50 protein-coding genes (2 of these 50 cut by a window edge) are annotated in these 56,598 nt (G+C 67.2%); 29 read left to right on the forward strand and 21 right to left on the reverse strand.

The annotated features are described in order from the left end of the window. Positions 1–360: the 5' portion of a DUF2238 domain-containing protein gene (locus GGR48_RS01905; RefSeq protein ID WP_183950206.1), read on the reverse strand. Its footprint begins 270 nt before the window's first position; 360 of the gene's 630 nt are visible here — the first part of the coding sequence; it begins with the start codon at positions 358–360; its stop codon lies off the left edge, out of view. A 99-nt stretch (positions 361–459) separates the two neighbouring features. On the opposite strand from GGR48_RS01905, the gene GGR48_RS01910 reads away from it, so the two are divergent. The 4 genes from GGR48_RS01910 to GGR48_RS01925 all read left to right on the forward strand — a co-directional run bounded on the left by GGR48_RS01910 (position 460) and on the right by GGR48_RS01925 (position 3,763). Further along, positions 460–1,203, forward strand: coding sequence for a dienelactone hydrolase family protein (locus GGR48_RS01910; RefSeq protein WP_183950207.1), 744 nt, complete (start codon positions 460–462; stop codon positions 1,201–1,203). Between the two features lie 96 nt (positions 1,204–1,299). Continuing rightward, positions 1,300–1,881 (forward strand): TadE/TadG family type IV pilus assembly protein, encoded by a 582-nt coding sequence (locus GGR48_RS01915; protein WP_183950208.1) that lies wholly within the window; start codon positions 1,300–1,302, stop codon positions 1,879–1,881. Then, positions 1,881–2,441, forward strand: coding sequence for a TadE/TadG family type IV pilus assembly protein (locus GGR48_RS01920; RefSeq protein WP_183950209.1), 561 nt, complete (start codon positions 1,881–1,883; stop codon positions 2,439–2,441). The genes GGR48_RS01915 and GGR48_RS01920 overlap by 1 nt, the downstream gene beginning before the upstream one ends. Positions 2,442–2,476: 35 nt before the next feature. Beyond that, complete coding sequence (locus tag GGR48_RS01925; protein WP_240456154.1) at positions 2,477–3,763, forward strand: TadE/TadG family type IV pilus assembly protein; 1,287 nt, start codon at positions 2,477–2,479, stop codon at positions 3,761–3,763. A 25-nt stretch (positions 3,764–3,788) separates the two neighbouring features. Here GGR48_RS01925 and GGR48_RS01930 read toward each other — a convergent pair whose 3' ends face one another. Continuing rightward, the gene (locus GGR48_RS01930) at positions 3,789–5,573 is read right to left on the reverse strand and encodes an ABC-F family ATP-binding cassette domain-containing protein (RefSeq protein ID WP_183950211.1); all 1,785 of its coding nucleotides are present in this window, start codon (positions 5,571–5,573) and stop codon (positions 3,789–3,791) included. A gap of 119 nt (positions 5,574–5,692) precedes the next feature. Between GGR48_RS01930 and GGR48_RS01935 the strand changes: the two genes are divergently transcribed. The 3 genes from GGR48_RS01935 to GGR48_RS01945 all read left to right on the forward strand — a co-directional run bounded on the left by GGR48_RS01935 (position 5,693) and on the right by GGR48_RS01945 (position 8,118). Then, a complete protein-coding gene (locus GGR48_RS01935) occupies positions 5,693–6,004 on the forward strand; it encodes a hypothetical protein (protein ID WP_338110538.1) in 312 nt (103 codons plus the stop codon). Positions 6,005–6,050: 46 nt separating this feature from the next. Beyond that, complete coding sequence (locus GGR48_RS01940; protein WP_183950213.1) at positions 6,051–6,740, forward strand: response regulator transcription factor; 690 nt, start codon at positions 6,051–6,053, stop codon at positions 6,738–6,740. Between the two features lie 70 nt (positions 6,741–6,810). Further along, positions 6,811–8,118, forward strand: a complete 1,308-nt coding sequence (locus tag GGR48_RS01945) for a sensor histidine kinase (RefSeq protein WP_183950601.1) — start codon at positions 6,811–6,813, stop codon at positions 8,116–8,118. 390 nt (positions 8,119–8,508) lie between these two features. On the opposite strand, the gene GGR48_RS01950 is transcribed toward GGR48_RS01945, so the two are convergent. Both GGR48_RS01950 and GGR48_RS01955 read right to left on the reverse strand, forming a co-directional pair. Then, a complete protein-coding gene (locus tag GGR48_RS01950) occupies positions 8,509–9,510 on the reverse strand; it encodes an LLM class flavin-dependent oxidoreductase (protein ID WP_183950214.1) in 1,002 nt (333 codons plus the stop codon). Positions 9,511–9,559: 49 nt separating this feature from the next. After that, positions 9,560–11,806 (reverse strand): S8 family peptidase, encoded by a 2,247-nt coding sequence (locus GGR48_RS01955; protein ID WP_183950215.1) that lies wholly within the window; start codon positions 11,804–11,806, stop codon positions 9,560–9,562. A gap of 111 nt (positions 11,807–11,917) precedes the next feature. On the opposite strand from GGR48_RS01955, the gene GGR48_RS01960 reads away from it, so the two are divergent. Both GGR48_RS01960 and dapD read left to right on the forward strand, forming a co-directional pair. After that, the gene (locus tag GGR48_RS01960; RefSeq protein WP_183950216.1) at positions 11,918–12,583 is read left to right on the forward strand and encodes a pyrimidine 5'-nucleotidase; all 666 of its coding nucleotides are present in this window, start codon (positions 11,918–11,920) and stop codon (positions 12,581–12,583) included. 2 nt (positions 12,584–12,585) lie between these two features. After that, positions 12,586–13,413: a 2,3,4,5-tetrahydropyridine-2,6-dicarboxylate N-succinyltransferase gene (dapD, locus tag GGR48_RS01965; protein ID WP_183950217.1), complete on the forward strand. Its 828-nt coding sequence runs from the start codon at positions 12,586–12,588 to the stop codon at positions 13,411–13,413. Positions 13,414–13,801: 388 nt separating this feature from the next. Here dapD and GGR48_RS01970 read toward each other — a convergent pair whose 3' ends face one another. After that, a complete protein-coding gene (locus tag GGR48_RS01970; RefSeq protein ID WP_183950218.1) occupies positions 13,802–15,343 on the reverse strand; it encodes a glycine betaine ABC transporter substrate-binding protein in 1,542 nt (513 codons plus the stop codon). Continuing rightward, positions 15,340–16,083, reverse strand: coding sequence for an ATP-binding cassette domain-containing protein (locus tag GGR48_RS01975; protein WP_183950219.1), 744 nt, complete (start codon positions 16,081–16,083; stop codon positions 15,340–15,342). The genes GGR48_RS01970 and GGR48_RS01975 overlap by 4 nt, the downstream gene beginning before the upstream one ends. Positions 16,084–16,234: 151 nt before the next feature. Here GGR48_RS01975 and glpX point away from each other — a divergent pair, with 151 nt between their 5' ends. Beyond that, a complete protein-coding gene (glpX, locus tag GGR48_RS01980; protein ID WP_183950220.1) occupies positions 16,235–17,197 on the forward strand; it encodes a class II fructose-bisphosphatase in 963 nt (320 codons plus the stop codon). 142 nt (positions 17,198–17,339) lie between these two features. After that, positions 17,340–18,065, forward strand: a complete 726-nt coding sequence (locus GGR48_RS01985) for a CPBP family intramembrane glutamic endopeptidase (RefSeq protein ID WP_183950221.1) — start codon at positions 17,340–17,342, stop codon at positions 18,063–18,065. A 124-nt stretch (positions 18,066–18,189) separates the two neighbouring features. On the opposite strand, the gene GGR48_RS01990 is transcribed toward GGR48_RS01985, so the two are convergent. From GGR48_RS01990 to GGR48_RS02005, 4 genes are read right to left on the reverse strand one after another with little or no spacing between them, the layout of a single operon-like run. Then, positions 18,190–18,951 carry an ABC transporter permease gene (locus tag GGR48_RS01990; protein ID WP_183950222.1) on the reverse strand — a complete coding sequence of 254 codons (762 nt, stop codon included), beginning with the start codon at positions 18,949–18,951 and terminating at the stop codon, positions 18,190–18,192. Beyond that, positions 18,948–19,880 carry an ABC transporter ATP-binding protein gene (locus GGR48_RS01995; RefSeq protein WP_183950223.1) on the reverse strand — a complete coding sequence of 311 codons (933 nt, stop codon included), beginning with the start codon at positions 19,878–19,880 and terminating at the stop codon, positions 18,948–18,950. The genes GGR48_RS01990 and GGR48_RS01995 overlap by 4 nt, the downstream gene beginning before the upstream one ends. Before the next feature lie 33 nt (positions 19,881–19,913). Next, a complete protein-coding gene (locus tag GGR48_RS02000) occupies positions 19,914–20,621 on the reverse strand; it encodes a DsbA family protein (RefSeq protein WP_183950224.1) in 708 nt (235 codons plus the stop codon). Further along, positions 20,618–21,967 (reverse strand): M48 family metalloprotease, encoded by a 1,350-nt coding sequence (locus GGR48_RS02005; protein WP_183950225.1) that lies wholly within the window; start codon positions 21,965–21,967, stop codon positions 20,618–20,620. Before GGR48_RS02005 ends, GGR48_RS02000 begins: the two co-directional genes overlap by 4 nt. A gap of 115 nt (positions 21,968–22,082) precedes the next feature. On the opposite strand from GGR48_RS02005, the gene GGR48_RS02010 reads away from it, so the two are divergent. After that, complete coding sequence (locus GGR48_RS02010) at positions 22,083–22,472, forward strand: hypothetical protein (RefSeq protein ID WP_183950226.1); 390 nt, start codon at positions 22,083–22,085, stop codon at positions 22,470–22,472. A 401-nt stretch (positions 22,473–22,873) separates the two neighbouring features. Here GGR48_RS02010 and GGR48_RS02015 read toward each other — a convergent pair whose 3' ends face one another. Further along, positions 22,874–25,537 carry an Rne/Rng family ribonuclease gene (locus GGR48_RS02015; protein WP_183950602.1) on the reverse strand — a complete coding sequence of 888 codons (2,664 nt, stop codon included), beginning with the start codon at positions 25,535–25,537 and terminating at the stop codon, positions 22,874–22,876. A 504-nt stretch (positions 25,538–26,041) separates the two neighbouring features. Between GGR48_RS02015 and GGR48_RS02020 the strand changes: the two genes are divergently transcribed. Continuing rightward, positions 26,042–27,289: an N-acetylmuramoyl-L-alanine amidase gene (locus GGR48_RS02020; RefSeq protein ID WP_183950227.1), complete on the forward strand. Its 1,248-nt coding sequence runs from the start codon at positions 26,042–26,044 to the stop codon at positions 27,287–27,289. Positions 27,290–27,369: 80 nt separating this feature from the next. Here the strand turns inward: GGR48_RS02020 and GGR48_RS02025 are convergent, their stop codons facing one another. Next, complete coding sequence (locus GGR48_RS02025; protein WP_183950228.1) at positions 27,370–27,582, reverse strand: DUF6289 family protein; 213 nt, start codon at positions 27,580–27,582, stop codon at positions 27,370–27,372. Between the two features lie 236 nt (positions 27,583–27,818). Between GGR48_RS02025 and trhO the strand changes: the two genes are divergently transcribed. The 6 genes from trhO to GGR48_RS02055 all read left to right on the forward strand — a co-directional run bounded on the left by trhO (position 27,819) and on the right by GGR48_RS02055 (position 34,608). Continuing rightward, positions 27,819–28,772 carry an oxygen-dependent tRNA uridine(34) hydroxylase TrhO gene (gene trhO, locus GGR48_RS02030; protein WP_183950229.1) on the forward strand — a complete coding sequence of 318 codons (954 nt, stop codon included), beginning with the start codon at positions 27,819–27,821 and terminating at the stop codon, positions 28,770–28,772. A gap of 66 nt (positions 28,773–28,838) precedes the next feature. After that, positions 28,839–31,337 (forward strand): penicillin-binding protein 1A, encoded by a 2,499-nt coding sequence (locus tag GGR48_RS02035; protein WP_183950230.1) that lies wholly within the window; start codon positions 28,839–28,841, stop codon positions 31,335–31,337. Positions 31,338–31,401: 64 nt separating this feature from the next. Beyond that, positions 31,402–32,529, forward strand: a complete 1,128-nt coding sequence (gene prfB / locus GGR48_RS02040; RefSeq protein WP_183950231.1) for a peptide chain release factor 2 — start codon at positions 31,402–31,404, stop codon at positions 32,527–32,529. Position 32,530: 1 nt separating this feature from the next. Continuing rightward, positions 32,531–33,283: a class I SAM-dependent methyltransferase gene (locus GGR48_RS02045; RefSeq protein WP_240456155.1), complete on the forward strand. Its 753-nt coding sequence runs from the start codon at positions 32,531–32,533 to the stop codon at positions 33,281–33,283. Between the two features lie 126 nt (positions 33,284–33,409). Next, positions 33,410–33,856, forward strand: a complete 447-nt coding sequence (locus GGR48_RS02050) for a hypothetical protein (protein ID WP_183950232.1) — start codon at positions 33,410–33,412, stop codon at positions 33,854–33,856. Positions 33,857–33,864: 8 nt separating this feature from the next. Then, positions 33,865–34,608, forward strand: coding sequence for a TorF family putative porin (locus tag GGR48_RS02055; protein ID WP_183950233.1), 744 nt, complete (start codon positions 33,865–33,867; stop codon positions 34,606–34,608). Between the two features lie 215 nt (positions 34,609–34,823). Here the strand turns inward: GGR48_RS02055 and GGR48_RS02060 are convergent, their stop codons facing one another. After that, positions 34,824–35,216: a JAB domain-containing protein gene (locus GGR48_RS02060; protein ID WP_338110539.1), complete on the reverse strand. Its 393-nt coding sequence runs from the start codon at positions 35,214–35,216 to the stop codon at positions 34,824–34,826. A gap of 85 nt (positions 35,217–35,301) precedes the next feature. Between GGR48_RS02060 and GGR48_RS02065 the strand changes: the two genes are divergently transcribed. The 7 genes from GGR48_RS02065 (at position 35,302) to GGR48_RS02095 (ending at position 42,476) form a co-directional block, all read left to right on the forward strand. Then, positions 35,302–36,096 carry a thymidylate synthase gene (locus GGR48_RS02065; protein WP_183950234.1) on the forward strand — a complete coding sequence of 265 codons (795 nt, stop codon included), beginning with the start codon at positions 35,302–35,304 and terminating at the stop codon, positions 36,094–36,096. Beyond that, on the forward strand, positions 36,093–36,563 hold the full coding sequence (locus GGR48_RS02070; protein WP_183950235.1) for a dihydrofolate reductase: 471 nt from the start codon (positions 36,093–36,095) through the stop codon (positions 36,561–36,563). The genes GGR48_RS02065 and GGR48_RS02070 overlap by 4 nt, the downstream gene beginning before the upstream one ends. Before the next feature lie 125 nt (positions 36,564–36,688). Next, the gene (locus GGR48_RS02075) at positions 36,689–37,714 is read left to right on the forward strand and encodes a GGDEF domain-containing protein (protein WP_183950236.1); all 1,026 of its coding nucleotides are present in this window, start codon (positions 36,689–36,691) and stop codon (positions 37,712–37,714) included. Positions 37,715–37,747: 33 nt separating this feature from the next. Next, positions 37,748–38,698 carry a bifunctional riboflavin kinase/FAD synthetase gene (locus tag GGR48_RS02080; RefSeq protein WP_183950237.1) on the forward strand — a complete coding sequence of 317 codons (951 nt, stop codon included), beginning with the start codon at positions 37,748–37,750 and terminating at the stop codon, positions 38,696–38,698. A 35-nt stretch (positions 38,699–38,733) separates the two neighbouring features. After that, the gene (gene ileS, locus GGR48_RS02085) at positions 38,734–41,565 is read left to right on the forward strand and encodes an isoleucine--tRNA ligase (protein WP_183950238.1); all 2,832 of its coding nucleotides are present in this window, start codon (positions 38,734–38,736) and stop codon (positions 41,563–41,565) included. Further along, a complete protein-coding gene (lspA, locus tag GGR48_RS02090) occupies positions 41,558–42,064 on the forward strand; it encodes a signal peptidase II (RefSeq protein ID WP_183950239.1) in 507 nt (168 codons plus the stop codon). Before ileS ends, lspA begins: the two co-directional genes overlap by 8 nt. Beyond that, the gene (locus GGR48_RS02095) at positions 42,057–42,476 is read left to right on the forward strand and encodes a DUF3035 domain-containing protein (RefSeq protein ID WP_183950240.1); all 420 of its coding nucleotides are present in this window, start codon (positions 42,057–42,059) and stop codon (positions 42,474–42,476) included. Before lspA ends, GGR48_RS02095 begins: the two co-directional genes overlap by 8 nt. A gap of 195 nt (positions 42,477–42,671) precedes the next feature. On the opposite strand, the gene GGR48_RS02100 is transcribed toward GGR48_RS02095, so the two are convergent. From GGR48_RS02100 to GGR48_RS02125, 6 genes are all read right to left on the reverse strand, one after another. Beyond that, entirely contained in the window at positions 42,672–43,841 is a 1,170-nt protein-coding gene (locus GGR48_RS02100; RefSeq protein ID WP_240456156.1) for a TonB family protein, read from the reverse strand. A gap of 160 nt (positions 43,842–44,001) precedes the next feature. Next, the gene (locus GGR48_RS02105; protein ID WP_183950241.1) at positions 44,002–44,838 is read right to left on the reverse strand and encodes a TorF family putative porin; all 837 of its coding nucleotides are present in this window, start codon (positions 44,836–44,838) and stop codon (positions 44,002–44,004) included. A gap of 190 nt (positions 44,839–45,028) precedes the next feature. Continuing rightward, positions 45,029–46,339: a mechanosensitive ion channel family protein gene (locus tag GGR48_RS02110; protein ID WP_183950242.1), complete on the reverse strand. Its 1,311-nt coding sequence runs from the start codon at positions 46,337–46,339 to the stop codon at positions 45,029–45,031. Next, positions 46,336–47,532 (reverse strand): cystathionine beta-lyase, encoded by a 1,197-nt coding sequence (gene metC, locus GGR48_RS02115; protein ID WP_183950606.1) that lies wholly within the window; start codon positions 47,530–47,532, stop codon positions 46,336–46,338. Before metC ends, GGR48_RS02110 begins: the two co-directional genes overlap by 4 nt. Before the next feature lie 5 nt (positions 47,533–47,537). Then, positions 47,538–48,383, reverse strand: coding sequence for a sulfurtransferase (locus tag GGR48_RS02120; RefSeq protein WP_183950243.1), 846 nt, complete (start codon positions 48,381–48,383; stop codon positions 47,538–47,540). A gap of 349 nt (positions 48,384–48,732) precedes the next feature. Next, complete coding sequence (locus GGR48_RS02125; RefSeq protein WP_183950244.1) at positions 48,733–50,280, reverse strand: cryptochrome/photolyase family protein; 1,548 nt, start codon at positions 50,278–50,280, stop codon at positions 48,733–48,735. Positions 50,281–50,301: 21 nt separating this feature from the next. Here GGR48_RS02125 and queF point away from each other — a divergent pair, with 21 nt between their 5' ends. Continuing rightward, positions 50,302–50,742 (forward strand): preQ(1) synthase, encoded by a 441-nt coding sequence (gene queF / locus GGR48_RS02130; protein ID WP_007403692.1) that lies wholly within the window; start codon positions 50,302–50,304, stop codon positions 50,740–50,742. 75 nt (positions 50,743–50,817) lie between these two features. Here the strand turns inward: queF and GGR48_RS02135 are convergent, their stop codons facing one another. Beyond that, complete coding sequence (locus tag GGR48_RS02135; RefSeq protein WP_183950245.1) at positions 50,818–51,381, reverse strand: hypothetical protein; 564 nt, start codon at positions 51,379–51,381, stop codon at positions 50,818–50,820. Between the two features lie 338 nt (positions 51,382–51,719). Between GGR48_RS02135 and GGR48_RS02140 the strand changes: the two genes are divergently transcribed. After that, a complete protein-coding gene (locus GGR48_RS02140) occupies positions 51,720–53,990 on the forward strand; it encodes a glycosyltransferase family 4 protein (protein ID WP_183950246.1) in 2,271 nt (756 codons plus the stop codon). A 65-nt stretch (positions 53,991–54,055) separates the two neighbouring features. After that, positions 54,056–55,339, forward strand: a complete 1,284-nt coding sequence (locus tag GGR48_RS02145) for a glycoside hydrolase family 130 protein (RefSeq protein ID WP_183950247.1) — start codon at positions 54,056–54,058, stop codon at positions 55,337–55,339. A 272-nt stretch (positions 55,340–55,611) separates the two neighbouring features. On the opposite strand, the gene GGR48_RS02150 is transcribed toward GGR48_RS02145, so the two are convergent. Further along, positions 55,612–56,598, reverse strand: the 3' end of a protein-coding gene (locus tag GGR48_RS02150) for an OPT family oligopeptide transporter (protein ID WP_183950248.1). The gene runs 987 nt beyond the window's last position; the window shows 987 of its 1,974 coding nt (coding positions 988–1,974); the start codon falls outside the window, past its right edge — the gene reads right to left on this strand; it ends in the stop codon at positions 55,612–55,614.

Genomic DNA, 56,598 nt, shown 5'->3' on the forward strand with positions numbered 1-56,598 from the left:
CCATTCGCGGATCACGATCGCGGGCACGAAGCGCTGCGCGACATGGCCCGGCCGATCATAGGGGTTGCGCGTGAGATGCAGCCAGTCCTGCACCCAATATCCCGCCGGCACCCGCGCATAGCTGTATGCTCCGCCCAGCATCAGAATCAGCCCGTGCACACCGATCAGGATCAGTGCGAGGTCGGTCAGCCCGACCCGCCGGCGCAGCCCCCACAGGACGGGCAACGCGATCAGCACCGGCGCCACTTCCATCCACCAGGTCGCCCGGTCGAACGGCCGCCATCCCGACGCGATCAGCCCCGCACTCCAGATCGGCGTCAGCAGGACCAATCGCCGGTTCGCATGTCGCTCGTCCGTCATGATGGACAGGATAACCGGTCGCGGGCCCCTCGCAATCCGTTGTGCGGGCGGGTCCGCAATGTCAGGAGCGAGGGCGATACCGAACGGAAGGCGATGCTCATGATCCTACGCAGCGACGAGACTCAGGATGTCGAGGTATCCGGCGGCGGCGCGATGCGGATGCACCTGTTCCGGCCCGCGATCGAGGGCCAGTTCCCCGGCGTGATGCTGTTCTCCGAAATCTATCAGGTGACCGCGCCGATCCGGCGGCTGGCGGCGATGCTGGCGGGGCAGGGCTATGTCGTCGCGGTGCCGGAGGTCTATCATGAATATGAGCCCGCCGGCACCGTCCTCGCCTATGACAAGCCCGGCACCGATCGCGGCAACGACCTGAAATTCACCAAGCCGGTCGCGGCCTATGACGCCGATGCCACGGCCGGGCTGACCGCGCTCGCCGCGCATCCGGCGTGCAACGGACGGCTGGGCACGTTCGGCGTGTGTCTCGGCGGGCACCTCGCTTACCGCGCCGCGCTTGATCCGCGCGTGTCGGCGGCGGCGTGCTTCTATGCGACCGACATCCATTCGGGGACGCTCGGCGAGGGACGCCGGGACGACAGCCTGGCGCGGATGGACGAACTGAAGGCCGAGGCGCTGTTCGTCTGGGGCCGGCAGGACCCGCATGTCCCCTATGCCGGGCGCGAGGCGATCCGCGCGCGGCTGGAAGCGGTCGGCGCGTCGTACGAATGGCATGAGGTCAACGGCCAGCACGCCTTTCTGCGCGACGAAGGCCCCCGTTACGACCCGGCGCTGTTCCTGCAGGCGATGGACTGGACGCTGGCGCTGTACCGACGCGCGCTTCGCTGATCCCGGTGGCGGCTATTGGCGGGCGTTTACCAAAAACGTTGGGGGAAGTTTAACGGGTTGTGACCAATTTGGACGGCAAAAGGATCACGCCCGTCCATGGCCCGCTTTCTCGCCTCACTTCGTCGCGCACGGCGCCGGCGTCCGATCCTTGGCGATCGGCGTGGGGCGGTGATCGTCGAGTTCGCGCTGGTCGCCGCGCCGCTGATAACGCTCATCTTCGCGATGATCTTTGCGAGCCTGGCCTATCTGGCGCAGGAGGCGCTGGAGAGCGCGGTCGAGATTTCCGCGCGCAGCATCATGACCGGACAGAGCCAGTCGAGCGACATTCAGGGGCTGTCCCAGGGGATGACCCGCGCGCAACTGGCCGAACGCTTTCGGAAAAAGGGCTGCGAGAACCTGCCCGGCTTCATGTCCTGCGACCGGCTCTATGTCGAGGTGAAGGCCGCATCGTCGGGCAACGGCCTGCTCGACAGTGCAGTGCAGCTGGTGATCGATGCCAGCGGCAAGATCGGCGTCCCGCTATCCTACGATCTGGGCAGTCAGGGCGCGATCGTCATGGTGCGCTTTTATTATCGCTGGCCGATGCCGATCGCGCCGACCGCCAATCTGAATTCGTGGGGCTCCGGCTCGGCAGTGCTCGTCGCGACCTCGGTCGCCAAAACGGAATCGTACAACTGATGCCGCGTCTTCCTTTTTTGCGCCGCCCGGCCGCGCCGGTGACGGGTGATCGGCGCGGCGTTGCGGTCGTCGAATTCGCGCTGATCCTGCCTGTCATGTTGCTGCTCTATTTCGGCGGCGTCCAATTGCAGGATGCGATCGCCTGCGACCGCAAGGTCTCGATCGCGACGCGAGCGCTCGCCGATCTGATCGGACAGAATCAGAGCGGTACGATCTCCGCAAAGGAGGTCCTCGACAGCCTGAACGCGGCGACCCAAGTACTCGTGCCGTTCGCCAGCGATCCATCCAAGCTGCGGATCAGCGCCATCGCGTCCGACGACCATGGCCGCATCATCGTGCAGTGGAGCCAGGGACTGCGCATGACGCCCTATCGCCGGGGGCAGCAGATCACGGCACCTACCAGCACGATCACGCCCGGCACCTACGTGCTGCTGGCCGAGGTCGATTATGCCTATTCTCCGCCGGTCCGGTTCGGAAATATCGGGCCGCTGACGCTGGGTGACCAGCTGTTCATGGTGCCGCGGAACACCGACAAGATCGATTGCCCGGATTGCCAATGACCAGCATTTTCCCAGCCAAGCGCCCGTTCCGGTCTATGCTCCGCCATCGGCGGGGCAATGTCATGCTGCTCTTTGCGCTGACGTTGCCGGTCCTGACCTTCGGAACGGGCATGGGGATCGACTATGCCCAGGCGATGAAGGCGCAGACGCGGCTCAACGCGATTGCCGATGCCGCCGCCCTGTCGGCCGTCAACAAGACCATGATGGGCAGGAGCGACAGCGAGGCCGCCGCCTATGCGCGTCAGGTGTTCATGGACCAGTACCGGGCGATGCTGGACACCGGCAGCGTCACGGTCAATCAGCTGAACGTCCAGACGGTGACCGACAATAGCGGTCGTCGTACCGCATCGATCAGCTATTCCGGTGCGCTGCGCAACAGTTTCGGCCAGATCCTGGGGCGCGACTGGATGGCGATCGCGGGCAAGTCGGCGACGACCAATGCGGTCGCGCCCGACATCGATTTCTACATGCTGCTCGACGTATCGGGATCGATGGCGTTGCCGACGACGACGGTGGGCCTGAAAAAGGTCGCCGACAGCAACAGTCGCGGATGCCGCTTCGCCTGCCACTCGGTCAACGACGTTCAGGGGCGTGACGCCAAGGGCAAGATGACCGACCTGTATGGGGTCGCGAAATCCTATGGCCTGTCGCTTCGGATCGATGACGAGGGCCGGGCCGTATCGCAGTTGACCGACACCGCCAAGACGACCGCCAGCCGCAACGGCGCGAATTACCGCATCGCGATCCACACCTTCCGGGGGCGCGGCGGCTTCACCACGTTGCAAAGCCTGACGAAGAACATGGCAAAGGCGGCGACGAAGACCAAGTATCTGGTTCCGTCCCTCTTCTACAGCAACGGCTGCCCGACCCAGGAATGCCGTGACGATGATGTCGGCAAGGGCGATCTGGATTCGGCGCACAGCGATGCGTTCGACCGGGTCAACGAAAAGATTTCCAATCCCGGTACCGGACAGCGCGGCACTACGCCGCAGGCGGTCGTCTTCGTCGTCACCGACGGCATGCGCGACGAGTATCGCAGCGGCGGCAGGCCCGAGATCAACATCGATCCCGCCAAATGCGAGCAGTTGAAGAGCCGCAAGATCCGGATCGCGATCCTCTATACCGAGTATCTGAAGGAAGCGCTGGAGAACGATCCCTGGTCACAGCAGAATGTCGCGCCCTATCTCCACAAGGTAGAACCCGCGCTGCAGGCCTGCGCATCGCCCGGCCTTTATACCAAGGTGTCGACCGACCAGGACATTTCCAACGCGCTGGATGCGCTGTTCCGGACCGCCGTCGCGACCGCGCGCATCACCCAATAGGTGACGCGCGGCGGCGCGGCGTGGCTCAGCCCGCCAGCGCCTCGACTTGTTCGGCGAGGTCCAGCCAGCGCATCTCGGCCTCGTCCTTTTCGTCGCGCGCCTTTTCGATCGCCTTCATCAGCCGGTCGAACTGCGCGGGGTCCTTGGCGTAGAGATCGGGATCGGCCAGCCTGGCCTCGTCGCGCGCGATACCCGCTTCCAGCTCCTCGATCCGCTTGGGCAGCAGCTCGTAATCGCGCTGGTCCTTGTAGCTCAGCTTGGTCTTCGCCTGGACCGGCGCGGCGGGGGAGGGGGCGGCCTTGGGCGCGGCCTTCTTCGCCTCGGGGGCCTGTTTGCGCTTGGCGACCCAGTCGGCATAGCCGCCCGCCACGACATCGACCGTGCCCGAGCCATCGAGGCCCAAAGTCACCGTGACCGTGCGGTTGAGGAAGTCGCGGTCGTGGCTGACGATCAGGACGGTCCCGTCATAATCGCCGATCACCTCCTGGAGCAGATCGAGCGTCTCCAGATCGAGATCGTTGGTCGGCTCGTCGAGGACCAGCAGATTGGATTCGCGCGCGAACTCACGCGCCAGCAACAGGCGCGAGCGCTCGCCGCCCGACAGCGTGCCGATCTTCGCCTCGGCCAGCGAGGGGTCGAACAGGAACTCCTTCAGATAGCCATGGATGTGCTTGCGCACTCCCCGCACGTCGATCCAGTCGCCGCCGTCCGCCAGCACCTCGCGCACGCGCTTCTCGGGCGCCATCAGCTTGCGCTGCTGGTCGATGATCACGCCGTCGAGCGTCTTGGCGAGGAAGACCGTACCTTCGTCCGGCTCGATCTCGCCGGTCAGCAGCTTCAGGAGCGTCGTCTTGCCGGCGCCGTTCGCGCCGACCAGGCCGATGCGGTCACCGCGCGTGACCTTCAGGCTCAGGTCCTTGATGATCGTGCGGTCGCCATAGCGCTTGGTGACATGCTCGGCCTTGATGACCTCCTTGGTCTTCACATCGTCCGAGGCGATGCCGAGCTTGGCGGCGCCCTGCGGCCCGATCATCGCGGCGCGGGTGGCGCGCATCTGGACCAGCTTCTCCAGCCGGCCCTGGTTGCGCTTGCGCCGTGCGGTCACGCCGCGATGGAGCCAATGCTCCTCGATCTTGAGTTTGGCGTCCAGCTTCTCGGCGGCGCGCTGTTCCTCTGCATAGACCTGTTCGGTCCAGGCATCGAAGCCGCCGAAGCCGACCTCGTTGCGCCGCATCTGCCCGCGATCCAGCCACAGCGTCGACTTGGTCAGCCGGGTCAGGAAGGTCCGGTCGTGGCTGATGACCACGAACGCGCCGGTGAAGCGCTTCAGCCAGTCCTCCAGCCATTCGATCGCGGCGAGATCGAGATGGTTGGTCGGCTCGTCGAGCAGCAGCACATCGGGGTTCATCGCCAGCGCACGCACGATCGCCGCGCGCCGCTTCTCGCCGCCGCTGGCGGTCGAGGCATCGCGGGTCAGGTCGATGCCCAGCTGTCCGGCGATCGCCTCCGCCTCGTAACTCTCGGGCGCGCCCTCGCCCGACAGGACATAGTCCATCAGCGTGGCGCAACCGGTCAGGTCGGGGTCCTGTTCGAGATACACGACATGCGTGCCCGGCACGATCATGCGCCGCCCCTCGTCCGAATCGATGATCCCGGCGATCAGTTTCAACAGGGTCGACTTGCCCGCGCCGTTGCGCCCGATCAGCGCCAGCCGGTCGCGCGGACCGATATGGATGTCGAGATGCCGGAAGAGCCAGCCCGAGCCTTGCACAAGGCCCAGGTCTTCATAGGAAAGAACGGGTGCTGCCATGATGGCATTGCAGTTAGGCGCGGGGAGGGAACCCGGCAAGCGCCTCGCGCGCTGTCGCGCGGCTGCACGATCCATTCAGAGGTTGTTCAACGGTTGCCCTCTATGCCACACCCATGTCGATGACCGTCTTTCTGGCTCTGCTCGCCGCACCGATGGGTCCGCCGCCGATGACCGGTGCCATGCTGGGCATGGGCGCCGATCAACGTCGCGGCGACCAGATGCGTGCGGCGCAGGCGCGCAAGGAAGGCAATCTGTCGCTGCGCGAGATCGAGGCGCGGGTCGTGCCGACGATGCGCGACTCGCAATATATCGGCTTCGACTATGATGCGGGCGCGGCCATTTACACGCTGAAGTTCCTGCGCAATGGCACCGTCATCTGGGTGGAGGTGGACGGCCGCACCGGCAAGGTCATCGGTCGGACCGACGGCTGATGCACCGGCTGGCCGGCAGCCCCATGACAATACAGGGAGTTTTGCGATGCGCGTTCTGATCGTCGAGGACGAGCCGAATCTGGGCCAGCAGCTGAAGTCCACGCTGGAGGGCGCTGGCTATGCCATCGACCTCGCGACCGATGGCGAGGAGGGGCATTTCCTCGGCTCGACCGAGAATTACGATGCGATCGTCCTCGACCTCGGCCTGCCCGAGATCGACGGGCTGACGGTGCTCGACCGCTGGCGCAAGGAAGGCAAGACGACCCCGGTGCTGGTCCTGACCGCGCGCGACAGCTGGTCGGACAAGGTGGCGGGGCTGGATGCGGGCGCCGACGACTATGTCGCCAAGCCCTTCCAGACCGAGGAACTGATCGCCCGGCTGCGCGCGCTGATCCGGCGTGCCAGCGGCAACGCCTCATCCGAGCTGACCGCCGGCGACGTTCGCCTCGACACCCGGTCGGGCAAGGTCACGCGCGCCGGCGAGCCGGTGAAGCTGACCGCGCAGGAATATAAGCTGCTCAGCTATCTGCTCCACCACAAGGGCAAGGTCGTCAGCCGTACCGAGCTGATCGAGCATATCTACGACCAGGATTTCGACCGCGATTCGAACACGATCGAGGTGTTCGTGACGCGCATCCGCAAGAAGCTGGGCCAGGATGTGATCACCACCATTCGCGGTCTGGGCTACAGCCTGGACGATCCGTCGGCGGGCGGGGCGGCGGGCTCGGCGGCCTGATCCGGATCTTCCCGTGAAGGACGGCCTCATCTCGCGCCCGACCCTGCGGACGGGGTCGCTGTCGCGCCGCATGATCCTGATCGCCGCCGGGTGGATCATGGTCCTGCTAGCGGGCGGCGGCTTCGCGCTGGACCGGGTGCTGGTGTCCGCCGTCACGCAGAATTTCGACGACCGCCTGTCCTATGTCCTGCGCTCGCTGCTCGTCTCGGCGGAAATTCAGCAGGGCGAGGTGTGGTTCAGCCGCGAGCCGGCCGATCAGGCGTTTCTGGAGCCGGGATCGGGCGTCTATTGGCAGGTGTCCGCGCCGGGACGCGAAGCCTTTCCCTCGCGTTCGCTATGGGATCGCCAGCTCGCTTACGGCACGCGGCATAATGACGATGCCGTCCACACCTATAACAGCAACCAGTTTCCCGACGAAAAGCTGCGCATCGTCGAACGCGATGTGAAGCTGCCCGGCTCGGACGTGCGCTGGCGCTTTCAGGTGGCGCAGAGTCGGCAAGGGCTGGACGCCCAGATCAGTGCGCTCCGTCGGACGCTGGTGCGCAGCTTCGCGCTGCTCGGCGTCGGGCTGTTGCTGATGGCGGCAATGCAGACCTTCTACGGCCTCTATCCGCTGCGCCGGGTGCGCGAGGAGATCGCAGCGATGCGCGCGGGCAAGGCGAACCGCGTGTCGGACGCCATGCCCAACGAGGTCGCGCCGATGGTCGAGGAGCTGAACGCCCTCATCGAGCATAACGAGAAGCAGGCCGAGGAGGCGCGACGCCATGCCGGCAACCTCGCGCATGCGCTCAAGACCCCGTTGACCGTCATCATGAACGCCGCGACCGCGCGCGCCGACGATCTGGCCGACACCGTCATTCGCGAGGCGCGCACGATGCGCCGTCAGGTCGACCACCATCTCGCCCGCGCCCGCGCGGTCGGCCGGCGTGGCTCGGCGCACAGCCGCGCCGAGGTCTGGCCCAGCCTGGAATCGGTCGAGCGCGCGGTCGGCCGGCTCTATCGCCATGTCCGCATCGATGTGGACGGCCCGAAGGACCTCGTCGTCCATGTCGAGCGGCAGGATCTGGACGAGATGCTGGGCAACCTCGTCGAGAACGCGGCCAAATATGGTGGCGGCAGCGTCTTCGTGACGGTCGGCGCGCAGGCCGGGTTCGTCGAAATCCTGGTCGAGGATGACGGCACCGGCATCCCGGAGAACGAACGCGTCCGTATCTTCGATCGTGGCGTACGGCTGGATACGGGCAAGCCGGGCACGGGCCTGGGCCTCGCCATCGTGCGCGACGTGGCGGAGATTTACGGCGGGACGGTCAGCCTCGAGGAGAGCGAGGATCTGGGCGGGCTGCTCGTGCGGCTCAGGCTTCCCGCAGCGGTGGGGTAATCTGGTTCACGCGAAGCCGCGAGGACGCAAAGAAGAATTTTGTTCGCGCGGAGGCGCGGAGGACGCGGAGGTGCCGTACCCGAAGGCACCGCCTCCCCTTATCCTCAACGGCTCGTTAGGAAGTATTGAGGGTGCCATTCGACACGCCCCCTCTGCGTTCTCCGCGCCTCCGTGCGAACCATCCTATTCTTCTCTCTTCGCGCCATCGCGGCTTCGCGTGAAATTCCTAGAGCAGGATGACATGAGCTCGACCCACCCCTCCCCTTCAGGGGAGGGGCCGGGGGTGGGGCGGGTCCGCAAGCCCGACGTTCGTGGATAGGCCCCACCCCAACCCCTCCCCTGAAGGGGAGGGGCTCATTTCGATTCAAGGCAGCGTCATCAGGATCTAGCTCAGGCCGCCACCGTCTCCAACGCATCCATCGCCTGCGCCGCGATCGCGACCGAGCGCTTGCGCGCGGCATGGTCGAAGATCGAACTGACGATCATCACCTCGTCCACTTTGGTCCGCTCGACGAAGGCGGCCAGCTGGCGTTCCACGGTCGCGGGCGCGCCGATGGCCGAGCAGGACAGGACATGGTCGAGGATCGCCGACCCCTGTGCGCCCAAGCTGTCGCGATAGCCGGGGACGGGCGGGGGCAGTTTGCCTGGCCGGCCGGTGCGCAGCGCGACGAAGGCCTGTTGCTGTGAACTCGCCAGCAATTCCGCTTCCGCATCGCTATCGGCGGCGAAGACGTTGAAGCCCGCCATCGCATAGGGCTTGTCGAGCGTCGCCGAGGGCCGGAAATCGCGGCGATAGATGGCCAGCGCATCGTCCAAGGCATCCGGCGCAAAGTGCGAGGCGAAGGCATAGGGCAGACCCAGCGCGGCGGCGAGCTGCGCGCCGTACAGGCTCGACCCCAGCACCCACATGTGCGGGCGCGCACCCGCGCCTGGCGTGGCGACGATGCCGGTCTGGCCGTCATCGGCGAAATAGCTTTGCAACTCCATCACGTCGCGCGGGAAGGCGTTGGGATCGCTGTCGAGCGTCCGGCGCAGCGCGCGCGCCACCCGCTGGTCCGATCCCGGCGCACGGCCCAGCCCCAGGTCGATCCGGCCGGGGAACAGCGCGTCGAGCGTGCCGAACTGCTCGGCGATGGTCAGCGGCGCATGGTTGGGCAGCATGATGCCGCCCGCGCCGATACGGATCGTCTTCGTCGCCGCGCCGACATGCGCCAGCACCACGGCGGTCGCGGCTGACGCGATGCCCTCCATGCCGTGATGCTCGGCCGTCCAATAGCGGTGATAGCCATGCGCCTCGGCATGGGCGGCGAGATCGGCGGCGTTGGCCAGCGCCTGGGCGACGGTGCCGCCCTGGATGACGGGGACCAGATCGAGCAGGGAATAACGTGTCATGCCAACAAGATGGGGAGGCACGCGCATCATCGCCAGCCAAGACCGCGTATCAGAAGGACAAGCCGTACTTCATCGCCATGCCTCGCTCGGGCGGTAGCGCCGCGATATTGCCGGGATCGCGCCGCCAGAAGACATGCGTCGACAGCTCGCCCGCCCCCAGGGTGACGGCATGCCGCGCCTCGACCAGCAACTCGCGCCCGGTCGGCGATAGCGACAGCCGGCGCGCGTCCCAGCCATCGACCCGGCCACCGGCATAGTCCCAATGCACCGGCAGGTTCAGGTCGAGGCCGCCGGCCATCACCCGTATCGGCTGGGCGAGGCGCAGGTCGAACCGGTCGCCGCCGAACAGCCCGGCCTTGCCCGCCTCGACCGACCAGCTCTGGCTGGCGAGCGACCCGCGGCCCATGCCGCCATCGGCGCGCGTCCAGCCGTGCCGCCAGCGCCCGCCCAGCGACCAGCCGCCATCGCCCTGCCAGCGCGCGGCCGCCTCTGCAAACCAGCTCGTGCCGCGTGGCTGACCCAATGCCGAGCCGAACCAGCCGCCGAGCACGGTCGACCGTTCGTCGAGGTGCGACGCGGTCAGGCTGGTCGCGACCGGGCCGATGTGGCGGTCGATGGTCACCGCCACCTGATCGTAACCGGGTGCGGTCATGCCGGGCGCGGCGGCGGCGGGGAAGCGGCCGCTCTCCATCGCCACGCTCACCCCGACACCGCCCAGCGCATGGCGCAGCGCCGCCGAGGCCTGCGGCGCGCGGTCGAAGCCGAAGCCGGGGTCGCTGGTCAGGAAGGCGGGGCCGGCCTGGCCCGTCCAGCCGGCGACCAGCGCCTCGCCGCCGCTGGCAAAGCCGAAGCCGATCGTCGTGCGCGGGCTGACCGACTGGGTCATCGTGCCGGCGGCGATGCGGCGGATTTGCGGCGTCGCGTCGCTCGGCACGATCGCGCGTAATCGCGCCTCGCCGGGCTGGACGATGCTGCTGGTCAGCGCGACCGTGCGCGTGCCGTCCGATACCAGCCGCGTGTCGATCTGGCCGAGCAGCGCGGTGCCGAGGATCGGGCGGGGCCCGGTGCGCGCAACGGTGGACGATAGATCGACCGCATAGGCGCGGGCATAGCCGTCGAGCGCCACGAGCCGCAGGTCGCGCGCCGCCGCATCGCCCATCGCGGCGGACAGCCGGGCATTGGTGGTCATCGACAGCGACGCACCTGTTCCCGCCACGCCCATGCCCCCGACCGGCTGGAAGGCGGCGGTCAGGTCCAGCGTCCCCCGACCATAGACCGAGTCGGTCCCCGCCGTTCCCGCATCGCGCGCGGTGCGCAGCAGCAGGTCGACGACCTGCGCGCCCGACAAATTGGGAAAGGCCTGAATCAACAAGGCCGCCGCCCCGGTGATCTGCGGCGCGGCGAGCGAGGTGCCCGACCAGAGCTTGCGCACCCCGCTGGCATCCGGCGCCTCGATCTGTTCGCCCAGCGCGGTCAGGAAATGCGCGGCGGACAGGCCGGCACGGTTGCTGAAGGCCGATATGGTGCCGCCCTGCGTGACCGATCCGGCGATGATCACCTGCCCGCGCCCGATACTGGCGTCGTTGGCGATCTGGGCCAGGATGCTGGGGTCCGACTCGCCGTCATTGCCCGCCGCGATGACGACGATCATGCCCGCGGCGGTGGCGCGCCCGATCGCGGCCTTCACCGCAGCGGGCGGCGTTTCGTTGGAGGCCAGCGAGATGTTGATCACGCGCGCCTGCGCGGTGCGGGCCGCGTCCAGCCCCTTGGCGACGGTGTCGAGCGGATAGGCGCAGCCGCCATCCGCGCCGCAACTGCCCGGCCGATCGGCGCGCAGCACGACCAGCGTCGCATCGAAGGCGACACCCTGCGCCCGCTTCCCGTCGCGTCCCCCGGCGGCGGTGAAGGCGACGGCGGTGCCATGCCCGCTCTCGTCCCCGATGCCGCGCGTACCGGCGACATCGGTGGAGCTGGCCGAAATGCGTCCGGCGAACAGCGGGCTCTGCGTATCGATGCCGGAATCGAGGATGCCCACGGGGACATCCTTGCCGGTCGCGCCCTTCTGATAGGCGGCCAGCGCGTTCATCGCCACCGCGCCCGCCGTCGCACGGTAGCCGGCGGTGTCGTAATTGGGGGCGGGGGTCGGTGCCGGCGTCGGGGCGGGGGTGGGCGTCGGCGTCTGGGTGGCGGCGGCGGGCGGCGTGGGGATGGACTGCACGCCTCCACCGCCGCCGCCGCACGCGGCGAGCATCGCCCCGCCGCCCAGCACCGTGCCGATCCGTGCGGCGGCCCGCATCGCCACGATCCTCACCCCTGTTCCCCTCTCGCCCGTCATGATCCCGTTCGCCCCGATCTTAGGCCGCCTGCGGGTTGCGGCAAAGCGGTCTCGCGCCTACACGCTGCCCCCATGCTGCCCGCCCTGTTCCATATCGACGCATGGATCTTCGATCTGGACAATACGCTGTATCCGGCGAGTGCCAATCTTTTCGCCAATATCGACCGGCGCATGACCGAATTCGTCGGCGATCTGCTGGGTGTGGACCGCGAACAGGCGTTCCGAATCCAGAAGGAGTATTTCCACGCACACGGCACGACGCTGGCCGGCCTGATGGCCGAGCATGACGTCGATCCCGCCGCCTTCCTCGCCTATGTCCACGACATTGAGATGGACGTGCTGGAGGAGGACGCGCCGCTGGCCGCCGCCATCGCCAAGCTGCCGGGGCGCAAGCTGGTCTTCACCAATGGCGACAAGCCCTATGCGCTCAAGGTCCTCGACCGGCTGGGGCTGGGCAGCCATTTCGAGGCGGTGCACGACATCACCGCGATGGGGCTGGTCCCCAAGCCGCAGCCCTCGGCCTATGCCGGGCTGTGCGCCGCGTTCGACATCGACCCGACGCGCGCGATCTTCTTCGAGGATATGGCGCGCAATCTGGTGCCGGCGAAGGCGATCGGGATGACCACCGTCTGGGTCGACAACGGTTCCGAACAGGTGCCCGGCGATGCCGCGCGCGATCATATCGACTATACCGTCCACGCGCTGACGCCGTGGCTGACGAGCATATTGGAGGATTGACCATGGCCCAAGATCTGGCCGCCACCATCGACGCCGCCTGGGAAAACCGGGCCGAGCTGGATTTCGCGACCCAGGGCGAGGCGCGCATCGCCGTCGACCGTGCACTGGCGCTGCTCGACCGGGGCGAGGCGCGCGTGGCCGAGCCGGACGGGAATGGCGGCTGGACCGTCAACCAGTGGCTGAAAAAGGCGGTGCTCCTGTCGTTCCGCCTGAACGACAATGTCCTGATCGACAATGGTCCGGGTGCGGGCCACTGGTTCGACAAGGTGCCGTCGAAGTTCAGCGGCTGGTCGGAGGCCGACTTCCGCGCCGCCGGGTTCCGTGCGGTGCCGGGCTCGGTCGTGCGGCGCGGCGCGCATGTCGCCAAGGGCGCGATCCTGATGCCCAGCTTCGTGAACATCGGCGCCTATGTCGGCGAGGGCACGATGGTCGACACCTGGGCGACCGTGGGCAGCTGCGCGCAGATCGGCAAGAACGTTCATCTGTCGGGTGGTGCGGGCATCGGAGGCGTGCTCGAGCCGCTGCAGGCGGGGCCGGTCATCATCGAGGACGGCGCGTTCATCGGTGCGCGCGCCGAAGTGGCCGAGGGCGTCCGCGTCGGTGAAGGCGCGGTGCTGTCGATGGGCGTGTATCTCGGCGCCTCGACCAAGATCATCGACCGCGAGACGGGCGAGGTCTTCCGGGGCCATGTGCCGCCTTACTCGGTGGTGGTGCCGGGCTCGACTCCGTCGGTCGACGGCAAGCCGGGCCTGTACTGCGCGGTGATCGTCAAGCGCGTCGATGCGCAGACGCGGTCGAAGACCAGCATCAACGACCTGCTGCGCGATTGATCCTGCGCTGAACGCCTGACACTTGGCACGCCCCTCCCGCAAGCGAGTTTCAGGTCGGTCATGCCCCCCGGCATGACCTAAACGATGCGGGGCATCGTTTACCTGAAACTGGGATGGGGGAGAGAAAGCCACAGACGATCGTCTCGGTGAGACTCCGTGCCCTCCCCAAACCCCTCCCGCTTGCGGGAGGGGCTTTAAAATTCACGGGAAGCCGCAAAGAATAAGTTTCGCGCAGAGGTGTCGTGCCCGGCGGCAGTCTTCATCCTGCAACCCCGGCCCGTAATGAAAGCGCGACGCCCGCCAGGGGCGATCCCCCTCCGCGTTCTCCGCGCCTCCGCGCGAACAAAAATCTTTTGAACTTCGCGCCCTCGCGCCTTCGCGTGAACCCTTACAATCCCACCCGCTTTGCCAGCCACCGCGCCGCCGCCTCAGGACTTTCCTTCGCCGCATCGTCGCGGTCGACCCGGTAGTTCGCCTCGCGCATCGCCTCGACCGGAATCCGGTTCAGCATCGGCCGCAGCGCCCCAACGAACTTGGCATCCCCCGCCCGGTCCTTCGCCACCAGCAGCACCGCGTCATAGCCAGGGATCGCATGGCTAGGATCGCTCAGCACGGTCAGCCGATCCGCCGCGATCCGCCCGTCCGAGGAAAAGGCCGAGATCACATCCGCGCGCCCGCTACCCAGCGCGCGGTACATGAAGGTCGGGCTGTACGGCGTCATGTTGGCGAATCGTAAACCATAAGCATCGCGCACCGCCGCCCATTCGGGCCGGTCGAGAAACTCCAGATCGCTGCCCAGTGTCAGGCGCGACGCGACGCGCGACAGGTCGGCGAGCGATCGCACGCCCAGCCGCCGCGCCGCATCCCCCTTCATCGCAAAGGCATAGGCATTCTCGAACCCCAGCGGTCCCAGCATCACAACGTCGCGGGTCGCCGCCCAATCCTTGAGCGCCCCCAGCATCGCGGCGCGCGGCGGCGAATCGTGCCGGTGCATCGCGGTGGTCCACAGCGTGCCGGCATAGTCGATATAGACATCGACCCGCCCCGCCGCCGTCGCCTCGAACGCCACCGCCGAGCCCAGGCCGTCGCGATAGCTGACGCGGTAGCCGGCGCGGGTCAGCCGGTCGCCGATCATCCGCGCGAGGATATATTGTTCGGAGAAATTCTTGGCGCCGATCACTACCTCGCGCGGCTGGTCGCCTCGTTGCGGCCAGAGCGGCTGGGTCGCCAATCCGCAACCGAGCGCGAGCGCGGCCAGCCCGCCGATCCACAGGCGCCGCCGCCGTGTCGCCAGTCCGCGCTCGACCAGTCCGATCAGCGCATCGACCGTCAGCGCCAGCGCGGCGGCGGCGAAGCACCCCGCCAGCACCAGCGCCCAGGCCTGGGTCTGAAGTCCGGCGAAGATCAGATCGCCCAGCGAAGGCTGCCCCACCGTCGTCGCCAGCGTCGCCGCGCCGATCGTCCATACCGCCGCCGTCCGGATACCCGCCGCCAGCACCGGCGCGACGAGCGGCGCCTCGACCAGCCGCAGCTTCTGCGCGCGCGTCATCCCCACCGCATCGGCCGCCTGCAACACGGACTGGTCGAGCCCGGTCAGCCCGGTCACACCGTTGCGCAGGATCGGCAGCAGCGCATAGAGCGTCAGCGCCAGCAGCGAGGGCAGGAAGCCCAGCGCGGGTATCCCGCCCCCGACCAGTCCCGACAGGGTCAGCAGCAGCGGATAGAAGAGCGCGAGCAACGCCAGCGCCGGAATGGTCTGCACCAGGCTGGCCAGCCCCAGCGCGACCCGCGCCAGCCCCGGCCGCCGGGCACAGGCGAAGGCCAGCGGCACCGCGATCGCGATGCCCAGCAGCAATGCCGCCATGCTGACCAGTACATGCTGCGCGAGCAGCGGCGGCACACGGCCCAGCGCGTCGAGAAAGGCGCTCATCGGGCCAGCGCCGCCAGCCGTTCGGCCTGATGCCGGGGGACCGCCATCAGGCTTTGCGCGACCGGGCCGCCTTCGCCCGCCACCAGTTGCGCGGGCGTCGCGTCGGCGACGATCCGCCCCCGATCCATCACCAGCACGCGCGACGCGGTCAGCAAAGCCTCGGCCATGTCATGGGTGACGAGCAGCGTGGTCAGCCCCAGCCGTTCGTGCAGATCGACCAGCCGCCCCGCCACCGCATCGCGGGTGACGGGATCAAGCGCGCCCAGCGCCTCGTCGAGCAACAGGATCGGCGGCGCGGTCGCCAGCGCACGCGCGATGGCGACCCGCTGGCGCTGTCCGCCCGACAACGCCTCGGGCATCCGCGTCGCCACGTCGCGGTCCAGCTCGACCAGATCGAGCATCTCGCCAACGCGGTCGCCGACCGGCTGGCCGGTCAGGGTCAGGCCGATCGCGATATTGGCGGCGACCGTCATATGCGGAAACAGGCCATGTTGTTGAAACACATAGCCGATCCCCCTGCGCAAGACGTGCGGGGGCTGGTCGGCGACATCGCGACCATCGATCGTCACCGATCCCGAATCGGGGTCTTCCAGCCGGTTGATCATGCGTAGCAGCGTCGACTTGCCCGATCCCGACGCACCGACCAGCGCGACGAAACTGCCACGCGCGATGGTCAGCGAGACATCATCGACCGCCGCCAGCGCGCCGTAACGGCGGCTGACGCGATCGAGCGCGATCATGGGGGGCGTGGGATTCACGGCCCCACAACGCCGAATGGCCGCATTCCGTCTCATTCCGTCATGTTTCGGGGCTATGCCTTGTCTACGCCAGACGATAAGGCGTGTAAAACATGTTCAACAAGACGGTCGTGCAAGCCGTCAGGAGAGTAAGATGACCCAGACCGCCAGCCAGGTTCTCGACCGCGTCCTCGTCCTCGAAATGGTTCGCGTGACCGAGGCGGCGGCGATCGCGGCGTCCACGCTGGTCGGGCGCGGCGACGAGAAGGCGGCGGACGCGGCAGCGGTCGAGGCGATGCGCGCCGCGCTCAACGAACTGGAGATGGACGGCACCGTCGTCATCGGCGAGGGCGAGCGCGACGAGGCCCCGATGCTGTTCATCGGCGAGAAGGTCGGCACCGGCAACGGCCCCGAGATCGACATCGCGCTCGACCCGCTGGAGGGTACGACCATCTGCGCCAAGGCGGGGCCGAACAGCCTGGCGGTGCTGGCGATCGCCGAGAAGGGCCATCTGCTCAACGCGCCCGATGTCTATATGGACAAGATCGCGGTCGGCCCGGGCTATCCGGCGGGTGTCATCGACCTGGATCGCAGCCCCAGCGACAATATCCGCGCCATCGCCGAGGCCAAGGGGGTCAAGCCCTCCGACATCGTGGTGTGCGTGCTCGACCGGCCGCGTCACGAGGGGCTGATCGCCGAGCTGCGTTCGCTGGGTTGCGGCGTGGTGCTGATCGGCGACGGCGACGTGGCGGGGGTGATCGCGACGACCGATCCGGAGACGACGATCGACTGCTATATGGGTTCGGGCGGTGCGCCCGAGGGTGTGCTGGCCTGCGCCGCGCTGCGCTGCGTCGGTGGGCAGTTCAAGGGGCGGCTGCTGTTCCGCAACGACGCCGAGCGCGCGCGGGCGCATAAGTGGGGCGTAACCGACCTCGACAAGCAGTACGACCTGACCGAGCTGGCGCAGGGCGACTGCATCTTCGCCGCCACCGGGGTCACCGACGGCTCGCTGCTGGCGGGGGTGAAGCGGCATGCCAAGGTGATGACGACCGAGAGCGTGGTGATGCGTGCCTCGTCGGGCACCGTGCGCTGGGTGAAGGGGCAGCATCGGCTTTGATCTGCGGGGATGAGGGCATCGTCTGGATCAAGCCCCTCCCCTTCAGGGGAGGGGTTGCGGTGGGGCCTTTCCACCAGCGCCGGGTATGCGGAAGCGCCCCATCCCCGACCCCTCCCCTGATGGGGAGGGGGGATCGATACCCATGCCTCCCGCGCTAACCGCCACCCTTCTACTCCTCGCCGCGCTCGGCGGTGCCTGGTGGTTTCAGAAGGGCGACCTGGGCGAGTATCGGCGGTTCAGCGCGCTGAACGACGGCCATTCGCGGCGGATGCGCTTTCGGCTGTGGCTGGTCCGCTCGGCACTGGCGTTCCTGTTACCGGTGCTGGTCGGGCTGGTGCTGCTCGGCCGGACCGATGCGCTGGTCATGATGCCGGGCGAGTTCGCCGCCATCGCCGGCCTCATGCCGCCGATCTTCGACAGCGGCGAGGCGATGCAGGGGATGCTGATCGGCGGGGCGATCGGCGGGCTGGCCGTGGGGGCGGTGCTGGCACGCGTCCGCAAGCGCAAGCCGCTGGGCAATATCTCCGCGCTGCTGCCGCGTGATCGGCGCGAAGTGAAATATGCCGCCGCGCTCAGTATCATGGCGGGGGTGACCGAGGAGGCGTTCTTCCGCCTCTATCTGCCGCTGTTGGTCGCGATGGCGACGGGGCAGGCGGGGATCGGCTTTATCGCCTCGCTGATCCTGTTCGGGGCGATGCACCGTTATCAGGGCTGGGTCGGGGTGATCGCCACCACCGCATTGGGGGCGGTGATGACCGGGCTGTATCTGATGACCGGCAGCCTGTGGGTGGTGATGCTGGTCCATGTGCTGGTGGACCTGAACGGATTGGTGGTGACGCCGGTGCTGGGCGGGGTGTGGCGGAAGTAACTATCCTCCCCTGTAAGGGGAGGTGGCAGGCGTAGCCTGACGGAGGGGTGTCGCGCTCTCGGTACGGGGACACCCCTCCACCAGCTTCGCTGGTCCCCCTCCCCTTGCAGGGGAGGAATCACGCTCAGTTCTTCAGTCGCCAGCCGGTGCGGAAGATCCAGCCGATCCATGCCAGGCACGCCAGCAGGAACAGCGCCGTCACCCCCAGGCTGACGCCGGGCGTCACGTCCGACGTGCCGAAGAAGGTCCAGCGGAAGCCGTTGATCAGATACACGACCGGGTTGAACAGCGTCACCGTCCGCCACGGCTCGGGCAGGATCGTTACCGAGTAGAAGGCGCCACCAAGGAAGGTCAGCGGGGTGACGATCAGCAGCGGAATGACCTGCAACTGCTCGAACCCGCGCGCCCAGATGCCGATGGCGAAGCCGAACAGCGAGAAGGTCACCGCGACGAGCAGCAGGTAGAAGACCATCGCGACCGGATGCAGGATGCTGAGGTCCACGAACAGATAGGCGGTGGCCAGAATCACCAGCCCGATCACCATCGACTTGCTCGCCGCAGCCCCGACATAGCCCAGCACCGTCTCGATCGGTGACAAAGGCGCGGATAATATCTCGTACATGGTGCCGGTGAATTTGGGCATGTAGATGCCCAGACTAGCGTTCAGGATGCTCTCCGAAAATATCGACAGCAGCATCAGGCCGGGGACGATGAACGCGCCGTAAGGCACGCCCGAGACCTGGTTCATCGCCGATCCGATCGCGGTGCCGAACACCACGAAATAGAGCGTGGTTGTGATCACCGGCACCATCAGGCTGGTCCACACCGTCCGCCGGAACCGCGCCATTTCGAAGCGATAGATCGACCAGATGCCATGCAGGTTCATGCGCGTGTCCCCTCGACCAGATCGACGAAAATATCCTCCAGCGAGGATTTGTAGGTTTCCAGATCGTTGAACCCGATATCCAGGTCGCCCAGCTTGCGCAGCAGCGAGGGGATGCCGGTCCGCTCGGCGCGCGCGTCGAAAATGTAGCGCAGACGCTTGCCTTCATCCTCCAGCGTCAAATTCCATTCGGCCAGCTCCGCCGGGATCGTCGCCATCGGCTCGGCCAGGGTCAGCACCATTTCGCGCTTGCCGAGCTTCTTCATCATCTCGGCCTTTTCCTCGACCAGGAGCAGTTTGCCCTTGGCGATCACGCCCACCCGGTCGGCCATCTCCTCGGCCTCCTCGATATAATGGGTGGTCAGGATGATGGTGACGCCGCGCTCGCGCAGGCGGTGGACCAGCTTCCACATGTCGCGGCGCAGTTCGACATCGACGCCCGCCGTGGGCTCGTCGAGGAACAACAGGTCAGGTTCGTGGCTCAGCGCCTTGGCGATCAGCACGCGGCGCTTCATGCCGCCGGACAGCTCCATCAGCTTGGCGTGGCGCTTGTCCCATAGCGACAGGTCGCGCAGCACCTGTTCGACATAGGCGGGGTTGGGCGCGCGGCCGAACAGGCCCCGGCTGAAATTGACCGTGTCGATGACGCGCTCGAACATGTCGACCGACAATTCCTGCGGCACCAGCCCGATTTTCCGACGCGCGCCCTTATAGTCGCGCAGCGCGTCATGCCCGTCGACGCGGATCGCACCGGCCGAGGGCGTGACGATGCCGCACACGATCGAGATCAGCGTCGTCTTGCCGGCACCGTTCGGCCCGAGCAGCGCGAAGATCTCGCCCCGCCGGATCTCCAGATCGACGGGCTGGAGCGCGGTGACCCCGCCCTTATAGGTTTTGGTCACGCCCTCGACGGACAGGATCGGGTCGGTCATGCGGCAGTCCCCCGTGTGAAGACCGCCGCTTTATCAACCGTTTCGGGCGTCGGCGATGGCCTTTTGCAATTGTTCGAGCGGCAACGCGCCCGACAGGATGCGGTTGCCGACGATCCAGCTCGGCGTACCCGTCAGGCCCAGCCGCCCGGCGGCCTCCAGATTGCGCGCGATCTCGGCATCCGCTTGCGGCTGGAACGCCGCCATCTTGGTCATGTCGACCCCGGCGGTCTTCGCCGCCGCCGCGATCGTCGCGTCGCTGACCGGCCCGCCGGCATAGAGCGCGTCGTGGAAGGCGGGGAACTTGCCCTGATTGGCGGCGAGCAGGCTGGCGCGCGCCGCCGCCTTGCTCGACGGGGCCAGGATCGGCAGCTCGCGATAGACGATGCGCAGCTTCGGATCGGCCTGGGTCAGCTGCTTCAAAAGCGGCAGGCTGGCCCGGCAATAGCCGCAATTATAGTCATAGAACTCGACCAGCGTGACGTCGCCCTGCGCATTGCCGCTATAGGCATTGCCGAACGGCTTGGTGAGGTCTGCGCCGATCGCCGCCACCGCCTTGCCCTGTTCGCGGTCCTGCAGGCGTTGCATCGCCTCCGGGATCACCTCCGGATGATCGAGCAGATAAGCGCGCACCGCCTCGCCCTGAACGCCGTGCGGGGCGGCGAGCTGCTGGATGCCGATCGCCGCCCCGCCGCCGATCAGGCCGCCAATCACCGCGACCGCGGCCAATGCCTTCACGCTCATTTGCGGCGCTTCTTCTTGGTTCCGGCTTCGGCGTCGGCAGAGGTCATCGCGATATCCTGCGCCCGAATCCATTCGGACGTGTTGGGGGGTAGGTTGGCGAGCGCATAGCGCGCGCTCTGAATGGCGGTGCGGTTGTCGCCCATCATGCTCGCCCGCTCGGCGGTGGCGAGCGCGGCGCGCGGCGTATCGCCCAGCTGCTCATAGGCGGTGCCGAGCTGGACCCAGGCGAAGGGATTGTCCTCGTCGCGCTGCACCGCGACCTTCAGGACCTTCACCGCCTCGGCCAGATGGCGCTTGTCCTCGGTCGCGATCAGCGCATGGCCGAAGGTCGTGGCGATCAGCGCATTCTGCCCCGACACCATCGTCGCTTCACGCAAAGGGGTAAGCGCCTCTTGCGGCTTGCCCGACTCGAGCAGGATCTGGCCCTGGATTTCGAGGAAATAGGGATCGTGCGGATCGCGCGCGATCAGGGCATTGGCCTCGGCATCGGCTTTGTCCGGGTAACCCGCCTTGTGATAGGCATAGGCGCGGGCATAATGCGCATAGACCGACTGATCGCTGGCCGGATATTTGTTCAGCGTCGTCTCGGGCGAGCCGACATAGCCGAGCAGCTTGGCCTTCACCCGCAGGAAGCGCTCCTGCAATCTGGCATCGACCGGCTTGTTCCAGGCGGGCGCGGCCTGGAGATCGGCGGTCAGCGCCTGGATACGATCGCTCGACAACGGGTGGGTCTGCGCGAACGGATCGATATTGGTGTAGCCGTAGCGATATTCCTGGTTCTGCAGCTTCTTGAAGAAGCTCAGCATCCCCTTGCCGGTGATGCCGGCGGTGTTCAGATATTTGGCGCCGGCCGCGTCGGCGGTTGATTCCTGCGCGCGGCTGAACGACAGGACCTTGCCCATCGCCGCCTGCTGGCCCGCCGCCATGATCCCCGCGCCCGCCTCGCCGCCGCCGGCCGCCATCGCGGCCAGCCCCAGCACCATCGAGAGCAGGTACATGCCCATGGCGGGCTTCATCGCGGCATCGCCCAGCACGACATGGCCATCGGCGATATGGCCCAGCTCGTGCGCGACGACGCCCTGTACCTCGTTCACATTGTCCGCCGCCTGGAGCAGCCCCGAATGGACATAGACGATCTGCCCGCCCGCGACGAAGGCATTGATCGAATCGTCGTTGATCAGGACGATCTTGACGGTGCGCGGCGACAGCCCGGCGGCCTTGATGATCGGCGCGGCCATCTCGGCGAACATGGTTTCGGTTTCGGCATCGCGCAGGATCGATTGCGCGGCCGCCGGCTGCGCCCAGAGGACGGCCGTGGCGGCGAAGGCGGCGATCAGACGCTTCATGATTCCTCTATCGACGGGTCGGGGGCCATACACAACCGGCTTTGCACGGGACCCCGCGATGGATAGCCTCTGCCAGCCGATGGCTGAACGCCGGGCGAACGGAAAGGATAAGATGATGATCGCTGTCGATGCCGCTGTACCGCCAGGCCCGGTCTGCCGGCTGGGACCGGACCAGCGCGCGATCCGCCGCCTCGCCGATCTGCCGCCGACGGTCCGGGCGGCGCTGGCGACGGCGGCGGGCGGCAATGTCTCCGAGGTGGGCAGCGTCTTCAATGCGACCGATGTTGGCGGTCCTGCCAAGGGACCGACGATGCGGTTCATTCAGGGCTTCAAGGTCGGGACGCTCTGGCTCGCCTGGGTGGAGCAGGGCGGTATCGCGCACCGCTACCGCGTGGTCGGGCTGCGCGAGGCGGGCGGAGGTGTGATGCCGGTGGCGTCGGTTGACGGACAGCGTTCCCTATGTGCGACCTCGCGGAAGATGGTGGGGGCCAAGCCGGTCGTTTGAGGAACCCCATGTTCCTCCCCTGCAAGGGGAGGTGGCAGGCCGAAGGCCTGACGGAGGGGTGTCGCCCTATCGACAGCGGGCACCCCTCCGACGCGCTGCGCGCGCCACCTCCCCTTGCAGGGGAGGATTGAGATGGGGGTGGGCTCGTTCCGAGAGCGGGATGCGTGAAGCGAACTTACCCCTCTCCTTCAAGGGAGCGGTTGGGGTGGGGCATCGCCGCAGACTGCCCGCCCGTGGAAGCGCTCCACCCCAACCCCTCCCCTGAAGGGGAGGGGCTCGCGTTGATTCAATACGACGTCGTCACGGTCTGGCGTCGCCTCCCGCCATAGGGAGGCCCCCAACGAAAAACGCCCTCCTTCCGCTGGGGAAGGAGGGCGTCTTCATTCACACCGTTCGGGCGATCAGGCGCCGAAGGTCCGCTGCCACCAGCCGCGACGCGGGGTCTCGCTGGTCGGGGCTTCTGCGTCCGCTTCCACCGGTTCGTCGGCGGTCACGGTTTCCGCAGGCGCGGGTGCTTCCTCGGCGACCGGCTCGGCCGCCGCCTTGGGGGCGGCCTTCTTGCGGGTGCGCTTGGGCTTGGCAGGAGCCTCCGCTTCGACAGGCGCGTCCTCGGCGGCCGGCTCGGCGGCGACCTTGGGGGCGGCCTTCTTGCGGACGCGCTTCGGCTTGGCCGGCGCTTCCGCCTCGACCTCGGCCGCAGGGGCGTCCGGCGCCGCTTCGGCCACGGGGGCCTCGACCGGAGTCTCGGTCGCCTCGGTCACCACCGGCGCGGCCTTGCGGGCGCGCGGGCGGCGGCGGGTCTTGGGCGCGTCCGTGGCTTCGGCCTCGGCCACCGCGAGCGGGGTCGTCACCGGTGCGGCGTCGCCCGCCTCGATCGGCTCCTCGATCGACAGCGGCGCCTCGGCCTGGTCGTCGTCGGAGCCGGCGTCAGCCGCCGCCTCGTTCACCGACTCGCCGGCGTCGTTCGTGCCGTTCTCGCTGCGGCGACCACCACGGCGACCGCGACGCCCACGACGGCGGCGGCCGCCTTCGCGCGGCTCGGCCTGTTCGCCCTCGACGGTTTCGGCGGTTTCGGCGGTCTCGGCAACGTCCTCAGCCGCGTCTTCCGCGTCATTCTCGTCGAACTCGGCGTCGTCGGTCGTGGCTTCGCCCTCGGCCTGCTCGCCACCCTCGACATCGCCACGGTTGCGGCGGCCGCGACGGCGGCGACGGCGCTTGCGGCCACCGCCTTCGCCCTCGTCACGCGGTTCGCGCGGTGCGCGGGCTTCGGTCGCTTCCTCCTCGACCTCGTCCTCTTCTTCCTCTTCGATCTCGTCGATCAGATCGTCCTCATCCTCCTCGACGGGCAGGAGTGTGTCGATCTTCGGCGCATAGGCCGGCGGCGGGCCGGAGGCCTCGACCGTCATGCGCGCCCCCTCTTCCTCGCGGTCGGGGATGATCTCGACCGTCACGCCGTAGCGATCCTCGATCTCGGCGATGTCGGCGCGCTTGCGGTTCAGCACATAGACGGCCGCTTCCTGGCTGGCGCGCAGCGTCAGGATCGAGCCGCGACCGCGCGCGGCCTCGTCCTCGATCAGGCGCAGCGCCGACAGGCCAGAGGACGAGGCGGTGCGGACCAGGCCGGTCCCTTCGCAATGCGGGCAGGGGCGGGTGGACGCTTCGAGCACGCCGGTGCGCAGCCGCTGGCGGCTCATTTCCATCAGGCCGAAGGACGAGATGCGGCCGACCTGGATGCGGGCGCGATCGTTCTTCAGCGCCTCCTTCATCGCCTTCTCGACCTTCCGGACATTGGAGTTGTTGTCCATGTCGATGAAGTCGATGACGACGAGGCCCGCCATGTCGCGCAGGCGAAGCTGGCGCGCGATTTCCTGCGCGGCTTCCAGGTTGGTCGCGGTCGCGGTCTGCTCGATATTATGCTCGCGGGTCGAACGGCCGGAGTTGATGTCGATCGAGACGAGCGCTTCGGTCGGGTTGATGACCAGATAGCCGCCCGACTTCAGCTGAACGACCGGATTGTACATCGCGGCCAGCTGATCCTCGACATGCGCGCGCTGGAACAGGGGCACGGCGTCGGCATATTGCTTCACCCGGCGGGCGTGCGCGGGCATCAACAGGCGCATGAAGTCCTTCGCCTGGCGATAGCCTTCCTCGCCCTCGACGATGACTTCCTCGATCTCGCGGTTGTAGATGTCGCGGATCGCGCGCTTGATGAGGTCGCTGTCGCCATAGATCAGCGCGGGTGCCGACGAATGCAGCGTCTTCTCGCGAATGCCGTCCCACAGGCGCGCCAGATAATCGAAGTCGCGCTTGATCTCGGTCTTGGTGCGCTGAAGGCCCGCAGTGCGGACGATGCAGCCCATGGTCGAGGGCAGCGCCATGTCGGCCATGATGGTCTTCAGACGCTTGCGGTCGGCCGCGTTCGAAATCTTCCGGCTGATGCCGCCGCCATGCGACGTGTTGGGCATCAGCACGCAGTAACGGCCCGCCAGCGACAGGTATGTCGTCAGGGCCGCGCCCTTGTTGCCGCGCTCTTCCTTGACGATCTGGACCAGCAGCACCTGGCGGCGATGGATGACGTCCTGGATCTTGTAGCGGCGGCGCAGATTCTGGCGACGCTGGCGCAGCGCCTCGACCTGGTCGTCATTGACGGTCGACTTCTTCGGTCGCGGCGCACCCTCGCCATCCTCGTCGTCGTGATGGTCGTCGGCGTGATCGTCATGATCCTCGCCGTCGTGATCCTCATCATCCTCGGCGTCGAGCTCGGCGCGCAGCGCGGCCTCTTCGGCGGCATGCTCGGCCTCTTCGCGCAGCAGGGCTTCGCGATCTTCCTTGGGGATCTGGTAATAGTCGGGATGGATTTCCGAAAAGGCCAGGAAGCCGTGACGGTTGCCGCCGTAATCGACGAACGCCGCCTGCAGCGACGGCTCGACCCGGGTCACCTTGGCGAGGTAGATATTGCCCTTGAGCTGCTTGCGCTCGGCCGACTCGAAGTCGAATTCCTCGATCCGGTTACCCTTGACGACGGCCACGCGGGTTTCTTCCCGGTGGCGTGCGTCGATCAGCATACGCGTGGTCATTATGAAGTCTCCACGCGCGCGCCGGGCCTGGAGGCTGCCGTCGCGCGCGGTAAATAAGGTGGGCGGCGGCGCGAGGCGCCGGTCCGCTGGTCAAAACGGCGTGTGTGGCCGTCGCAGCCGCAGCGCCGGCGACGGGGCCGGTGCGGACCCACGACACCGCGATCCCGCCGGCAGGGGCCGGTCGGTCAGCGGGGTGGATCATATGCGTCATGCGAGCGTCAACCTGGTTGGCCCCGCGCGCGATCATGCGTCGCGTTCCTGGGCCTTGGAAGGATGGCCCCGTCCCCGATCGTTTGGGAGAGGTGATCGAGGCCGGGGTCCGCGTTGATTGCTAGCATCACGACACGCTTTGCGCAACAGGCGGCAAATCGCCGTTTTGCCGGCGAAAAAATGCCGAATTGCCGGTTAACCATTGGCCGAAAGACCCTCGTGACGCTCACGGGTCTAGCCCCTGTGCTGTCGATCCCAGGATCGTCAAAAGGGGTTTGCGTAATGGCTTTTCGCTGGACCGGCAGTCGCTGGGCGCGGCATGACAGCCGGGCCGTGTTGATGTTGCTCACCATCCTGCTCGGGGTGTTCGCCCCCGTCAGCGCCTTTGCCGCCAAGGTGCAGAAGGTGTTCGTGCGCGGCGCGCAGGTGATCATCCGGTTCGATTCGCCGGTCAAACGCGCGCGCAGCGTCATGCTGAACGAACCGCGCCGCATCGCGGTCGACGTGGTCGGCGCGACGCCGGGCGGCAAGGGGCCGGCGCCGATCGACCAGGGGGCGGTACGCACCCTGACCCAGAGCGTGGTCATGCCCGGCGTCACCCGGCTGCGTTTCGACCTGGCCGAGGATGCGACGATCTTCGACGGCGGGTTCGACAGCGATGGCCGGCAATTGTCGCTGACGCTCAAGCCGCTCAAGCGCGGCTATACCCAGGCCAGTTTCGCCGGCGCGCTCGACTTCTTCCCGTTCCATTTCCAGACGCGCAAGCCCAGCTATACCCTGTCGGTGCCGGTGCCCGCCGCGACGCGCACCCTGCCGCTGCCGCGCGTCCGCGGTGCCGATGACCGGCCGCTGGTCGTCATCGATGCCGGGCATGGCGGGGTCGATCCCGGCGCGATCAACCCGCAAACGGGCCTGCGCGAAAAGGACGTGACGCTGGCCATCGCCCGGGCGATCCGCGACACGCTGGTCGCGAGCGGTCGCGTGCGCGCCGCGCTGACCCGCGAGGATGACCGCTACATCCTCCACCGCGAGCGCTATAATATCGCGCGGCGGCTGCATGCCGACCTGTTCATCTCGATCCACTGCGACAGCGCCGGTGCGGGCGAGGCGCGCGGGGCCACCGCCTATACCCTGTCCGACGTCGCCTCCGACAAGGAGGCCGCGCGCCTCGCCGCGCGCGAGAACAAGGCCGACGTGATCGCTGGCGTCGATCTGGGCGGCAACAGCGACGTGTCCTCGATCCTGATCGACCTGACCCAGCGCGAGACGATGAACGCCTCGGCCAGCTTCGCGCGGCTCCTGGGCCGCGAGGCGCAGCCGCTGATCCCGGTCAAGCCGAGCTTCCACCGCATGGCCTCGCTGATGGTGCTGAAGGCGCCCGACATGCCCTCGATCCTGTTCGAAACGGGCTATATCTCCAACATGCAGGACGCCGCGTTCCTCGACAGCCGCGACGGGCAGAAACGGATCGCGCAGGCGGTACTCCAAGCGGTCGAAGTGCATTTCGCGCGGCGGATGGCATCGCGGTGACGTCATCAACAGCCGCCTGAGTGATCATCTCACGAGCGAGTCGATGCGACGAACTAGGGTCCGCCGCATCGAAAACATTTTCAGGGACACATGCCGTTGAAATATCGATAATAGGGGGATGTGGTCCCTGATGTCTCGATCTCTCCACTGCAGTAGAAAGTTTCCTGGCCTACGACCCGTGTACGCGATCCGTCGCTGTAATATTGTTTGACGTAATGATAGTCGTCATATTGCGCTGCGGCGGTCGCGCTGATCGCAATCGTGGCTAGAATGGCAAGCTTCAGCTTCCTCATGTCGCCTTCTCCCTGCCGAGCTATACATATGTATGAGAATCATTGTTGTGCTCGGTCTCGGAAGCCTATCGTAGTTTTAGGAATTGCTCAACGGAAAGAGGGCGGGTATTATTTCTAGAGTTTGCTAGATTGTGAGGTTCTGGGTCCCAATTGTCCGCATTGGCATCGTTTTGGATGAAATGGCGAGATTGGTCTGGCGTCTGGCTTCGCCGTTGCGGAAAGCTTAAAGCCGCCAGATGATCCGCGTCTGTGCCCTTTACCGTTTCGCCACCTTCCCCGACCCCGCCGCGCTGCGCGAACCCCTTTTGGCGGTCGCGGAGGCCAATGGCATTCGCGGCACGCTGCTCTTGGCGAGCGAAGGCATTAACGGCACCATCGCGGGTACACCGAACGGCATAGAGGCGGTGCTGGATCATATCTGCACGCTGCCGGGGTGTGCCGATCTCGATTATAAGGACTCCACCGCCGAGGCGATGCCGTTCCACCGGATGAAGGTGCGGTTGAAGCGCGAGATCGTGTCGATGGGCGTCGACGGCATCGATCCGACCCGCGAGGTCGGCACCTATGTCGCGGGGGCGGAGTGGAACGCGCTGATCGCCGATCCCAAGACCGTCGTGATCGACACGCGCAACGATTATGAGGTCGCGATCGGGACGTTCGACGGTGCGGTCGATCCGGGGACGAAGAGCTTTCGCGATTTCCCCGCCTGGTTCCGTGACCACCGCGACGAGCTGCTCGCGGGCAAGACCCGGGTGGCGATGTTCTGCACCGGCGGCATACGCTGTGAGAAGGCCACCGCCTTCCTGAAGGCCGAAGGCGTGGAGGATGTCTTCCACCTCGATGGCGGCATCCTGAAATATTTGGAGACGATGCCCGCCGAGGAAAGCCGCTGGAACGGCGAATGCTTCGTTTTCGACGCGCGCGTCGCGGTGGGGCATGGGCTGGCGCCGGGCAGCCATGCGCTGTGCCATGGCTGCCGCATGCCGGTCAGCCCCGAGGATCGCGCCTCGCCGCTCTATGTCGAGGGGGTGAGCTGTCCCGCCTGCCACGGCACGCGCGATGCGGAGCGGCTGGCCGCCTATGCCGAGCGGCATCGGCAGGAGCGGTTGGCGGCGGCGCGGGGCGAGGCGCATGTCGGCGCGCGCTTCGCATCGCCGGACGATGCGCGCGACGAACCGCATAAGGGGTAACGCCCAACGATCGGTAAGGCGGGTGGCAAGCCGGGGCGAACCTGCTACACGGGCCGGCGCAAAGCCATGGCCGTCGATCCCACCCACCCGTCCGAATCCCCCGAAACCCCGCGCCGGCGGCTGTGGAGCCGTTGGTGGGTGAAGGGGCTCGCCGCGCTCGCGCTGCTGGTCGCGATCGGGGCGGGGGTGTTCTGGCTGGTCTTCATGCGCGACCTGCCCTCGGTCGACGCGCTCAAGGCCTATGAGCCCCCGCTGCCGACCCATGTGCGTGGGCTCGATGGCACGCCGATCCAGTCCTATGCGCGCGAACGCCGGGTCGAGCTGTCGTTCAGCGAATATCCGCCGCTGCTCGTCCGCGCCTTCCTGGCCGCCGAGGACAAGAGCTTCTTCGAGCATGGCGGCGTCGATTATCCCGGGCTGGCGGGTGCGGTGTTCGACTATGCCAAGAAATTCGGCAGCGGCCGGCGCGCGCGCGGCGGTTCGACCATCACCCAGCAGGTCGCCAAGAACCTGTTGATCGGCAACGCCTATTCGCCGACGCGCAAGGTGCGCGAGGCGATCCTGGCGTACAAGATCGAGGCGACGCTGACCAAGCCGCAGATCCTAGAGCTGTATCTCAACCAGATCGCGCTGGGCCGCAACGCCTTCGGCGTCGAGGCGGCGGCGCATGCCTATTTCGACAAGGAACTGAACGAGCTGACGCTCGGTCAGATGGCCTATCTGGCGGTGCTGCCCAAGGGGCCGTCTAACTACGACCCCATCCGCCATCCCGACCGCGCGCTGGAGCGCCGCGCCTATGTGCTGCGCGAGATGCTGGACCACAGCTTCATCACCCGCGCGCAATATGATGCGGCGATGGCCGAGCCGCTGGGCACCGTGCTGCGCCGCACGCCCAAATATGCGCAGGTCGGCGGCTATTTCGTCGAGGAGGTGCGCCGCCAGCTGATCAAGCAGTTCGGCGAGAATGCGCAGAGCGGACCGCACAGCGTCTATGAGGGCGGGCTGTGGGTGCGCACCTCCTATGACCGGCGATTGCAGGACCTGGCGACCGAGGCGCTGCGCGACGGCCTCGTCCGGTTCGAGGGCGGGCGCGGCTGGTCCGGGCCGATCCGCCATGTCGATCTGGACGGCGACAATTGGCAGCAGGCGCTGCTCAACACCAATATCGGCCTCGACTATCGCGACTGGCGTGCCGGCATCGTGACCGCCAAGGACACGGGTGAGGCGACGATCGGCTTCGCCAATGGTCGCACCGGCAGCCTGCCGCGCGCGGCCGCGCAGATGCCGCGCCGGGGCACGGCGGCGACCGCGTTCAGCGCGCTGAAGGTGGGCGACATCGTCGCGGTCGCGCCGCAGGGTAGCGGCTTCGGCCTGCGCTCGGTGCCGCGCATCTCGGGCGGCTTCGTCGTCGAGGAACCGGCGAGCGGCCGCGTGCTGGCGATGCAGGGCGGGTTCGACGCGCGGCTCCAGGCGTTCAATCGCGCCACCCAGGCGCAGCGCCAGCCGGGCTCGACGATCAAGCCGATCGTCTATTCCGCCGCGCTCGACCATGGCATGACGCCGGCCTCGATCATCGTCGACGGGCCCTTCTGCGTCGATCAGGGTGCCAATCTGGGCACCAAATGCTTCCGCAATTTCGGCAATTCGGCGGGCGCGGGCCCGCACACCATGCGCTGGGGCATCGAGCAGTCGCGCAACCTGATGACGGTGCGCACCGCCGCCACGGTGGGGATGAAGAACGTCGTCGCCATGATCAAGCAGATGGGGATCGGCGATTTCCCGGCCTATCTGTCCTATGCGCTGGGCGCGGGCGAGACGACGGTGTCGCAGATGGTCAACGCCTATGCGATCCTCGCCAATAACGGGCGCGGCGGCGATCCCTCGCTGATCGACTTCGCGCAGGACCGGCATGGCAAGGTGATCTGGCCGGAGAATTGGCGCGCCTGCGACCGGTGCAACATGGCCGATTATGACGGCAAGCCGATGCCGCGGCCGGTCTCGCACCAGCGCCAGGTGATGGACGCGATGACCGCCTATCAGATGGTCCATATCACCGAGGGCGTGATCCAGCGCGGCACCGCGACGGGTCTGCGCGATCTCGATCGGCCGATGTTCGGCAAGACCGGCACCAATAACGGCCCGACCGATGTGTGGTTCGTCGGCGGCACGCCGCAATTCGTCGGCGGCCTCTATATCGGCTATGACCATCCGCGCTCGCTGGGCGGCTATGCGCAAGGTGGCACGATCGCGGTGCCGATCTTCCGCCAGTTCGCGGAAAAGGCCTATGAGGGGCTGGAGAAGCTGCCCTTCCGTGCCGCGCCGGGCATCCGCATGGTGCGGATCGACCGCGCCAGCGGGCGGCCGGTCTATGGCACCTTCCCGACCGGCAACGATCCCAAGCCCGCCGTGATCTGGGAAGCGTTCAAGCCCGAGAGCGAGCCGCGCCGCCGCGCGCGCCGGAACGCCGAGGCCGCCACCACCGCGCCCGCCACGCCCAGCGGCCCGGCGACGCCCGCGCCCCCGCGCGACAGCGATTTCTTGCAAAGGGAAGGCGGAATCTACTAGCCCGCTTCCCATATGACGTTTTTCCGCCCGTCTGGCGGACGCACGACCGATTCGGAGAATATTCATGCGCGCTGAAGCGCAGGCTCATGTCGACACGATCAAGGACGCCCTGGAGCTGCTGCGCCGCTTCCTCGACTGGGACCGCGCGCTGCGCCGCCTGGACGAGCTGAACGCGCGCGTCGAGGACCAGGCGTTGTGGAACGACCCCAAACAGGCGCAGGCCGTGATGCGCGAGCGTCGCCGCCTGGACGAGGCGATCACCGCCACCCGCGCCATCGAGAACGAGCTGTCGGGCACGGTCGAGCTGATCGAGCTGGCAGAGATGGAGGGCGACGAGGAGCTGGAGAAGGAGGCGGTCACCAGCTTGGGCGATCTCGCCAAGCGGGCGGAGGCCGACAAGGTCAAGGCGCTGCTGGCCGGCGAAGCCGACGCCAACGACACCTATCTGGAAATCAATGCCGGCGCGGGCGGCACCGAGAGCCAGGACTGGGCCGGGATGCTCCAGCGCATGTACACGCGCTGGGCCGAGCGGCGCGGCATGAAGGTCGAGCTGGTCGATTATCATGCGGGCGAACAGGCCGGGATCAAGTCGGCGACGCTGCTGATCAAGGGCGAGAACGCCTATGGCTATGCCAAGGTCGAATCGGGGGTGCACCGGCTGGTGCGGATCAGCCCCTACGATTCCGCCGCGCGTCGTCACACCAGCTTTTCGAGCGTGTGGGTCTATCCGGTGATCGACGACAATATCGAGGTCGAGATCAACGAGAGCGAGCTGCGCATTGACACCTATCGCGCGAGCGGTGCGGGTGGTCAGCACATCAACACCACCGACTCGGCGGTGCGTATCACCCACTTGCCGACCGGCATCGTGGTGCAGTGTCAGAACCAGCGTTCGCAGCACAAGAACAAGGCCGAGGCCTATAACCAGCTGCGCGCCCGCCTGTACGAGCGCGAACTGGCCGAGCGCGAGGCGGTGGCGAACGCGGAGAACGCGACCAAGACCGATATCGGCTGGGGCCACCAGATCCGGTCGTACGTGCTCCAGCCCTATCAGCTGGTGAAGGACCTGCGTACCGGCGTCACCTCGACCGCGCCGGGCGATGTGCTCGATGGCGATCTCGACAGCTTCATGGCCGCCGCCCTCTCGCAGCGCGTGACCGGTGAGGCGGTCGCGGTGGAGGATGTCGACTAAAATGCGTAGCCAGGGGGCGGGATCGATGCTGGCGGTGGCGCTGCTCCTCGCGCTGGGGGGCGCGGTGGCCGGTTGCGATGGCTCGAAGCCGCTGATCAACCAGCAGGCCGATGACGACAAGCCCGGCCCCTTTCCGGCGGCGGATCGCCCCGTCGCGGACGTCGTCTCGTCGCGCTGGTCGAGCGAGGATGCGCGCGACCGGCTGCGCGAGGCGGATCAGGTCATGGACCGCGCGAAGATCCGGCCGGGCATGACCGTCGCCGATATCGGCGCGGGCGAGGGCTATTACACCGTCCGCCTGGCGCAGCGCGTCGGCAAGGAAGGCCGCGTGCTGGCCGAGGACATCGTCGCCGCCTGGCGCGACCGGCTGGCCGAGCGCGTCGCGCGCGAGCGGCTGGACAATGTCAGCGTCAAGCTGGGCGAGGCGGCCGATCCCAAGCTGCCGCCCAACAGCTTCGACCGGGTGCTGATGGTGCATATGTATCATGAAATCGGGCAGCCCTATGAATTCCTCTGGCGGCTCCATCCGGCACTGAAGCCCGACGGGCTGGTCGTGGTGGTCGATGCCGACCGGGCGACGCGCGCGCATGGCACCCCGCCCGCGCTGCTGAAATGCGAGTTCGAGGCGGTGGGCTTCACCCAGGTCTCGATCGAGAGCATGCCCTCGGCGGGCGGCTATCTGGCAACCTTCCGCGCCACCGGCCCCCGCCCCGAACCGGGCGCGATCCGTCCATGCCGGATGAAGGGCAAATAAGTCACCGTTGCGGTGACAGATTTGCAACCTGACAGCTTTGTCATGCATTGATCGGGTATCGACTCCGCACGGTGTCGATAGGCCACCGGCCAGCATGGGTCGGGGCACCGCATGAAGGAGACAAGGATGAATACGCTTTTGATCGCCGGGCTCGCGCTTGGGGCGGCGGTGGCGTCTGACGGTGCAATCGAGCACCGGACGCAGGTCGACCATCATAGCGGACCGGTCGCGGTCCATTATCGCGCCGATGTCGGCGTCACCCACAAGCAGATCGGCGCGGTTACCACCGGCGGCCGCCCCTCGACGCTGCGCTGCCTGTGGTCGGCGAACATGATCGTCCACCGCGAGGCGCGCGCGACCAATGGCGCGACGCTCAGCCGCAGCGCGGCGCATGACAATGTGATCGAGGGCAGCCGTCCGGGCTGGTGCAGTACCAGCCGCCAAGCTATCGCGCAGGAAGTGGCGGAGCGCCGCGACGCGCTGCACGACCATCTGCAGGCGGTGGCGCAGGAAGACCATCCGACGCTGCGCGCCGAAATGGACCGCCTGCACCCCGAAACCCGAGAAGGATAAGAAACCCTTTGCGTATCGCGTACCCCGCCGGCCTGTTGCTGGCATCCCTCGCTGTCGCCACCCCCGCCCTGGCGCAGGATCGTCCCGTCATCGGCGTCGAGCTGAACAGCGATGAGAATCGTCGCGGCCTGAGCTGGAGCGAGGGCAAGGTGTCGCCCTCCGCCGACATCTTCGTCACGCGCGGGGTGCTGGAGGCGAGCGGGCGGATCGTCGCGCTGCGCGAATCACCCCGCCATGGCGGCGCGGGCGCGGTTGGCGACCTCAGCCTCGGGGCGGGCACGATGGTCGGCCCGGTCAGCGTGCGCGGCCGGGTGACCGGTCACTTCTTCGCCGGTGCGGAGTTCGACGCCGATTATGTCGAGCTGGGTGCCTCCGCCGCCTATACGCTGGGGCCGGTTCAGGTCGATGCGGGCGCCGATTACGCGCCGTCGCAGCTCAACGCGATCGGTGGTGACAATCTCTATCTCCATGCCGGCGCGCGGGCCGGGGTGCCGGGCACGCCCTGGACCCTGCTGGCGGGGATCGGCCATTCCACGGGCAAGACCGTCGAGGTCTTCCGCGCCGCACGTTTGCGGCCGGACGGCGACTATACGGACTGGCGGCTGGGTGTGGAGCATGTGACCGGACCGGTGACGCTGGGCCTCGACTATGTCGGGACCGACGTGTCCGAGCGTGAGGCCGCGATCCTGATGCTGGCCGATGCGCGTCACTCGGGCGACCGCATCGTCGGGCGGGTGCGGTTCAGCTTTTAAGCGGGCGTTTTGCCCCCGCTATTGCCATATCGACAGCCAGACAAGGCTGCCTTCATTCCTCCCCTGCAAGGGGAGGGGGACCATCCGAAGGATGGTGGAGGGGTGTCCCCGGTCGTGAGTAAAGGCCGATCTCGCCAACGGTGACACCCCTCCGTCAGGCCTGCGGCCTGCCACCTCCCCTTGCAGGGGAGGAAAAGGTCAAATGTCGATCGGCCCTAAATCGCGCCCATATCCCGCAGGCTCGCCACGTGATCGCCGCCGAAGATCAAATGGTCGAGAAGCCGTACCCCCAACATGTCCAGACCCTGTGCCAACCGCCGGGTCAGCGCGAGGTCGGCGGGGCTGGGGCGGGGATCGCCATCGGGATGGTTGTGCGCGATCAGGACCGCCTGCGCCGATAGCAGGATCGCGTCCCGTGCGATGCGGGCGACCGGCACCGTCGCCGAGTCGGCATGGCCGATGATATGACGCAAGCCCAACAACCTCCGTTCCGGACCCAGATAGGCGAAGCCCACCGCCTCGACCGCGCCCCCCGACAGCCCGGCGAACAGCGCCTCGGCGTCGTGGCGCGTCGCGATGCGGAGGGCAGGGTGGGCTGAGGGGGGCACGACCGGTCCTGCCGCATCGCGCGCGCCGGCGCAGCGTCAGACGCCTCCGCTTGCGACACGATGGCCGCAGCGCTACGCCCCGGCCATGCGCCAATATCTCGACCTCATGGACCGGGTGCTGACCCAGGGTGTGCAGCAGATGGACCGGACCGGCACCGGCACGCTGTCGGTGTTCGGCCACCAGATGCGCTTCGATCTGGCCAGGGGCTTTCCGGTCCTGACCACCAAGAAGCTGCACCTGCGCTCGATCATCGTCGAGTTGCTGTGGTTCCTGCGCGGCGACACCAATGTCCGCTGGCTGCAGGAGCAGAAGGTCAGCATATGGGACGAATGGGCCGACGAAGCGGGCGATCTCGGCCCCGTCTATGGCAAGCAATGGCGCGACTGGGCGACCGCCGATGGCCGCCATATCGACCAGATCGCCGAGCTGATCGAACAGATCCGCACCCAGCCCGCCTCGCGCCGCCAGATCGTGTCGGCCTGGAACCCCGGCGACCTGCACGCCATGGCGCTGGCCCCGTGCCATTGCCTGTTCCAGACGCATGTCGCCAATGGCCGGCTGTCGCTGCAACTCTATCAGCGCTCGGCCGACATCTTCCTGGGCGTGCCGTTCAACATCGCCTCCTATGCACTGCTGACCCATATGCTGGCGCAGCAATGCGATCTGGAGGTGGGCGAGTTCATCTGGACCGGCGGCGATTGCCACCTGTACCTCAACCACCTCGAACAGGCCAAGACGCAGCTCGGCCGCGAGCCGGGCACGCTGCCCCGGCTGGAGATCGTGCGCAGGCCCGACGCGATCGATGGCTATGCGCTCGAGGATTTCGTGCTCCACGACTATGTCGCGCAGCCGCATATCAAGGCGGCGGTGGCGATATGATCGTCTTCGTGCTGGCGCGCGCGCGCAACGGCGTGATCGGGCGCGACGGCAAGCTGCCCTGGCACCTGCCCGCCGACCTGAAGCATTTCAAGGCGCAGACCATGGGCAAGCCGATGATCATGGGCCGCAAGACCTTCGAGAGCTTTCCCGCGCCCCTGCCCGGCCGGCGGCACATCGTGCTGACCCGCGATCCGCACTGGGCCGCCGAGGGGGCGGAGGTCGCGCATGACGTCGACGCCGCGCTGGCGCTCGCCGGCCCGGGCGAGGTCGCGATCATCGGCGGCGCGGAGATTTTCGCACTGTTCCTGCCCCGCGCGGACCGGATCGAGCTGACCGAGATCGATGCCGCGCCAAAGGGCGATGCGGTGGTCCCCGCCTTCACCGGTTGGCGCGAGCTATCGCGCGAGGCGCATCCCGCCGAGGGCGATCGGCCGGGGTATGCTTTTGTCTCGCTCGTGAAACCATGAGCCGTTAACCACGATTCCTGGCCGGCGCCGCTTCAATTGTGTCGGCAAGCCACATACAGCTGCTTCTGACACGCATCAGCGCAGCCATCGGATGCGCCGATGTACCAATCGAGCGGTAAGGCCGGATGATGTGGGGTGAGGCGCAGTCGGGGGCGGATCGGGCGGATGTCGAGGCCGAGCAGGGCTGGGACGCCGAGCGGGAGGCCGCGCTGTTCCTCGACCGGCACCGGCTGGACCAGGGTCCCGATAATCGCGCCGTCGTCCTCTATGCCATCCGCCATCCCGACAGCGCGCTGGGTCGCGAGGTCGCACGGCGCACCGATGGCGGCGTCCGCCTGACGACCGAGGATGTCGCCGCGCTCCGCCCGCTGCTGCGCGCGCATGAGGAGGCGGGGCACGGGCACGGCGCATGGCAGCGCGATCTGGGCGTCCAGGCCGAGCGGCTGGAATCGCTGACCAGCGACGCGCGGCAGATCACCAGCGATTTCACCAGCGACATGGCCGCGCTGTCCCGCGCGCAACGGGGCGAAGGCGATGCGAACGGCACGAAGGACGTCGCCGCGCTGCTCGAACAGCTGATTGCGCGCATCGCCCGGACCGAACGCGATCTGGCCGAGCTGTCGGGCAGTATCGCAACCTTGCACGACCGGATCGAAACCGCGCCGCGCGACCCGGATGTCGATCCGCTGACCGGGGTGATGAGCCAGACCGGCGCGCGCCGGCTGATCGCCGAACTGCCGGATCAGCCGCATGGCTATGCGCTGGCCACCTGTGGCCTCGACGATCTGGACGTGATCGAGACGCGCTATGGCCGGTCGGTGGCGGACAATGTGCTGCGCACCTTCGTCGCGACGCTGCGGCAGAGCTGTCAGGGCGTCGACATCATCCGGTGGGAGGACAATCTGTTCGTCCTGCTGCTGCGCGGGCGGCCGTTGGCGCATCTGGCGCTGATGATGGAGGAGGCGCGCGCGGCGATGCTGGCGCGCACGCTGCGGCTGCGCGGCTCGGGCGAGCCGATCGGCGTCGTTACCCTGTCGGCGGGGGTGGCGGCGGGCATGGGGGTGCCGATGCAGGACATGTTCGACCGGGCCGAGGCGTTTCGCGCCATCGCCGGCGGCGGGCAGGGCAATCGCGTGGTGTCGCGCGCCTAGCCAATTCGATCGGGCCTGCTATAGCGCGCGGCCATGCAGCGTCTCGATGGCGCGACCCCGCTTCCGCCCGGGCTGGCCGGCGGGATCGTCGCGCTGGGCAATTTCGATGGACTTCATCTCGGTCATCAGGCGGTGGTCGGGGCCGCCGTCGCGCGCGCGCGCGCCGAAGGGCGACCGGCGCTGGTCGCGACCTTCGATCCGCATCCCGTCCGCCTGTTCAAGCCGGACGCCGCACCCTTTCGCCTGACCAGCCTCGACCAGCGCGCGCGGCTGTTCGCCGCCGCCGGGGTCGATGCGATGATGGTGTTCCGCTTCGACGCCGCGCTTGCCGCGCTGAGCGCGCGCGCCTTTGTCGAGGAACGGCTGCTCGGCGATCTGAAGATCGGCGGCGTGGTGACCGGCGAGGACTTCACCTTCGGCCGGGCGCGCAGCGGGACGGTCGCGACGCTGCGCGAATGGGGACGCGAGCTGGGCTTTTCGAGCGACGCGGTCGCCCCCGTGGCGCTGGACGGCGAGACGGTGTCGTCGACCCGTATCCGCCAATATCTGGCCGCCGGCGAACCGCGCGAGGCCGCGCGGCTGTTGACCCGGCCCTTCACGATCGAAGGCGTGGTGCAGCATGGCGACAAGCTGGGCCGCACCATCGGCTATCCGACCGCCAATCTCGACATGGGCGAATATCTGCGCCCCGCGTACGGCATCTATGCGGTGCGCGGGACCCTGGAGGACGGGCGGGTGCTCGACGGTGCCGCCAATCTGGGCATCCGGCCGCAATTCGATCCGCCTAAGGAATTGCTGGAGCCCTATTTCTTCGACTTCGCAGGCGACCTGTATGGACAGCGCCTGTCGGTCGAGCTGATCGAGTATCTGCGGCCCGAGGCTAAGTTCGAGACGCTCGACGCATTGGTCGCGCAGATGGACGCCGATTGCGCGCGTGCCAGGGCGATACTGGCCCACATGCCGGCGTCGCATAATCCGGCATGACGTGTTAACCTAAAGTCGTTAAGGGCGTGTTCCCTATGACCGACGCGCCCGATTACCGCGACACCGTCTTCCTGCCGAAGACCGATTTCCCCATGAAGGCGGGGCTTGCCGCCAAGGAACCGGCGATTCTGGATCGCTGGGCCAAAATGGGGCTGTACGACCGCCTTCGCCGGGAGCGTGCGGGGCGTGAGCGGTTCATCCTGCATGACGGTCCGCCTTATGCGAATGGCGACATTCACATGGGCCATGCGCTCAACAAGGTGCTGAAGGACATCATCGTCCGCTCGCAGACGCTGATGGGCAAGGATGCGCCCTATGTGCCGGGCTGGGACTGTCACGGCCTGCCGATCGAGTGGAAGGTCGAAGAGGCGTATCGCGCCAAGAAGCTGAACAAGGACGAGGTGCCCGTCGCGCAGTTCCGCGCCGAGTGCCGTGCCTATGCCGACACCTGGGTCGGCACGCAAAAGGCACAGTTCGAGCGGCTGGGCATCATGGGCGACTGGGCCAACCCCTATCTGACCATGACCTATGACGCCGAGGCGGTGATCGCGGGCGAGCTGTTGAAGTTCGCCGAATCGGGTCAACTCTATCGCGGCGCCAAGCCGGTCATGTGGTCGCCGGTCGAAAAGACCGCGCTGGCCGAGGCCGAGGTCGAATATGAAGACATCGTCTCGACCCAGATCGATGTCGGGTTCGAGGTGGCGAGCTGCCCCGAATATCCCGATCTGGTCGGCGCGCTGGCGGTCATCTGGACCACGACCCCCTGGACGATCCCGGTCAACCAGGCGCTGAGCTATGGCGAGGCGATCGACTATCTGCACTTCGAGTGCGACGGCCGCCGTTACCTCGTCGCCGAGCCGCTGCTGCCCGCCTTCACCAAGCGCACCGGCATCACGATGAAGGGCTTCATCGCGCTGGCCAAGGGTCCGGTACTGCAGGGCGCGACCGCGCTCCACCCGATGCACAAGCTGGGCGGTTTCTTCGCCAAGCCCCGTCCGTTCCTGGCGGGCGAGTTCGTCACCACCGACGCCGGTACGGGCCTGGTCCATATGGCCCCTGATCACGGCGAGGACGACTTCCTGCTGTGCAAGGCGCACGGCATCGACCCCGTCTTCGCAGTGCAGGGCGACGGTACCTATCGCCCCGACTGGGCATGGCTGGGCGGCCAGGGCAGCGTCATCAACAAGAAGTTCGTCGCCGCCGAGGGCCCGATCTGCTCGGACCTGCGCGAAGCCGGTGCGCTGCTGTCCGCCTCGGACGATTTCCAGCACAGCTATCCGCATAGCTGGCGGTCGAAGGCGAAGGTCATCTTCCGCGCCACGCCGCAATGGTTCATCCCGATGGACCGCGCCGATGCGACGCTGGTGCCGGAAATGGCGATGGCGCAGGTCGACCCCATCTCGGGTGTGACGCCGCTCCTAACCGTGCCGCTGGGCAATGGCGCGACGCTGCGCCAGACCGCGCTCGACGCGATCGAGCGGACCCGTTGGGTGCCCGAGCGCAGCCGCAACCGCATCCGCTCGATGGTCGAGGGGCGGCCCGACTGGGTCATCAGCCGCCAGCGCGCCTGGGGCGTGCCGATCGCGCTGTACGTCAACCGCCAGACCGGCGAATATCTGAACGACAAGGACGTCAACGCCCGCATCATCGCCGCCTTCCGCGAAGGCGGGGCGGACGCGTGGTTCACCGCCGACCATCAGGCGCTGCTCGGTCCCGACTACAATCTCGCCGATTTCGAGCCGGTCAACGACATCCTTGACGTGTGGTTCGACTCGGGCTCGACCCATGCCTTCGTGATCGAGGCGCGGTACGGCGAGGGCACGCGCGCCAACCTGTATCTCGAAGGGTCGGACCAGCATCGCGGCTGGTTCCAGTCGTCGCTGCTCGAATCCTGCGGCACGCGCGGGCGCGCGCCTTACGACGCGGTGCTGACCCATGGCTTCGCGCTCGACGGGCAGGGGCGCAAGATGTCCAAGTCGCTGGGCAATGTCGTCGATCCGCTGAAGATCATCGGCGAATCGGGTGCCGACATCCTGCGCATCTGGACCGCCTCGACCGACTATTTCGAGGATGTCCGCATCGGCAAGGAGGTGCTCGCCACCGCCTCGGACAGCTATCGCAAGCTGCGCAACACCTTCCGCTATATGCTCGGCGCGCTCGACGGGTTTACGGACGAGGAGCGCATCTCGTTCGACGCGATGCCCGAGCTGGAGCGTTATGTCCTGGCGCGCCTGACCGCCCTCGACACCGAGCTGCGCCGCGCGGCCGAGGCCTATGAGTTCAACCGTTACTTACGCGCGCTGACCGATTTCGCGAACGAGGACCTGTCGGCCTTCTTCTTCGATATTCGCAAGGACTCGCTGTACTGCGACGCCGCGACCGATCCGAAGCGTCGCAGCTATCGCACCGTGCTCGACATCCTGTTCCACGCATTGGTCCGCTATGCCGCGCCGATCCTGTGCTTCACCGCCGAGGAAGTGTGGCAGGCGCGTTATCCGTCGGAGGACGGCTCGGTCCATCTGCTCGAATGGCCCGAACTGCCGCAGCTGGGTGAGGACGAGGCGCTGATGGCGCGTTGGGCCGAGATCCGGTCCTTGCGCGCGCAGGTGACCGAGGCGATCGAGCCGCTGCGCCGCGAAAAGACGATCCGTTCGTCCAACGAGGCGGAGGTGACGGTGCCGTCGCTGCCGCTCGACGCGCAGGGGCTGGCCGAGGCGTTCATCGTCGCCGATGTCGCGGTGGCCGACACGGTCGGCGTGACGCGGACCGATTATCACAAATGCGGTCGCTGCTGGCGGCATCTGCCCGATGTCGCGGCCGATGGCGAACTGTGCGGACGCTGTGCCGGGGTGGTCGCCCATGGCTAAGCTGCCCGCCCGCGGTCTGGCGACCGCCGCGATCCTGTTCGTCGTCGACCAGCTCATCAAATGGGCGGTGACCGGGCCGCTGTCCTTGCGCGCGCTGGGCGACGTTCGGGAGATCACCAGCTTCTTCAACCTGCGCTTCGTGCCCAATTACGGCATTTCGCTCGGGCTGCTGACCGCCGACAGCAACGCGTCGCGCTGGGCGCTGGTCGCGATGACCGGGGCGATCGCGCTGGCGGTGGCCTTCTGGATGACGCGCGAGCGCAATCCGGTCGACCAGGTCGCGCTGGGCTGCGTGCTGGGCGGGGCGCTGGGCAATATCATCGACCGGGTGCGCTTCGGCTATGTCGTCGACTTCGCCGATCTGCACTTCGGCGAGTGGCGTCCGTTTTTGGTCTTCAATGTCGCCGATGCGGCGATTACTATCGGCGTTCTGGTTTTGCTGGCGCGCGCGCTTCTCGTGCGCGATCGGCCTGCTCCTATGGAGAAGAGCAATGCGTAAGTTGGTGCCCGTCATCGCAGGTTTGTCCTGCGCCGCGTTGCTGACGGGATGTGGGGCCGGGCGTGGCCTGGACCGTGCGCGTCCCGACGAATTCGCCGTCGCGCGCCAGCCTTCGCTGGTGATCCCGCCCGATTTCGCGCTGGTCCCGCCGCAGCCGGGCGCCGCGCCCGTGCAGACGCGCGGTGGCCAGCAGCAGACGCTGGACGCGCTGTTCGGCGGTCAGGCGGCGCGCAGCCAGTCGGAATATGGCCTGGTGCAGAATGCCGGTGGCGACGCCGCCGATGCGGGCATCCGCTCCTCGGTCGGCGATCCGGCGACCAACGTCGTCGACAAGGGCGCGACCACCCGTGACATCGTCGCCGCCCCCGAAGGCGACGGCCAGGACGCCCGCGCCGCCGCCGGTACGCGCTGATCCTGCCATAGGTCGAGAGGGAAGGGGCCGGAGCGCGACCAAGCGTTCCGGCCCCTTTTTTCGTGGGGCGGGTGGGTTCCTCGAGCCCCTCCCCTTCAGGGGAGGGGTTGGGGTGGGGCCTATCCAAGGGTGCCAAGCTTGCGGAAGCGCCCCACCCCCGGCCCCTCCCCTGAAGGGGAGGGGGAGAGCGACGCCTCAATAGACCGGCGGCGGTGCCTCCGGGGCGTCAGTCGCGGGCATGTTGTGCGGCCCCATGTTGAACCGCACCCGGTCGACGCAGCCGGTATAGCCCTGCGCGTTGACCTTGAAGCGGGCGCTGCGCAGCACGGCGATCGCGCTCTCGCCGAAATCGCTGGCGGGCTGTGCGGCGATGACCTTCAGATTGCCCAGCTCGCCCCAGGGCGCGACGTCATAGCTGACCACCGCCCATCCCTCGATCGAACGGCGGCGAAAGGGTTCGGGGAAGCGGAGTTGCGGCGGCGTCGCCCAGTCATGCGCGTCGGGGCAATTGCCCGCGACCTTGGTGTCGCGGATCGCCTCGGGCATGTCGGGGGCGGGTAGCGTGGCCGGTGCGCGCCAGAAGGGATAGAAGCAACCAGTACGCGGGCCGCCGGTAAAGCGCGAGGCGCGGATAGCCTTCAACGCGGCGGCGTCGAGCGCGGGATTGGCGGTGCCGGTCAGCAGCGTGGCCGCCACCGGCTTGCCCTTGGCGTCCAGGTCATAGCGGACCATCGACCAACCGCGCGCGCCCGGCGTGGCGGACAGCTTTTCGAAATCGGGCAGGACGCGGACCAGCGGCTGGGGCTGCGGATCGTCCTGGCAGGTGCCGCCGGCTGAGCGGATGCGCAGCCAGCCCTCCTTGGGCAGCGCGCCCGATTGCGGCTGGATGGTGTAGGACATCAGTTCGGGCACGTCCGCCCGGTCGAGCGGCGTCGCGCGCGAGCTATAGGTGATACGGCAGTCCCGGTGCGCGCCGTTCGCCGCGAAGCGGCTGGCGACCAGCGCCGGCGCGATGTCGTTGGCATAGGGGACGAAGTCGGGGCTGTCGCGCATGACCGACACCGCACGGCCGCCCTGGTCGATGTCGAAGCGCAGCGTGACCGCGCGGTCGGCCGTGCTCGTACCGCTCCAGCCCAGCAAATTCCATGGCCGCCGAATCGTCGCTCCGGTGATGCTCACGCCGTCGCAGGTGACGGGGCCCGGCATCCATTGCAGCAATATGCGCGATGACGGCGCGGGCGAGGCCATCGTAACGATGGCGGGCGCGGGTGGTAGGGTGACACGCGCCTTCCCCGTCTGAGAGGCGGCGGGTGCGCCCGACACCAGCGACGTGGACAACAGGGCAAGGAACAGCGGCCGGATCATCGCGAAAGCCTCCCCATCATGCGCCGGATCGTCGGCACCGATCGTGCCAGCTTATGGAGGCTTCATGACAGGCGCGAGTCCTGTCCCCGAAACGGACCCGATTTTGACGGGAAAGGGCGGCGCCGCTGCCGGCACCGCCCTTTCCCGCCCGGTCAGACCGTCAGAAGGCGGCGGTCAGCGAGAAGAGGACCGTCGCATCGGCGATGCTCGCGCCGCCGGGGACCTGTCCCTTGGAGAAGTTCGGCTGGAGATAGGCCGATTCGGCGGGGCTGATGTCGGTGTCGACATAGGCGACGCCCAGCGTGATGTTCTTGTAGACCGCCACATCCGCGCCCAGCGACCAGTCCCAATATTCGCCGGTCGGCGACAGACTGGTGCCGTTGGGGCCGAGGCCCGGATTGCCCTTCGAATAGCCGATATGCGCCTTGGCGGTGATCGGCGTATTGGGGATGCCGACCGTGCCGTCGCCGGTCAGATAGAGGTTATCCCAGCGCTGGCCCCGGCTGTAGCTGGTGTTCGAGAAGTTGCCGAGCGAGGTCTGCTTGGGCGCATAATAGACGCCGGCGGTCAGGTTGGCGGGACCCGCCGTGCCCGACAGGCGGCCGAACAGCTCGACCACGTCCGATTCGGAGAAGCCACCGGGATAGGTGTACCAGGTGACGCCGACATCGGCCGTCGCGTTGCCATAGGTGTGTTTGTAGCCGACGATGCCGTCGAGCTCCATGTTGGCGCCGCCGAACGTGCCCCAGCCGGCGAGGTTCGACGCGAAGGTGCCGATATACAGGCCGCTGTCATGCGCGACGGTCAGCGCGGCCTGGACGGCGGCGTTCTTGTTGGTCTGCGAAATGCCGCGCAGGCGGTAATCGGTCAGGATCGCGGCGCTGCCGCTGATCGTGATGGGAGAAGGCGGTGCGGTTTCGCTGCCGCTGTCCTGCGCAAAGGCGGGCGTCGCGGCGACCAGCGAGAGGCCGCCAAGGAGGATCGTGGAGAAGCGCATCGTTTCCCTTTCAAACGGAAATTCGATGTTCTCACCTGCAATCTCGCGGCGATGCGGCCTCTGTCATGTCGGGTGAAACCCGGCGGACCGTCTGCCGTCGCGAGAAGGCCAAGCTGACAGCGCATGATGCACTGCACAAGCATAAACTCGATCCATGATGGTTTTTCGGCGACGCGCTGTGGCCGAGCGGTCACGGCTGAGGGCTGATGGGCGCGTCCAGATTTTCGTGGCGCAGGCCGCCGGGCAGGGAGCGGATGTGAATGTCACGCTGCGGATAGGGCAGGCCGACGCCGTGCTCCTTGAATAGGAACCATAGGCGGTTGAGCACGTCCGAACGGACATTGCCGACGCCGCTTTCGGGATCGCTGATCCAGGCGAGAATCTCGTGCTGAAGCGCATGGTCGCCGAAGCCCATCAGCCAGACGGTCGGCTTGGGGCTTTTCAGGACGCGTGGCGATTCGCGCGCGGCGCGCAGCATCAGCTCCTGCGCCAGTTTCAGGTCGTTGTCGTATGCGATCGAGACGGGGATGCGGACGCGCACGTTGCGGTCCGAATAGGACCAGTTCTCCACCTCCTGCGTCATCAGATTCTCGTTGGGGATCAGATGCTCCTTGCCGTCACGGGTGATGATCGAGACGGCGCGCACGCCGATCTTGTTCACCCAGCCGATCTCGTTCTGGAGCGCGATGACGTCGCCCGGCTTGATCGAGCGGTCCATCAGCAGGATGATGCCGGCGATCAGATTGCCGATCGTCTTCTGAAGCCCGAAACCGATCGCCAGGCCGAACCCGCCCGAGAACAGCGCCAGGCTGGTCAGGTCGATCTCCAGCAAATCCATCGCGAAGAAGAAGGCGATGACGACGATGGCGATGCTGGCGAGCTTCTGCGCCAGCAGCTTCTGCGTCGGGTCCAGCCCGCGCGCATGGCCGATCCATTGTTCGGTGATCCGGGTGACGGCGCGGGTGACGGCGAGGATCACGACGATGGTGACCAGCATCGTCACCAGCAGCATCACCGAAAATCGCCGCGACCCGACGGTGAAGCCGATCTGTTCGGCCAGCCGGCTGACCGGGCCGAGGCCGCCGATCTCGCGGCTGAACAGCGCGACGAAACAGACGATCGCGAAGATCCAGGCCAGCCAGCGTGGCAGGTTCAGCCCGCGCAGCAGCTGGAACCCCGCGCGCGCCATCGACGCGCCCAGCGCCAGCCCGATCGGCACCCCTGCCAGCGCCTCCCAGGGCCAGAGCGCGCCCAGCGTCATCAGCAACAGGGCGGCGGTCAGGTGCCGGGTGATCGCGCAGATGCGGGCGTGCAGCGCCTCGCCCTGCGCGATGGCGAAACGCTGGACCAGCGCGGCGACATGCGGGCCGAGCTTGCGCCCCGCGATCACGCCGCCCGCCAACATGGCGAGCGTCAGGACCGAGGCGACCCCGGCCTCCATGGCCTCGGCATGGGTCGGCAGTTCGATGCCGCTCGCCTGAAGCCACTCGAACAGCGTCATCCGCGCGCGGCCCGGAACCGGGCGAGCCCGCGATCGAGGTCGGCGATCAGGTCGCCCACATCCTCCAATCCGATCTGGAGCCGGACCAGCGGCCCGGCAAAGTCGCGCCTGGTGACGCTGCGATAGCGGTGCGGATCGGCGGGGATGGCCAGGCTCTCATAGCCGCCCCAACTGAACCCGAGCCCGAACAGCGCCAGTCCATCGAGCATCGCGGTGCGCGCGGCGTCGTTGCCGCCGTCGAGGACGAAGGCGAACAGCCCGCTCGACCCCAGGAAGTCGCGCGCGAAGATGTCATGGCCGGGGCAGGAGGGGAGCGCGGGGTGCAGCACCTGCGCGACGCCGGGCTGCTCGGCCAGCCATTTCGCGATGGTCAGCGCGCTCTGCTGATGCTGGGCGAGGCGGACGCCCATGGTGCGCAAGCCCCGGCTGCCCAGATAGGCGTCGTCGGGGCTGGCGACCTGGCCCAGCTGGAAGCTGGTGTCGCGAAGCGCCGCCCAGTGCGAGGGCGCGGCGGTGACCGAGCCCAGCATCGCGTCCGAATGGCCAACGACATATTTGGTGCAGGCCAGCACCGTCAGGTCGACGCCCTTTGCGATCGCCGGGAAGAAGAGCGGCGTCGCCCAAGTATTGTCGAGGATGGTGGTAATCCCGCGTTCCTTGGCGACCGCGACGATGGCGGGAATATCCTGCACCTCGAAGCTGAGCGAGCCGGGGCTTTCGAGGAAGATGGCCTTGGTCGCCGGGCCGATCAGCTCGGCGATGCCCGCCCCCACCAGCGGGTCGTAGAAGCGCGTCGTGATCCCCATCCGCGCCAGCAACCCGGTCGCCAGCCCGCGCGTCGGATCATAGGCGCTGTCGACCAGCAGCAGTTCGTCGCCCGGCGACAGCACGGATAGCAACGCCGCCGCGATCGCCGCCACGCCCGAGGGGTAGAGGAAGGTCGCCTGCGCGCCCGGCTCCAGGCTGGTCAGCGCATCGGCCAGTGACCATTGGGTCGGCAGGCCCTTACGGCCGTAGAACAGCTTCTCGTGCAGATCGCCCGCACCGGTGGCGCGCATATGGGCGACATTGTCGTACAGCACGGTCGAGCCGCGCCAGACGGGGACGTTGACCACGCCTTTGGTCCATTCGGCGCGGCGGCCCGCCTGGACCAGACGTGTGGCGGGCTTGATGGGCAGATCGTCGTCGGTCATCGGCTTCACGCGTCTTTCGCTTTGGGGGTGCTGGGGTCGGAACCCCATTCGGTCCAGCTGCCGTCATAGACGGGCATCAGGCCGCCGATCCGCTCCGCCGCGAAGGCGAGGGCGCAGGCGGTGATGCCCGAGCCGCAGGTGGCGACCATCGGCCGGTTCGGATCGACCCCGGCGGCGGCGAATTCGGCGGCGATGGCGTGGGCAGACTTCCAGCGGCCGTCGCCCTCGAACATCCGGTTATAGGGCAGGTTCAGTGCACCGGGGATATGGCCGGGTTCGACGCCCGGGCGCGGTTCGGGTTCGGCGCCGGCGAAGCGGCCGGGCGAGCGGGCATCGACGATCTGTGCGTCGCCCGCCTCGACATGGGCGTGAACCTCACGAAGGCTGCGCACGCGCGCCAGGTCGGCATGGGCGACGAACAGGCCGGGGGTTTCGGGCGCGCCCGCCGCACCGACCATCACCGGCTGCCCCGCCTCGACCCAGGCCGTCAGCCCGCCATCGAGCAGCGCAACCTTGCTGGCGCCGAACAGGTTCAGCAGCCACCAGACCCGCGCCGAACTGTGCAGCGGCGAGCGGTCGTACAGCACGATACGGTCGGCATGGCCGACACCCGCCTCACTCATCGCATGCTCGAAATGCTCGGCCGGCGGCAGCGTCATCGGCAGATCGCTCTCGGGATCGGCCAGGCCGCCCAGCGCCAGGAAGCGCGCGCCGGGAATATGCCCGTCCTCGAACCCGCGCCGCGCGGTCTGGCCGGTCGGATCGTCGAGGAAATAGGTGACGTCGAGGATACGCACATCCGCCTCGCCCGCGATCGCGGCGAGGTCTTCCGGGGTGATGAGTGGCGGCATCTGGGGCTCCTCGGTCGGTGGGTCCGTACCTAGGCGCGTTGGGGGCGGGGTCGCAAGCCAAGCAAAGCCCCTCTCCCGGCAGGGGGAGGGGTTGGGGAGGGGCAAGGGCCACGGGCGTTAGTCTCTGTGAGACACCAAGCCCTCCCCCATCCCCTCCCGCCTGCGGGAGGGGAGCGGCTAGAGGTGAGGGTGGGGCGTGGCCTTCGACTTCGCTCAGGCGGAACGGAGGTTATGGAAGGCCTCATATCCCCACCTCCGTTCAGCCTGAGCCCTTCGGCTGGCTGGCAAGCCAGCCGCTCAAGATAAACTTCTGCGCTACGCGCAGAAGTCGAAGGCCACGGGAATCGCGCTATCCCAACCCCTTCAAAAACCCCGCCGCCTGCGCCCGGATCGCTTTCCGGTCCGCCGCATCCATCCGGTTCCAGTTCCGATACGGCATCGCCATGCGCGGATTCTCGCCGAAGCGGTCCTCATGCCGTGCGAGGAAATCCCAATAGAGCGCGTTGAACGGGCAGGCGTCCTCGCCGACCCGCTGCTTCACATCGTACCGGCAATGCCCGCAATAATCCGACATGCGGTTGATATAGGCTCCCGACGACACGTACGGTTTGGACGCGATGATGCCGCCATCGGCGAACTGGCTCATGCCGACGACATTGGGCAGCTCGACCCATTCATAGGCGTCGATATAGATTTCCAGATACCAGCGATGCACCTCGGCCGGGTCCGCGCCGATCAGAATGGCGAAGTTGCCCGTGACCATCAGCCGCTGGATATGATGCGCGTGCGCGGTGTCGAGCGTCTGGCCCAGCGCCTGCGCCATGCAGTGCATGTCGGTCTCGCCGGTCCAGTAGAAGCCGGGCAGCGGCCGGTTCGCGCGCAGGAAGTTGCGGTCCACATAATCCGGCCCGACATGCCAGTAGAGCCCGCGCACATATTCGCGCCAGCCGATGATCTGGCGGATATAGCCCTCGACCGAATTGAGGCTGGCATTGCCGTCCTCATATTCCGCTTCCGCCATCCGGCAGAGTTCCAGCGGGTCGAGCAGTCCCGAATTGATATAGGGCGACAGAACCGAGTGCCACAGCTGATGCTGCCCGGTCAGCATCGCGTCCTGATAGTCGCCGAACTTGGGCAGGCCGTGCGCCATGAACGCCTCGGCCTGCTTTTGCGCCTCCTCGGCAGTCACGGCATAGGCGAAACCTTCAAGTGAACCGGGATGGTTGTCGAAGCGGGCGGCGACCAGTTTCAGGACCTCGCGGGTCATCTTGTCGGGTGCGAAGGTCAGCGGCTCGGGCGGCTTGTCCTTTTTGGGCGCGGGCTTGCGGTTGTCGGCGTCGTAATTCCACTTGCCGCCCTCGGGCTTGCCGCCCTCGGGCTTGTCGCCCTTCATGAGGAGGCCGGTCTTGCGGCGCATCAGCCGGTAGAAAAACTCCATGCGGAGTTCCTGGCGGTCCTTGGCCCAGTCCTCGAACTCGGCCTGGCTGGCGATGAAGCGGGTGTCGGGGCGGATGTCGACGGGAATGCCGAACATCGTCTCCCACGCCTCCAACATGGCGGCCACGCGCCATTCGCCCGCTTGCGTGACGACGATGCGTTCAGGGTCATGGCGCTCGACCGCGCGTGCGACCTCGCCGGTGAAGCTGCCCGCATTGTCCGGGTCGTCCAGCGTCACATAGTCGACCGTCCACCCCGCCTGTTTGAGCGCCTCGGCATGGTGGCGCATGGCCGACAGGATATAGGCGATCTTGGCCTTGTGATGGCGCACATACGATGTCTCGTCCGCCACCTCCATCATCAGCAGCACGGTGCGTTTGGGGTCGGCGCCCTCCAGGCTGGACAGATTCATCGACAATTGATCGCCGAGAATGGGGATCAGCGTTGGCGCTTTGGGCATGGCTGTCCTACATGGCCTTTCATGAAGCATCTCGGCCAGACCAGCGCGCTGCCCGCTTCCCCGGAAGAGGCGGTGCTCGATTATGTTCCCAACCCCCGTCCGGGGCGCACCTATCTGATCCGGTTCGCCGCGCCCGAGTTCACCTCGCTATGCCCGGTGACCGGCCAGCCCGACTTCGCGCATCTCGTCATCGACTATGTGCCGGGCGAGACGATCGTCGAGTCGAAGTCTCTGAAGCTGTTCCTGGGCAGCTTCCGCAACCATGCCGGTTTCCACGAGGATTGCACCGTCGGCATCGGCGAGCGTCTGTTCGAGGAAATGAAGCCGGTGTGGCTGCGCATCGGCGGATACTGGTATCCGCGCGGCGGCATCCCGATCGACGTGTTCTGGCAGTCCTCCGCGCCGCCCGCCGATCTATGGCTGCCCGACCAGGGCGTGGCGGGGTATCGCGGCCGGGGGTGAAACCTCTCGAAGGGCTATCCCATCCCATGCGGCGGGATAGCCCTTTGGCGACGTTTGCCGCGCGAACCTGCGGGCTTAGCGGCCCGCGACGATTTGAAGATCGGTGTAGAGAAATTCGCCGGTCGAGCAGATCAGCCGTACGATCGGCTTGCTGGCCTTGACCGAAAAATTCCGGGACTCGTCACCCAATGTCACCGCCACGGTGCTGCCATCATAGGTCAGACGGAAGGGCTGAACGGTGCCGAGCTGTACTTCCAGGCTTTTCGGCAAAATCTCATCGTCCTTGCCGTTGACGCTGAAACCCAGAATCTGGACCGCAGACCGCCCGGCAGGGGCCTTTTTCGGATCGAGCGGCAGCACACCGAGGGTGAAGCCGGCATAGACATCGGCGGGCTGCCCGGTTTCCGTGGCGTCGGCGATGATCAGCTTCGTCGACGGAATATAGGTTTTGTCCTTGGCTGTGGCGTTCAGTTTCACCTTGCCGCTCACGGTAAATGGCACGGAACCGGCGGGCAGCGTCAGTTCCGAGAAATGACCCGCCGCCGTGTCGCAATCATAGGTGATGCCTTGCGCATGTGCGGCCGGTGCCGCCGCCAGCAATCCCAACCCCAGCAAATAGCAAACGACACGTGAATTCATGATGTTCCCCCTGATCGAAATGTACCGATACGTCCCCCCGAACCGGTTGCATGGCAGTCAGCACAGCTGTCCTCCTGGTACAAGGGCGGCCTCGATCGATAAGCGATCGGCGTCACACGCAGCTCGCGGCGGAGATGCTTGGCAAACAGGATAATTGTCCTTCCCCGCGGTGATAACATCCTGCCGATGGCGGATTTCGTCCATTTCACCGCGCTTCCCAGTTGCAGTGCAGCAAATATGTAACACGCCCTGCAACCTTCCTGCCAAATACGGGTTCATGGAGGTGCGTGGTGTGCGGCGGGTCTGCCGTGGCCGCTACGTCTTCAAGGACATGCGATATGGTGGAAGCGAACGGAACCGTGATCGAGCGACTGGCGCTGATTGGCAACTTCCTGCCCCGGCAATGCGGGCTCGCGACCTTCACCACCGATGTCTATACCGCGATGCGCGACCGCTTTCCCGAACTGGCGGTCGATGTCTATGCGATGGACGATCATCCCGGCCGCTATGCCTATCCGTCGGCGGTGACCGCCGCCATTCCGCAGCATGATCGCGGCGCCTATATCGACACCGCGCGCCGGATCGAGGCGAGCGGCGCGCAGGCGATCTGGGTGCAGCATGAATATGGCATCTATGGCGGTGCCGCCGGCGAGCATCTGCTGGCGATGCTCGATCGCACCACGCTGCCCGTGATCGCCACGCTGCATACCGTTCTCGAAAAGCCCTCCGTCGACGAGCGCCGCGTGATGGAGGGGCTGCTGCGCCGCTGCGCGCGCATCATCGTCATGGCCGACAAGGGCCGCGACATCCTCCAGCGCGTCTATGGCGCCGATCCGCGCCAGATCGCGATGATCCCGCACGGCGTGCCCGATCGCGACCTGATCGCGCCCGACAGCCTGAAGGCGAAGTTCGGCTGGGAAGGGCGCAAGGTCGTCTTCACCTTCGGTCTGCTCGCGCCCAACAAGGGGATCGAGACGATCATCGAGGCGCTGCCCGCCGTCGCCGCGCACCATCCCGAGCTGCTCTACGTGGTGCTGGGCGCGACCCATCCCAATCTGGTGGCGCATGAGGGCGAGGCGTATCGCGACCGGCTGAAGGCGCTGGCGGGGGCGCGCGGCGTGGCGGACAATGTCGCCTTCGTCGACGCCTTTGTCGATCATGACGACCTGATCGAATATCTCCAGGCCGCCGACATCTATGCGACGCCCTATACCAACCCGGCGCAGATCACGAGCGGGACGCTGTCCTACGCGATCGGTGTGGGCAAGGCTGTAATCTCGACGCCGTATGTCCATGCGACCGAGATCCTGGCCGACGATCACGGCGTGCTGGTCGGTTTCGGCGATGTCGAGGCATTCGCGCGCGAGATCGACCGGCTGCTGTCGGACGAGGCCGCTCGCGATCATCTGTCGCAGCGGGCCTATGCTCGTGGTCGCACGATGATCTGGCCGCGTCTGGCCGAGGCGGCGCTGGAGCAGATCGGCGCGGCCATCACCGCGCGTCCGCGTCGTCTTCAGGCCGAATATCGCCCGGCGATCAAGCCGCTTGCCGCCGATCTGTCCGCCGTCGAGCGGATGAGCGACTCGACCGGCATGTTGCAGCACGCCATCTACTCGGTGCCCGATCGCCGCCACGGCTATTGCATCGACGACAATGCCCGTGCGCTGATCTTCATGACGCAGGCGCCCGGCATCGATCCCGTCACGCGCGATAAGTGGACCACCATCTACGCCTCGTTCCTGCAATATGCCTGGAACCCGGAAGCGCGGCGGTATCGCAACTTCATGCGCTTCGACCGCAGCTGGTGCGAGGATGTGGGGTCGGAGGATTCCAATGGCCGTACTCTCTGGGCGTTGGGTGTGACCGCGCGCGATGCGCAGATGGCCAAGCACCGCGACTGGGCGCAGATGTGGTTCGACGCGACCGCCTCGCTGGCACTCGACCTGGGCTCGCTCCGGGCGCAGGCCTTTGCGATGCTGGGTGCCGCCGCCATGCTGGAGGCGCGGCCGGGGCATCAACTGGCGCGTGCCATCCTCGAAAAGATGCCCGACCTGCATCTGGCTTTGCTGGAAGAGGCGCGCCGGCCTGAATGGCAGTGGTTCGAGATCGTTCTCGCCTATGACAATGCCCGCGTGCCGCAGGCGCTGATCGAGGCGGGACGCGCGCTTGGCCGGCAGGACCTGATCGATTGCGGCATTTCGACGCTCGACTGGATCGTCGCCAAGCAGACCTCGCCCGAGGGACGGTTCCGCGCGGTCGGCAGCGAGAGCTTCGGCCGCCCCTATGCCGAGCCGCTGCAGTTCGACCAGCAGCCGCTGGAGGCGCAGGCCACGGTCGAGGCGTGCCAGTCGGCCTATCTTGCGACTCGCGACCCGCGCTGGATCAAGGAGGGCGAGCGCGCCTATGGCTGGTTCCTGGGGGTCAACGACCTCGACCTGCCGCTGGCGACCGCCAATGACGGCGGCTGTTTCGACGGCCTGATGCCGACCGGTCTCAACCGCAACCAAGGCGCGGAGTCGATTCTGGCACTGCAACTGGCCAATTGCGCGATCGCTAGCCTTTGCCAATCCGCCTCAACCATGGCAGGAGCCGAGCGTCACATCGCCTGACGCGCCCGTGCGGCACGAAGGGCGATGGGACGAGCGTTTTGGTAGAGTGGCGAGACGATAGCGCGATGGATTTGTTCAACCACCGGCTGCGGCTTCATGCCGATCCTTCCCGCGTCGTGGTCCGCCCCTTTCACATAGCCTGGGGCGGCGGCAATGGCGCACCGCCCAGCCGGACCGAGCGTCTGGTGGGCGAGGTGCTGGCGATGACGCCGGAAGAGGCGCGCGACCAGTTGGAAACCGTGTTGAAGGATTTCGAGGCACGGCACTGGCAGACGCGGCGCGTCTTCATGACCCGTTACGACCAGATCGAGGATCTGCTGAAGCTCGACGGGTCGAAGATCAGCGACGAGAAGCGTCAGCTGATCGGCGCCTATTTCTGCCACGAATACAGCTACGCCGCCGCCGCGCTGATGAACCCCTCGGCGGTGCCGCATTTCGACCAGACCGGCATCCAGCCGGGGTCGCAGCGTATCCTGATGTCGATGCGCGCGGTGGGTGAGGGGCACATCTCCTCGGTCGCCTTCCGCGAAGGCATCATCAACGACCAGAACCAGCTGCGCCTCGCGCCCGAGCCGCCCTTCGCGACCGCGACCGACGTGCATGGCTGGGGCGACGACGATGTGCCCAACGGCCCCGTCACGGTGCACCGCCACCGCGACTCGACGCTGTCGGGCACAGTCATCTTCCCGATTACCCAGGCCCAGTCCAAGGGGCTGGAGGACATGCGGATCGTCCAGTTCACGCATGACGACGGCGCGGTCGAGTGGATCGGCACCTACACCGCCTATGACGGCGCGGGCATCCAGTCCGAGCTGATGCGCACGCGCGACTTCCGGTCGTTCGACCTGGTGCCGATGACCGGATCGGCGGCACGCAACAAGGGCATGGCGCTGTTCCCGCGCAAGGTCGCCGGCCAGTACATGATGATCGGGCGGCAGGACGGTGAGAATCTATTCCTGCTCAAGTCCGACTCGCTGACCCACTGGGACGAGGGCGAGAAGATTTTGACCCCCGTCTATCCCTGGGAGCTGGTGCAGATCGGCAATTGCGGCCCGCCCATCGAGACGGACGAGGGCTGGCTGCTGCTGACCCACGGCGTCGGCGCGATGCGCAAATATTCGATCGGCGCGGCGCTGCTCGACAAGAACGATCCCTCCAAGGTGCTCGGTCGCACGAAGCAGCCGATCCTTGCCGCCAAGGATCAGGACCGCGAGGGCTATGTGCCCAACGTCGTCTATTCCTGCGGTGCGATCCGGCACGGCGACTCGCTGTTCCTGCCGTACGGCATTGCGGACAGCTCGATCGGCTTTGCGTTCGTGAAGATCAGCGAGCTGCTGGCGGCGATGTGATGACGCGGTGGCGCGGGTAGCAATACCGCGCCACCAGCCCCCTTTTCATTCCTCCCCTGTAAGGGGAGGGTGTGCGAGCTTTGTCGTGCCCCCGGCACGTCAAGATGGTGCCCGGGGTGCACCATCTCGCTCGCACACATCCGAAGGATGGTGGAGGGGTGTAACCCCTCGGTAGACGAAGTATGCCCCCGTTACCGGGACACCCCTCCGTCAGGGCTACGCCCTGCCACCTTCCCTTGCAGGGGAGGAATGATCGTCCGTCTTAGTGCGGCTCAACGTGTCTGCGGCAGGCCAACGACCTGACGGCGCGTATAGCGATAGAGCGCCGCTACCAATCCCAGGAACACCAACGTCCCCCCGACCAGCGCGGGGGTGGCAAAACCCTCTCCGACCAGCGCAAGCGGTGCGTCCGAGTTGGTCAGGTAGACGATGCCGGCAAAGCCGACGCCCCACAGGCTTTCGCCCACGATCAGCCCGGTCGCGGCGAGCACGCCCAGCCGCTCGGCGGTCTCCGGGTTGCCGCTGCGCCGGGCCCAGCGATCATAGGCATGACCGATCACGGCCCCCAGCACGACCGGCAGCGTGGCGGTCATCGGCAGATAGATACCCAAGCCCACACCCAGCGGCGGCAGACGCAGCCAGTCCAGCTTGCCCAGCACCTCGTCGGCGACGATCACCCCGACGCCGACCAGCGCCCCGATACCGATCATCGTCCAGTTGAGATCACCGCCCAGCACCCCCTTGGCGAGTGCGGAGATCAGCGCGGCTTGCGGTGCGGACAGCGCGTTCGGCCCGGCCCCTGGCGTGCCCGCAAAGCCCAGCGTCGCGTTGAGCAGGTCGAGCACGGGCGGGATCACCAGGCTGCCGAAGACGACGCCGATGACCAGCGCCACCTGCTGCTTCCACGGCGTCGCACCGACCAGCTCGCCGGTCTTCAGGTCCTGAAGATTGTCATTGGAGATGGTGGCTACGCCGAACACGACGCCGGTGACGATCAACGCATAGGCGACCAGCGCCTGCGTCGTCTCCGGCGGGGTCCCGCGTCCGAACAGCCCGACCAGCAGCAGCGCGGCGGCCAGCACCGACAGGATGCCGATGCCCGACACCGGGCTGTTCGACGCGCCGATCAACCCCGCCATATAGCCGCAGACGGCCGCGATCACGAGGCCGATAAGCAGGATGAACAGCAGCGCGCCGGCGATCAGCGCGAAGCCCGATGCGGCCAGCGGCCCGCCCGCGATCACCGACCAGAGCAGCCC

Origin of the sequence: Sphingomonas pseudosanguinis (assembly GCF_014196255.1) — a bacterium.
Lineage (GTDB): Bacteria > Pseudomonadota > Alphaproteobacteria > Sphingomonadales > Sphingomonadaceae > Sphingomonas > Sphingomonas pseudosanguinis.

Bases quoted from the DNA above. Each gene is read 5' to 3' on its own strand.
- GGR48_RS01910 (WP_183950207.1), top strand. From the start codon at position 460: ATGATCCTACGCAGCGACGAGACTCAGGATGTCGAGGTATCCGGCGGC.
- GGR48_RS01915 (WP_183950208.1), top strand. From the start codon at position 1,300: ATGGCCCGCTTTCTCGCCTCACTTCGTCGCGCACGGCGCCGGCGTCCG.
- GGR48_RS01920 (WP_183950209.1), top strand. From the start codon at position 1,881: ATGCCGCGTCTTCCTTTTTTGCGCCGCCCGGCCGCGCCGGTGACGGGT.
- GGR48_RS01925 (WP_240456154.1), top strand. From the start codon at position 2,477: ATGCTCCGCCATCGGCGGGGCAATGTCATGCTGCTCTTTGCGCTGACG.
- GGR48_RS01930 (WP_183950211.1), bottom strand. From the start codon at position 5,573: ATGGCAGCACCCGTTCTTTCCTATGAAGACCTGGGCCTTGTGCAAGGC.
- GGR48_RS01935 (WP_338110538.1), top strand. From the start codon at position 5,693: ATGACCGTCTTTCTGGCTCTGCTCGCCGCACCGATGGGTCCGCCGCCG.
- GGR48_RS01940 (WP_183950213.1), top strand. From the start codon at position 6,051: ATGCGCGTTCTGATCGTCGAGGACGAGCCGAATCTGGGCCAGCAGCTG.
- GGR48_RS01945 (WP_183950601.1), top strand. From the start codon at position 6,811: ATGATCCTGATCGCCGCCGGGTGGATCATGGTCCTGCTAGCGGGCGGC.
- GGR48_RS01950 (WP_183950214.1), bottom strand. From the start codon at position 9,510: ATGACACGTTATTCCCTGCTCGATCTGGTCCCCGTCATCCAGGGCGGC.
- GGR48_RS01955 (WP_183950215.1), bottom strand. From the start codon at position 11,806: ATGCGGGCCGCCGCACGGATCGGCACGGTGCTGGGCGGCGGGGCGATG.
- GGR48_RS01960 (WP_183950216.1), top strand. From the start codon at position 11,918: ATGCTGCCCGCCCTGTTCCATATCGACGCATGGATCTTCGATCTGGAC.
- dapD (WP_183950217.1), top strand. From the start codon at position 12,586: ATGGCCCAAGATCTGGCCGCCACCATCGACGCCGCCTGGGAAAACCGG.
- GGR48_RS01970 (WP_183950218.1), bottom strand. From the start codon at position 15,343: ATGAGCGCCTTTCTCGACGCGCTGGGCCGTGTGCCGCCGCTGCTCGCG.
- GGR48_RS01975 (WP_183950219.1), bottom strand. From the start codon at position 16,083: ATGATCGCGCTCGATCGCGTCAGCCGCCGTTACGGCGCGCTGGCGGCG.
- glpX (WP_183950220.1), top strand. From the start codon at position 16,235: ATGACCCAGACCGCCAGCCAGGTTCTCGACCGCGTCCTCGTCCTCGAA.
- GGR48_RS01985 (WP_183950221.1), top strand. From the start codon at position 17,340: ATGCCTCCCGCGCTAACCGCCACCCTTCTACTCCTCGCCGCGCTCGGC.
- GGR48_RS01990 (WP_183950222.1), bottom strand. From the start codon at position 18,951: ATGAACCTGCATGGCATCTGGTCGATCTATCGCTTCGAAATGGCGCGG.
- GGR48_RS01995 (WP_183950223.1), bottom strand. From the start codon at position 19,880: ATGACCGACCCGATCCTGTCCGTCGAGGGCGTGACCAAAACCTATAAG.
- GGR48_RS02000 (WP_183950224.1), bottom strand. From the start codon at position 20,621: ATGAGCGTGAAGGCATTGGCCGCGGTCGCGGTGATTGGCGGCCTGATC.
- GGR48_RS02005 (WP_183950225.1), bottom strand. From the start codon at position 21,967: ATGAAGCGTCTGATCGCCGCCTTCGCCGCCACGGCCGTCCTCTGGGCG.
- GGR48_RS02010 (WP_183950226.1), top strand. From the start codon at position 22,083: ATGATCGCTGTCGATGCCGCTGTACCGCCAGGCCCGGTCTGCCGGCTG.
- GGR48_RS02015 (WP_183950602.1), bottom strand. From the start codon at position 25,537: ATGCTGATCGACGCACGCCACCGGGAAGAAACCCGCGTGGCCGTCGTC.
- GGR48_RS02020 (WP_183950227.1), top strand. From the start codon at position 26,042: ATGGCTTTTCGCTGGACCGGCAGTCGCTGGGCGCGGCATGACAGCCGG.
- GGR48_RS02025 (WP_183950228.1), bottom strand. From the start codon at position 27,582: ATGAGGAAGCTGAAGCTTGCCATTCTAGCCACGATTGCGATCAGCGCG.
- trhO (WP_183950229.1), top strand. From the start codon at position 27,819: ATGATCCGCGTCTGTGCCCTTTACCGTTTCGCCACCTTCCCCGACCCC.
- GGR48_RS02035 (WP_183950230.1), top strand. From the start codon at position 28,839: ATGGCCGTCGATCCCACCCACCCGTCCGAATCCCCCGAAACCCCGCGC.
- prfB (WP_183950231.1), top strand. From the start codon at position 31,402: ATGCGCGCTGAAGCGCAGGCTCATGTCGACACGATCAAGGACGCCCTG.
- GGR48_RS02045 (WP_240456155.1), top strand. From the start codon at position 32,531: ATGCGTAGCCAGGGGGCGGGATCGATGCTGGCGGTGGCGCTGCTCCTC.
- GGR48_RS02050 (WP_183950232.1), top strand. From the start codon at position 33,410: ATGAATACGCTTTTGATCGCCGGGCTCGCGCTTGGGGCGGCGGTGGCG.
- GGR48_RS02065 (WP_183950234.1), top strand. From the start codon at position 35,302: ATGCGCCAATATCTCGACCTCATGGACCGGGTGCTGACCCAGGGTGTG.
- GGR48_RS02070 (WP_183950235.1), top strand. From the start codon at position 36,093: ATGATCGTCTTCGTGCTGGCGCGCGCGCGCAACGGCGTGATCGGGCGC.
- GGR48_RS02075 (WP_183950236.1), top strand. From the start codon at position 36,689: ATGATGTGGGGTGAGGCGCAGTCGGGGGCGGATCGGGCGGATGTCGAG.
- GGR48_RS02080 (WP_183950237.1), top strand. From the start codon at position 37,748: ATGCAGCGTCTCGATGGCGCGACCCCGCTTCCGCCCGGGCTGGCCGGC.
- ileS (WP_183950238.1), top strand. From the start codon at position 38,734: ATGACCGACGCGCCCGATTACCGCGACACCGTCTTCCTGCCGAAGACC.
- lspA (WP_183950239.1), top strand. From the start codon at position 41,558: ATGGCTAAGCTGCCCGCCCGCGGTCTGGCGACCGCCGCGATCCTGTTC.
- GGR48_RS02095 (WP_183950240.1), top strand. From the start codon at position 42,057: ATGCGTAAGTTGGTGCCCGTCATCGCAGGTTTGTCCTGCGCCGCGTTG.
- GGR48_RS02100 (WP_240456156.1), bottom strand. From the start codon at position 43,841: ATGATCCGGCCGCTGTTCCTTGCCCTGTTGTCCACGTCGCTGGTGTCG.
- GGR48_RS02105 (WP_183950241.1), bottom strand. From the start codon at position 44,838: ATGCGCTTCTCCACGATCCTCCTTGGCGGCCTCTCGCTGGTCGCCGCG.
- GGR48_RS02110 (WP_183950242.1), bottom strand. From the start codon at position 46,339: ATGACGCTGTTCGAGTGGCTTCAGGCGAGCGGCATCGAACTGCCGACC.
- metC (WP_183950606.1), bottom strand. From the start codon at position 47,532: ATGACCGACGACGATCTGCCCATCAAGCCCGCCACACGTCTGGTCCAG.
- GGR48_RS02120 (WP_183950243.1), bottom strand. From the start codon at position 48,383: ATGCCGCCACTCATCACCCCGGAAGACCTCGCCGCGATCGCGGGCGAG.
- GGR48_RS02125 (WP_183950244.1), bottom strand. From the start codon at position 50,280: ATGCCCAAAGCGCCAACGCTGATCCCCATTCTCGGCGATCAATTGTCG.
- queF (WP_007403692.1), top strand. From the start codon at position 50,302: ATGAAGCATCTCGGCCAGACCAGCGCGCTGCCCGCTTCCCCGGAAGAG.
- GGR48_RS02135 (WP_183950245.1), bottom strand. From the start codon at position 51,381: ATGAATTCACGTGTCGTTTGCTATTTGCTGGGGTTGGGATTGCTGGCG.
- GGR48_RS02140 (WP_183950246.1), top strand. From the start codon at position 51,720: ATGGTGGAAGCGAACGGAACCGTGATCGAGCGACTGGCGCTGATTGGC.
- GGR48_RS02145 (WP_183950247.1), top strand. From the start codon at position 54,056: ATGGATTTGTTCAACCACCGGCTGCGGCTTCATGCCGATCCTTCCCGC.